Source organism: Bacteroidales bacterium (assembly GCA_017521245.1).
In the GTDB taxonomy this organism is placed as follows: domain Bacteria; phylum Bacteroidota; class Bacteroidia; order Bacteroidales; family G3-4614; genus Caccoplasma_A.
This window is the reverse complement of the sequence record JAFXDI010000051.1, coordinates 1-57,671: the sequence shown is the minus strand read 5'-3', so window position 1 is coordinate 57,671 and position 57,671 is coordinate 1. Positions and strand designations below refer to the sequence as shown.

Genomic DNA, 57,671 nt, shown 5'->3' with positions numbered 1-57,671 from the left:
GAGTTACCCTCTTTAGATAAAATACAAAAAAAGAACATTAAGGGTTTAAAAGAGGCGTGCAATTCATTTATTAAATATAGAGGAGTAATGGATAATGAAGTAGCAGAACTCTATAAAAATTATAATTGGGAGTAGGGGGCAATCTCCTTAATATTAATATCCCTTTTGCTATTGTTTTAAATAACCTATTTTATTAACTTTGCAATGGATAAACCATTGCGAAAATAGGCGGCACCTCGGCATAACTCAAACAAGTTTGGTTCTGATCCCGGTTTGTACTATCTTCGCAGAATAAAGATTTCATTTTTGAATATGATTTATTTTTAAACTAAACGATATGGCAACAGAACCATTTAAGTATCAAGACCCCTTTGAGATGGGTAAGGATAACACTGAGTATTATTTGCTTACAAAAGATTATGTAAGCGTTAAAGAGTTTGGAGACAGAAAAATTGTTTGTGTTGAACCTGAGGGATTGACCGCTTTGGCAAAAGCGGCTATGAGAGACGTTTCGTTTTTGTTACGCAGAGAGCATAACGAGATGGTGGCCAAGATTCTTTCAGACCCCGAAGCAAGCGAGAACGACAAGTATGTAGCATTAACAATGTTGCGTAACGCTGAGGTTGCCGCTAAAGGACAACTTCCAGTTTGCCAAGATACAGGTACTGCCATTGTAATGGGTAAAAAGGGAGAGAACATCTACACTGGAGGTGGCGATGCTGAGGCTCTTTCAAAAGGTATCTATCAAACATATACCGAAGAGAATTTGCGTTACTCACAAAATGCACCTTTGGATATGTACAAAGAGGTAAACACCGGTTGCAACCTTCCTGCTCAAATTGACCTTTACGCTATTGATGGCGATGAGTATAAATTCTTATTTATGGCTAAAGGTGGTGGCTCGGCTAACAAAACTTATCTTTACCAAGAGACTAAGGCATTGCTTAACCCCGACTCATTGGTTAAGTTCTTAGTTGAGAAGATGAAGACTTTGGGTACTGCTGCATGTCCTCCATACCACATTGCTTTTGTTATTGGTGGAACTTCGGCAGAGACTAACCTTAAAACAGTAAAACTTGCATCAGCCAAATATCTTGACACTCTTCCCACTACTGGAAATGAGTTAGGACGTTCGTTCCGCGATGTTGAGTTGGAAAAACAAGTTTTGAAGGCTGCTCAAGAGGCTGGTATTGGTGCTCAATTTGGAGGTAAATATTTTGCTCACGATATCAGAATTATCCGTATGTCTCGCCACGGTGCAAGTTGTCCGGTTGGTTTGGGAGTATCTTGCTCGGCAGACCGCAACATTAAAGCAAAAATCAACAAAGATGGTATCTGGATTGAGAAGATGGATGATCAACCTGGAAATCTTATCCCCGAAGAGTTGCGTCAAGCAGGAGAGGGTGATGCAGTAAAAATCAACCTTAATCGCCCAATGAACGAAGTTCTTGCAGAGTTGAGCAAATACCCTGTTTCTACTCGCCTATCATTGAACGGAACAATCATAGTTGGTAGAGATATTGCACACGCTAAACTTAAAGAGCGTATCGACAACGGCGAAGGTTTGCCTCAATATATCAAAGATCATCCAATCTACTATGCAGGACCTGCTAAAACTCCTAAAGGAATGCCTTCAGGCTCATTTGGACCTACAACAGCAGGCCGTATGGATTCATACGTTGACCTATTCCAAGCAAACGGAGGTTCAATGATTATGATTGCAAAAGGTAACCGTAGCCAACAAGTTACTGACGCTTGTCACAAACATGGCGGATTCTATCTTGGAAGTATTGGTGGACCTGCTGCAATTCTTGCACAAAACAACATTAAGAGCGTTGAGTGCGTAGAGTATCCCGAGTTGGGTATGGAGGCTATCTGGAAAATTGAGGTTGAAGATTTCCCTGCATTCATCCTTGTTGATGATAAAGGCAACGACTTCTTTAAACAGATTAAACCTCTTTGTCTTGGTGGTTGCAAATAAGATAAACCATATATTTTATTTTAATAGGAGTGGAATTTTATTCTACTCCTATTTTTATTCTACTATTCACACGTTCCACAACCACTTGATATTTAAGACATAATAAAATTTAAAGATTTTCTGCGATATTTTTTTCAAAAAAAGTTAGTAAAAAATTTGGTGGATACAAAAAAGAGCATTACCTTTGCATCGCAATTGAGAAACAAACCTCTCAAAAAGGGCGTTTAGCTCAGCTGGTTTAGAGCATCTGCCTTACAAGCAGAGGGTCGGCGGTTCGAATCCGTCAACGCCCACAAAAAGGATAAAGCACTTGTCAAAAAGGCAAGTGCTTTTTTATTTTCATATATTCACTCCCCATTATCTTTTTACTCAATTCTAAATATATCACTCACAAAGGGGGATAGTACGCAAAAAAATTATTATCTTCGCACTATTATTCAGAAACTATATATAATTTTAAAAGATATGGAATTTTCACCACTTACAGCAGTTTCGCCTATTGACGGACGCTACAACTCTAAGACTTCGATGTTGGCAGACTACTTCTCGGAGTATGCACTTATTCGCTATCGCGTTTATGTTGAGATTGAGTATTTTATTGCTTTGGCAGAGATTAAACTTCCTCAAATGGAAGGTATCACCTCGGATATCTACCCTGCTTTGAGAAGTATCTACAAATGCTTTACCGAAGAGGATGCTAAACACGTTAAGGAGATTGAGAGCGTTACTAACCACGATGTTAAAGCAGTTGAGTATTTCATTAAAGAGAAATTTGATGCTATTGGTGGTTTGGAGGCTTATAAAGAGTTTATCCACTTTGGCTTGACTTCGCAAGATATTAACAACACCTCTATTCCTGTCTCTATCAAAGAGGCATTAACCAATGTTTATTACCCAGCTATTGAGGAGTTGATTGAGAAGTGTCGCACTTTTGCTGAGGAGTGGAAAGATATTCCTATGCTTGCAAAAACTCATGGTCAACCCGCTTCTCCTACTCGTTTAGGTAAAGAGATGATGGTGTTTGTATATCGTTTGGAGAAACAGTTGAATATCCTTAAAAACACTCCTATCAGCGGTAAGTTTGGTGGAGCAACAGGAAACTTTAATGCTCACCACGTTGCATATCCTGAGTACAACTGGAGAGAGTTTGCAAACAACTTCCTATCTAAAAACTTAGGTATTGAGCGAGAGGAGTGGACTACACAAATCTCAAACTACGACAACCTTGCCGCTCTCTTTGACGGTATGCGCCGCATAAACACCATTTTAATGGACTTGGATAAAGACTTCTGGCAATATATCTCAATGGAGTACTTTAAACAAAAAATTAAAGCGGGAGAGGTTGGTTCATCGGCTATGCCTCACAAAGTTAATCCTATCGACTTTGAGAACTCAGAGGGTAACTTAGGTATTGCAAATGCAATTCTTGACCACCTTGCAACAAAATTGCCTATCTCACGCCTTCAACGCGACCTAACAGACTCTACTGTTCTTCGTAACGTTGGAGTTCCTATGGGACACATGATGATTGCTATTGCTTCAACCATGAAAGGATTAGGAAAACTTCTTCTTAACGAAGAGGCGATTGCTGCCGACCTTAACAATATGTGGAATGTTTGTGCTGAGGCTATTCAAACTATTCTTCGCCGAGAGGGTTATCCAAAACCATACGAAGCATTGAAGGCTCTTACTCGCAAAAACTCTGTTGTTGATGCAAACTCTATCAGCGAGTTCATTGACACCCTTAACGTTAGCGAGGAGATTAAAGCAGAACTTCGCAAAATTACACCTATGAACTATACTGGTATGTAGTTATCAGTTAACAAACATTCGTTTGTTGAACTTGCTCTCGCTCAACAATACACAAATAAATTTTGTATTGTGTTCGCTTACTCGCAACTTTGTTAGTTAACATAGATTCGTTTGTTGAACTTGCTTTGATAATTTAATATATGCAAAAGAGTGTGTCTTGCAAGGCACACTCTTTTTATATAACACTACCCCGAAGGGGCAACTAAAAACCAAGCAACTACCCGAAGGGGTAACTAAAAAATTACCTCAGATACTCTTTTTATTGTTTCGTTAAACTCGGTTACAATATCTTCTACCGCTTGTTGTGCTGTTTCAGGTTCCGAGATTAAGGATGCAACTTGTCCAATCTCCAATTCGCCCTCCTCGAGGTCGCCCTCAAATATTCCTTTTTTGGCACGTCCCTTACCCAATAACTCTTTTAACTCTTCAACAGATGCTCCGCGTAATTCAGCCTCCTCAACCTGTTTGTAGAAGTTGTTTTTTATAAGTCGAGTGGGGGCGAGTTGTTTTAGCATCAGTTTGGTATCTCCCTCGTTTAAGCCTCGGCAAAGAGTTTTAAACTCTTCACTTGCCGAACTCTCCTCCGTCATAGCAAAGCGTGTTCCTATCTGCACACCCTCTGCTCCAAGCGAGAAGGTTGCAGCCATTCCGCTACCTGTTGCCACTCCTCCTGCTGCTATAAGCGGAAGGGTGGTTGCTTTGCGTACCGATGGAATCAAGCATAGTGTTGTAGTCTCTTCGCGTCCGTTATGGCCTCCTGCCTCAAACCCTTCGGCAACTACGGCATCAACACCAGCATCCTCACACTTCTTGGCAAAGAGTGCCGATGATACTACGTGTGCCACAACCGCTCCGTTCTGGTGTAGATAGTCGGTCCATTTCTTTGGACTACCTGCCGATGTAAAGACTATCTTTACACCCTCCTCCACTACTATCTGCATTATCTCCTCTATCTGAGGGTACATTAATGGGATGTTAACGCCAAAGGGTTTAGTAGTTGCTGCCTTACATTTTTGGATATGCTCTCTGAGAGTTTCGGGGTGCATCGACCCTGCACCTATCAATCCCAATCCTCCTGCATTGCTCACTGCAGCAGCCAATCTCCAGCCGCTACACCACACCATACCTCCTGCCACGATGGGGTATTTTATTCCAAAAAGGCTACATATTCTGTTCATAGTATCAAGTTTATCGGTTTAATATTGCTTCAAGAGCCTTTACTTTGCATCCAGCATTCTCGGCATTCATCTCACCTTCAGCAAAGGTATTTATCTTCTCTTCCAACTCGGCTAACGCCTCGCTGTTTCCATTTGCAGCATACTCCTCACGTAAGATTCTTATCTTCTCGGCATCCTGCACACCCTCAACAAAACGTTCAAAGCGTACCGAACTGCGGAATCCCGGGTATATCAGGAATGAGTCTCCTGCACCCCATAGGCGGTAGCGTGTATCACGTAATGGATCTTCGCCCCAGTTGTTGTATGCCCAACGCAAGAATCCGTCAAATCCTGCCTGTACTGCGTGAAGTGGCATACATGTCGACTCGGCAGGTGATGAGAATGTATATGAGTTAGGATAGGTTGTAGCACAACTTGTGTAGTAAAGCGTTACCTGTCCGTTTGCTTTACGGCGCTCCAGCTCCTCTTTTGTGAAGTATTGCTCATATTGCACAGTAAAGTCGTATAGCAGGTCAACCAACTCGGCATGATAGTTTCCTGCAAGAGACATCTTCATTCCGGGCACAACCTCTTGTAACAGGTTATAGGCATCAAGCATTGCACTCAACTCACGCTCATCCATACATATTGAGGTCTTCTCGTACCACCCCTTCTCTTTTAGGTGTTGAGCAAGTGATTGTAGTAGAGGAGTCCAAAACTCGCGATACTCAGCATCTGAAGTTTTTGCATGAAGGAATTTATACTCACCTGTTGCCTCATCCAAGTAACGGAAGTTCATATCCCATGGCACCATTGAGAAACATTTAATCTCTTTGTCAATACCGCACTCCATCATAAACTCAACCCAACGGTCAAAGATGGTGTAGTCGTATGCCCAAGTGCCATCGGTTTTAAGAGTAGTCTCAATCATCGGGTCAAATTTGTCGTGCGATTGATCACCCCAAGGCTCATATATTATCTCGGTTGATATAACCTTTTGTCCTGCACGAGCAAGAGCCTTCATCATTGGACGCATTGCCTCAAAATGCTCTTTACTCCACTTCTCCACATTATAATAACGCGAAACCGAATAGGGTTGTTGCCACAAATCCAAATGGAACACATAATCTTTGGGGGCTGGTAACGTCCTATCCAAGACATTAATCTCTGCATTGAGTTTACCCAATGTTTTCCAACCCTCTTTTACTTTAAGAGTAACATCATAACTACCTGCCTCAATATCCATAGGCACCTCAAAAGTACACCACACCGGACGAACTTTGCGAGGTTTTAAATCTCTTATCTTTTGGTTGTCAATTACATCGGCAACCATAGAACTGTCGTAAATTGAGTGATCAGGACGTGGTCCGCATGTTCCGTTTCCATCGGCATTGAAGCCATCGGTCATAACGTATGTAACAAAGTTTGCAGTGGCACTTCCCTCAACACCATCAATCTCTGATATTTTCAACTCCACATCTTTTATCTCCTCAGTTGTGTATATAAGAGCCAACGCACTAACTCTCTCACCTCGCCATACAGTAATTGCAGTATCGGTGCAAGTAGCAACACAAGGTACATTTTTGTATGAGTAGTGTATATTCTTATCTGCCCAAGTAAGGTTGAAACTCTCCGAGAGGTTGTTCCAAGCCTCCTCATCAACAGGTTTTGTATCTTCTAACTCCTCATAACTTGTTAAGGGATATGGTGTATCATAGGTTATCTCCTCAACCTGTTTTGTACTACACGCAAACAATCCTAATAACATTAATGGTAATAGTAATTTTTTCATATATCTTTTGTTTTAAATTTATTCCGACATTTATTCCGACATTTATTCCGACATCGAGAGTTTTATTATCTCTACAAAAATATCTCTTTTATTTAATAAATCAATCAAATGTGACGTTTTTTTAAGACAAATTGAGCATAGATGAAAAATAAATAATATCTTTGAAAGAGTTTGTAATAAATACTTGAATTTATCCTCTTTTACGATATATAATTTAGAGATGACAATAGAATTTAAAATTGAGTATCGCACTAAAGGTGATGAGGTGATTGCTGTTGTTTTTAAGAACAGAGATATTGCACCTCTTTTTTTGAACAGTTATAACGATGCTACTTGGAGTGGAGTTATAGCAATTGAGGGATTTCCTGCCAATTCAAAGTTGGATTATTCATACGCTGTGTATGAGAATGGGGAGTGTACACGCATAGAGAGCGGTGTTATGACTCACTCAATATGGATTGGCGAGAGCAAGAATACAAAACTATATGTTCGCGACACTTGGAGAGATCTCCCCGAGTTTGCATACCTGTTTAGTTCTGCTTTCAGTGGAGATAAAGTTTTTGTACCATATAAAAGTGCTAATACAAACAAAAGCAACACAATTTTCAGAGCATTAGTTCCGCATGTTGGCAATGGCAGACGTCTTGCAATTTGTGGTAGAGAGGATATTTTAGGAGGGTGGAAGATGCCTGTTCCTATGAAAGAGATTGCCCCCTTTGTATGGGAGTGTGGCATTTGTGCCGACTATGCGGCCCGTTATGAGTTTAAATTTGTAATTATCGACAAAAACGGAATTATTGTTGAGTGGGAACGTGGCGAAAACAGAGAACTCTATGTTACCGACCTTGCCGAAGGAGAACTCTTCTACTCTCCTGAGATGGAGCCACTCTTTGATAGTTTAAACCGAAAGATTGCTGGTACTGCAATACCAGTATTCTCGTTACGTGGCGAGGGCAGTTTTGGCGTTGGAGACTTTGGCGACCTTAAAGATTTTGTTGCTTGGGCTGCCCATACCCACCAAAAGGGTGTGCAAATTTTGCCTATTAACGACACCACTATAAGCAACACATGGACAGACTCTTATCCCTATAACAGCATCTCTATTTATGCGTTTCACCCTATGTATCTCGACATTAGGCAGCTGGGGACACTAAGAGATAAAACCCTTGCAAACGAGTTTGAGGTTAAACGCCGAAAGTTAAATGCTTCGCCATTTGTTGATTACGAAGGAGTGAACTCCACCAAAATGGCATACATCAAGGCTCTTTTCCGCCAGAACGGAAAGAGGGTTTTGGCTTCGGTAGGGTTTAAGAAGTTCTTTGAAGATAACTCTCATTGGCTATTGCCATACGCTGCCTTCTCATATTTAAGAGATATTAATGGCACTCCCGATTTCAATGCGTGGGGCGAATATGCAGTATATAACGAGGAGAAAATAAAAGAACTTTGTTCTATTACAAGCGAAGCATATCCTTCTATTGCACTATACTACTATATACAATACAACTTGCATATTCAACTATTGGAGGTTAGCAAGTTTGCACGTAGTAAGAATGTTATATTAAAGGGCGATATTCCTATTGGTATTAGCCGTTGTAGCGTTGAGGCGTGGATTGAGCCTCACTACTTCAATATGAATGGTCAGGCAGGAGCGCCACCCGATGCCTTCTCCACAAATGGTCAGAACTGGGGCTTTCCAACCTATAACTGGGATGTAATGGAGAAAGACGGCTATGCTTGGTGGCGTAAGAGATTTGGCAAGATGAGCGAATATTTTACTGCCTACCGCATTGACCACATACTTGGTTTCTTCCGTATTTGGGAGATTCCTACACACTCTGTACATGGACTGTTAGGTCAGTTTGTTCCTGCAAAGGGTATGACAACAGAAGAGATTGCAGGTTACGGACTTGAGTTCCGCCCTCAATTTATGACAACGCCTTTTATTGATGATGAGATTTTATCTGATATTTTTGGAGAGAAGAGTGATTTTGTAAAAGAGACCTTCTTGCTTCCACTTGCCTCTGGACGATGGGAGTTACGTCCCGAGTTTGACACTCAACGCAAAGTAGAAAGTTGGTGCTGGCACAACGGCTGTGATGATGAGATAAAAGAGGGAGTATATTCTCTTATCAGCAATGTGCTTTTTGTACCAGACCGCAACGATACAAATCTTTATCATCCACGCATTTGCGTTCAAAACGACTATATATACAAGCAACTTACAACTGCTGAGCAGAACGCTTTTAACGCTCTCTATGACTACTACTATTACCACCGCCATAGCGAGTTCTGGTATAAACAGGCAATGAAAAAGTTGCCTATGCTTACTCAATGTACCCCAATGTTGGCATGTGGCGAGGACTTGGGTATGGTACCTGAGTGTGTGCCTTGGGTGATGAATCAGTTACAGATTTTGAGTTTAGAGATTGAGCGTATGCCAAAGGCTCCATATCAAGAGTTTGGCAACACATACTATTACCCATTGCGTTCAGTATGTTCAATTTCAACACACGATATGTCAACCCTCAGAGGCTGGTGGGAGGAGAACCCCGAAGTTACCGACCACTACTACCGCACAATATTAAATCATGGCGGTGCAACACCCCATGTTGCAAGTGCAGACATTTGCGAAGAGGTTGTTTGTCGCCACCTTTATAGCCCATCTCTATTGGCAATACTGTCGTTCCAAGATTGGTTGTCGATTGATGAAAATATTCGCTTCTCAGATGTTGAGGCAGAACGTATAAACATACCTGCCGTTGCACGTCATCACTGGCGATACAGAATGCACGTAACAATTGAGCAACTTATGGCAAACGAGGGATTTAATACTAAACTACGCAGTTTAATTGATAATTCGGGAAGAGGTTAATTTATGGTACTTAATTATATCTGGATATCGTTCTTCTTTATTGCTTTTGCAGTAGCACTCATAAAGAGTATCTTTATGGGGGACGTGAATGTGTGGTCAGAGATTATGAACTCCTCTTTCTCATCGGCAAAAACCGCATTTGAAATATCTCTTGGGTTAACTGGAGTGTTGTCGCTATGGCTTGGTTTGATGAAGATCGGAGAACGCGGAGGCATTATCTCAATATTTGCCCGTTGGGTATCACCGTTTTTCTCAAGACTATTTCCCTCAATACCAAAAGATAGTCCGATATTCGGCTCAATATTTATGAACTTCTCGGCAAATATGCTGGGACTTGATAACGCCGCAACTCCTCTTGGTCTTAAAGCAATGAAGGAGATGCAGGAGTTGAACACTCAAAAGGAGAGAGCAACCGATGCAATGATAATGTTCTTGGTGCTTAACACCACAGGACTAACTCTTATACCGATAAGCGTAATGGTATATAGAGCGCAGATGGGAGCAGGAAACCCTTCGGACGTGTTTTTACCTATTCTGCTTGCTACATACATTACAACTCTTGCAGGATTGTTAATAACCTGCATAAAGCAACGAATAAACATTTTTGACAGAGTTATAATATCTACCGTAACTATTGCCACTGCCATTATGGGAGGGTTGTTAGCCTTCTTTATGAATTTACCAGCAGAAAAGGTTTCGCTCTACTCTACCGTTGGAGCAAATATGTTGCTCTTTACAATTATAATACTCTTTTTGGTGGCAGGTGTCAGAAAAAAGATAAATGTTTATGAAGCATTTATTGACGGAGCAAAAGAGGGATTTACGACCGCTGTTACTATTATCCCCTACCTTATTGCAATGTTAGTTGCCATTGCAATGTTCAGGGCATCTGGAGCAATGGATTTTTTGACTGAGGGGATAACCTACGTAGTTGCCGCTTGTGGTATTGATACCGACTTTGTTGGTGCTATCCCCACCGCACTCATGAAGCCCCTTAGCGGTAGTGGAGCAAGAGGAATGATGGTTGATGCAATGGCTACATACGGAGCCGATTCATTTGTTGCTCGTGTAGCCTCTACCATTCAGGGTTCAACCGATACCACACTTTATATACTTGCCGTCTATTTTGGTTCGGTTGGTATTAAAAACAGCCGTTATGCCGCAGGAGTTGGTCTTATTGCTGACTTTATTGGTATAGTTGCAGCCATATTTATGGCATACATTTTCTTTGGATAAGAGAGCCTCTATTTCTCTAACTGTTTTTGACGATACTCCTTTGGAGATAGTCCCGAATGGCGATGAAAGAATTTTCCGAATGAGGATTGGTCAGAAAAGTGAAGATATGAGGCTATCTCCTGAATACTCATTTTGTTCTCTTGCAATAATGCTCTTGCCCTACTGTATAGCATTTCGTATATAAAATCGCAAATGGTTTGCCCTGTTACCTGCTTTACCACAAGTGTCAGATAGTGCGATGTAATATTGAGTTTTGAGGCGTAAAAAGCAACAGAGTGTTGGGTGCGATAGTTGACCGAGAGGAGTTCCATAAACATATTTGTTATATACTCCCTACGTGGCAGAGCCTCACCTACTTGCAGATGCTTTTGCTCTATTATGTTACTTAAATCAAGGAAAAAGAGAATGAGTGTACTCAATACCGTTTCGTTATAATAGTGGTGTTGTAAGTTATTCAATACTTGCTTAAATAACGAGAGGCGTTGCATCATAAACTCTACCTCTTGGGGCGTGAAGTTTATTACTGGTTGAGAGTATAGTTTTACCCCATATCGGGTGCGAACTGAGATTATATCAACTGGATCCATACTCTCCATAAACTCTCTACTCACAAATAGAGCCTCCGCCCGAAAATTGTCCGTTAGGTTTGTTAATGTTACAAGATGTGCAGGAGAGAGCATTACTATATCTCTCTCACTCACTTTATGAGTGGTGTAGTTTATTGAAAAGTCTGCTTTGCCACTTAGTACAAAGAGTGTGATATTTGCATTTATATATACCGCAGGAGTCTGCTCAAGAGGATTATTACTATGAGTTATAAAGGAACTCCCTAACATTCCGCTCATATACTCTTTTACCTCTCCACTCCTACTTACGTCTGAGATATTCTTAATATATAGATGCTGTTTCATATTCTTTTCTAACCTATTTATTTACTCACGCAACTTCTATACAAAGGTAATATTATTTATTTAAATGTTCAAATTAAACCAATTTTGTATATTTTGAGCAATGTAGTTTTTGAGGCTTTTTTGCGACCTTTGCAACAATTTTTGAAAGGGGATATTTTTCTTTTTTTTACTCACATTTCATCGCCCATTTAGATATATAAATTTTAAACTCTTAATATGAAGAAACTATTGTTATGGCTATTGCTCTTTACGTTTGTTTTCACACCAGAGGTAAAGGCAGTACAAGATTCAATTACCATCTCTATTGATGAACTCTTTTCTCTTGCCGACTCACGAAGCAAAAGCGTAAAGGCTTACGAGATAGCTGCTGCACAGGCAGAAGAGGAGATACGTGTTGCAAAGAATATGAGATTGCCTGAGATTGACCTCTCACTCTCGGCAAGTTATTTAGGAAACATTTGGCTTGCTGATCGTAATTTCAAGAACGGGAGAAATGAGGATATGCCTCATCTTGGCAACAACTTTGCGATTGAGGCATCGCAAGTTATATACGCTGGTGGAGCAATTCAAAACTCAATAGATGCTTCAAAACTTAAACACCAACTATCGTTACAGGATGCTGAAAGGAATAGAATTGATGTTCGTTTCTTGGCAGCAGGATACTACCTTGAGTTGGCACGTTTGGCAAACGAAGCAGAGGTCTATAAAAAAAATATTGAGCAGACCGAAAAGGTTGTAAAAGAGATTACCGCACGTAAAAATGAGGGGTTGGCTCTTAAAAACGATATTACTCGTTATGAATTGATGTTACAATCTCTTCAACTTGCACTCACTCAAACACAAAACCGCTCCGCAGTGGTAAATAACAAACTTACTACCTTAGTTGATTTACCCTGCACAACAGTAATTATTCCCGATGCCCGTATATTGGAGGTTATGCCACAAGTTGCAGGAGAGGAGTATTGGCAAGAGAGTGCAAACATCTCTTCTCCTATTTTGAAAATGGCAGAGACTGGAGTTAAACTATCGGAGAAAAACGAGAAGGTTGTTCGTAGCGAGATGATTCCCTCTATTGCTCTTTTTGCTGCCGACAAGTTAGATGGGCCAATAACCATTGAGGTACCACCCATTGATAAAAACCTAAACTATTGGTATGTGGGTATAGGTATTAAGTACAACCTCTCTTCGACATATAAGACAAACAAAAAACGTAGCATAGCCTCTCTTGCAACCACTAAGGCCCGTTGGGAAGAGGAGATTGCAAAAGACAATTTAGAGAGTGCCATTAAAGAGGCATACATTGAGTTTGAAGAGGCATTTACAATATATGCCACTCAGGTAAAATCATTGCAACTTGCAACTGAGAATTACTCAGTAATTAACGAGCGTTACTCAAATGGATTGGTGCTTATCACTGAGATGTTAGATGCAAGTAATCAGAAATTGGATGCTGAATTAGAGGTTGCAAATGCAAAAATAAATATCTTGTTTAAGTATTATAAGTTAGGCAAAATAGCAGGTAGTTTATAGTAGATTGTTTTACAGAGAAATAGATAAAAATTATGAATAAGAAAAGTAAAAAACTGATTTTTAATATTGTTGTTCTTGCGTGTTTAATTTTAGGATTGACATGGGTTGCAAGTAGATTTATTCATTTGGGTAGTGTTGAGTTTACCGACAATGCTCAGGTAAAACAACATATTATTCCTGTAAACTCGCGAGTTCAGGGTTTTATTAAAGATATTCGTTTTGAGGAGTATCAAGAGTTTAAGAAGGGCGACACTCTTGCCATTATTGAAGATTCGGAATTTCGTTTCCGTTTAGCACAAGCCGAAGCAGACTACTATAATGCAGTTTCGGGGAAATCGGCAATGGCTACTGCAATAAATACCACTTCAAGCAATATTGAGGCGGGTGATGCTGCTGTTGCAGAGGCAAAGGTGCGTATGGAGAATGCCGAAAGAGATTATATCCGTTATAAGAATTTGTTTGAGAATGATGCTGTAACAAAACAACAATTTGATGCAATGGAGACAAATTATGTTGCTCTTAAACAACGCTACGAGGCATTAAAGAGTCAGCGTCAATCAACCGTCCTTGTTAAGGCCGAGCAAGGAGATAGACTTAACCAAACTGAGGCTGCCATCCGTTTAGCAGAGGCTGCTTTGGATTTGGCAAAACTAAACCTCTCATACACTGTTATTATTGCTCCCTGCGATGGTGTTACAGGCCGCAAGAAGATTCAAGTTGGACAACTTATACAACCAGGACAAACTATTACCGACTTTGTTGATAGTGGTTCAAAGTGGGTAATTGCAAACTACAAAGAGACTCAAACTGCAAACATATCAGTTGGCAACGAAGTGGAGATTGAGGTCGATGCTGTTCCCGATGTAGTGTTTAAGGGAGTTGTAGAGTCAGTATCTCAGGCAACTGGAGCAAGTTTCTCACTTCTTCCACAAGATAACTCTGCAGGAAACTTTGTAAAGATTGAACAACGTATCCCAGTGAAAATCATCTTTACCGATGATAACAAAGCAGATGATATGGCTCGTTTAAGAGCAGGAATGAATGCCGAATGTATAGTTAATTACTAATAAATTATGCACGAGATTCCACCCTTTTCACTTCCTGAATTTCGCAATTTTATTCCAGAGAAGATACGTCCTTGGATAATAATTGCCTTTGTTATTGTTTTTCAACTTTCAGGAGGTGTATATCTTGCAGCGTTAGGCGAAATGAGCGGTTCGCTCGCTCTTATGCGAGAGGATATTCTTATGGCAGGTTACGCCTCATTGGCAGGACTTGCTCTAACCTTTGCCATAATGTTTAGGCTGAAGTTCAGATTTCCACTGAAACAGACCTTTATTATCTGCTCCTCTGCAATAATCATTGGTAACATTATTGTAGTAAACACTTCAAGTGTTCCTCTTATGTTTGGGGTATGCTTTATTACAGGTATATTTAGAATGTGGGGAACGTTTGGGTGCAACTCTGCTATTCAGTTATGGCTCACTCCAAAACGCGATTTGTCGGTATTCTTCTGCTACATTGAGTTACTTGTGCAGGGCATGATTGAGATTGGAGGAATTACCACCATATACACCGCTTTCTTTGCCAAATGGGAGTATATGTATCTTTTGGTTATAGGACTCTTTTTGATAGTTATAATTACCACTATAATTATATTCCGTACAATTAGAACACTTCCAAAACTTCCACTTTTTGGTATTGATTGGGTGGGTATATTGTTGTGGTGTACAGTTGCATTATCGTTAGTGTTTATAATGGTATATGGCGACTTCTACGACTGGTTTAACTCTCCTGTAATATGGACGGCTCTTATCACCGCTATTGTTACATTGGGGCTTAATCTTTGGCGTTCATCATTTATTCGCCACCCCTTCTACGAACTTAAAACGTGGAGGTTTAAACCTCTCTACTATTCACTAATTATATATCTTGTAATATCAACTCTTAACGCTCCATCACGCGTGTTAGAGGAGATGTATATGGGAGTGATACTACACTACGATACACTTAACATTGCATCAATGAAACTATGGGCATTGGCGGGTATTGCAATAGGAGCATTCTTCTCTTGGAGAACATTTGCTATCCGCAAATGGAGATACAAAACTATGACAACTATTGGTTTCTCATTCTTGGTTTTGTATTTGATTTTATTCTACTTTGTAGTTGATTTTAATCTCCCTAAAGAGGCTCTTATATTGCCAATATTGGCACGAAGCATTGGGTTTGTGATACTCTCAATCACTCTGCTTACAGCCCTCTCGTTAATACCATTTACCAACTTTTTTCAGGCAGTATCAATTCAAGGTTTCTTTAGTGCTGCCATAGCGAGTGCTTTTGGTGAGGCAATTGTTGGACGTCTGTTTAAAGTATTGGTATGCAAGAATAGTATGTTACTCGGTAGCGAGATTGATAATGTAAATGTTTTAGCAAAGAACTTCTCGCTTGGAGAACTCTACGGCATTGTACAAATTCAGGCTATTGCCGTTAGTATGAAAGAGATATTTGGATGGCTTATTCTTGTTGGATTGGGAACATTGATGATATACTTGTTGCGAGAGAGTTCGCTACGCCCCACCTTTGCAATACACCCTAAATATAGAACTATTCGCCGATACATTAAACATCAACTACGTATGGATAAAGCAGATAAGCAATTTTAGTTTTAATATTTTACAACAGACAAGGGGTGCTATTAGCATCCCTTATCTGTTTATTTTAGTTACCCAAATAGGTTTGTTAATTATGGCAAACCGTTATAGGTAGCCCATAATACGTAGTATAATTGGTGCAAAAAACGAAGTTAACACTCCATTGATTATAAGACCTAAGGTTGCATATACTCCATGAATAGGGCTAACCTCCATTGAGGCTGCTGTACCTACTGCATGAGAGGCTGTTCCCATTGCCAACCCTTTTGATATATCATTGTTGAGTTTTATTATAGACATTGTTCTGTAACCTATTACTGCTCCTAAAATACCTACGCACACAACAACTGCTGCGGTTAGTGACTCTATACCGCCAAGAGCCGATGATATTTCAATCGCTTGTGGTATTGATACCGACTTTGTTGGAACTATTCCCACCGCACTCATGAAGCCCCTTAGCGGAAGTGGAGCAAGAGGTATGATGGTTGATGCTATGGCTACATACGGAGCCGATTCATTTGTTGCTCGTGTTGCCTCTACCATTCAGGGTTCAACCGATACCACACTATATATACTTGCCGTCTATTTTGGTTCGGTTGGTATTAAAAACAGCCGTTATGCCGCAGGAGTTGGTCTTATTGCCGACTTTATTGGTATAGTTGCAGCCATATTTATGGCATACATTTTCTTTGGATAAGAGAGGTGGTGTAGAGAATTACTACACCTCACCATCTCACTCCTTAAGTACTCTCCCATATAGTTGTATCATTGTAGACATCCTTAGTCTAAATGAAAGAGATGTATCATTTCAATGCATTATAAAGCGTTTCTGTATCACATTCAAAGTAAGGGAATTCTTTTTTCTCCTTGTTGTTTGTAAAAAGCCTATAATATATTATTGAGTTCGGTTTCTCATTTCTACGATTACTATCACAAATATACTTGATTATATTCAGTACATATTCAACGTGAATTTTATAAATGTTTCCAAGTAATTTATTCTCTGTCTGCCTACGATAGAATTTTACCACTCCTAGAAACATTGATTCACTCATATTTTTAGGTACTTTTATAGAATGTTTCGTCATAAGTCTAAATAATCTGATGAGTGAAGATATCTGCATACCGTCTGTATCCGGTGAATTAAGGAAGTTAGTCAATTCTTTAAAACAATCACTTATCTTTTTATTTAAAACAGATAAATTTTTCTTTGATTGATCTTTGTTCTCAACATAAAATCTGAGCAAGAGCATACACCTAAGCATAATTGAATCTATATCCATGATTACATTTATACGTTCATCGAATTTGGCATTCTTAATCTTTTTAACCATATTATCGAAGACTTTACTTTTAATGTGAAGGGGTTGTCTAGCCCAATAATTATCAAAATCAATATTCTGCTCTTGCCTTAAAAGGAAATAACCAGCCTTGAAATCTTTACAAACATCTCCAGCAAAACAAAGCTCATACTCAGCCAATGCTCTTAATCTGCTAACTACCTTTTTCAATATCCAATTCTTCTTCTCTTTCTCTTGGATTATCATAACGGCATCCATAAGTGCTATAGTCAATTCTGGAGTAACAGGTAAATAAAATTTCATCAAATCTTCTGTGAACCAGCGGTATTCATCAGCATTTTTAAGAGTCTTTGCAACTAATACTAGCAATTGAGGAGCTTCCAATACGAAATCATTACCACATGCCAACAATAGTTTATGCAACAGTTTCTGTGTCGTAATCCATTGATAACGCCTCTTTTCTATCTCTGAACTTAACTCCTTGAAAATATAATAATCCATCTTATCGGTAAAGATATTATTACAGCCAGCACATGAAGGTAGCATTGAAGAGTTATATGATGACTGTGTCATAATCTTCTGAATTATTGAAGTTGCACTTCTTTTAGTATTGATATATGTGGCTATTAGCAAGCCATTATTAATTCTACCACCTTTTTCAAAATATCGTGAATGATTAGAAACATAATTGCCTATAAGTTTGTCAACCTCATTTACAACAGCTTTTCGGTCATGTTGTCGATAATGTTGAATTTTACAAGAAGACAAAGACTTCCTAAGATGTATTTCCGAGACGAATATTGACAATGCTTTCATGTATTTCTTCTCGAATATCTTTTGTAATTTAACGTTTGTACTTTCATCAAAACATTTTTGTTCAAATACAAAATTAAAGAAACTAGCATCAGTATACCACTTATAGTTCTTATTAGATCTCTGTTTTTCATTGTATTCCAATAGTCTCGTTATCAAATTAGTATCTTTACATATTATACTGATTAATGTCTTTATAACAACATTAATATTACAGTTTGTTTTTTCTTCAGATATAAGAATATTTAGAGCCTGTATGAAATCTTTACCGTTAGTAGCTTCATTAAAAAGACTATTCATGAACGCATAGTGCGATTCTGGCTTTGACTTAACATACTCGAAACAATCAAACAGTTTCGCAAAATTACCCTTATATGCATTATTCCACCAAATATGCTGTATACCTGAGGAATATACAATATCCAATTTTGCCTTATCCTCACACTCCCAGAAAGACATAAGCATTCTGGATATGTTAATTGAAGGCACCTTATACCAATTATCACTATTGTTAAGTCTGGCTTTACATTTGTCAGAGAAAAGTACAGATGTATCTATCATGCTATACCAAGAATTCTCAATATCTTTTTTGTGGGAATAGTAAGGTACAGACAATACTTTACTTATCTTTTCACACAAGGTATTCTTTGATTCCTTATCATTCTGTTTATTGTATGCGAGTATATATAGTCCAACAAGTTCTTGAACCACCAATGAATTTATTCTTGATCTTTTGTCTTTATAACTTGATCTTTTGTCTTTATAATAGGTACATATAAGCTCCTCTGCTCGCATTATCATCTGATCTGATGATAAGCCATTCATTTCTGATGAGAGATTATATATCAGTCTGTATAAAGATTTCTCTTTTTCATCCAAGTTCAAAGGCCTCTGAAGTTGTTCATAAGGGAAAGATATCGGAACATACAGCAGATCATTTAAAACAATTCTGTCATTATGAATTGCAGTAAGTATCTGATTGGCCACAAATTTTATTTTGTAATCATCATATTTTTTTTGCATCAAATTGGATACTATTTTCTGAGCCAGCTCCTTTGTGATATCCACCTCTTCAGAACATATATTCTCTATAATGTAATAGAGATCACTATACGAAGTAATCCTATCCGCCATATAGCATAATATGATTATAACGCTTTCTTTCTCGCCAGAAACAGAATAAAGAAGAGGTTTGAAGTTATCAAAAATCCTAATGCTTTTATCCAGTTTTTTCAATTCAGACTCGAGAAATTCTGCATAGGATAGATCCTCCCCAAAAGTATCCACAAACAGAGCAATTGTCTGTTCTGGGTCATATTGATTTGATGAGCGAAGTCTTTGAAACTTGTCAGACAAGTATTTTTGCCTTAGTTTATCATTTTCCTTGTATTCGGCTACATTCCTTATGGCGTTCTGCAAAGTATTTGTATCCTTACTCATAAGGAAATCGGCTACAGATATGCCGGCATCCCATTTTTCAAATATTCTATCAAATATCTCATTATGGACTTCCTCTGGGAGACACTGTAATTTTGCAAGGAGCACCTCTATGGCATCTTTCTGAGAAATCTCGTCAAATCCGTTGTTCCAACTCTCAACCAATAAACTATATGTATTATAATCAATATTGATTTCTTTAGCAAGCTCAAAGGCTAACTTAGGATATGGTTTAAGAGCACAGAAGAGGCTACCATGGTCTAGTCTAAGTTTATTGTATACAAAAGACAAGGACTCTACAAGTGCTGGTCTTATCTCATCATTATCGGGATTATAATATCGGCTTAACAACAACTGAAGCCTTTCGATATACTTATCTTTGGTTGTTTGTTTGTCGTCACAGCCATAAGGCCAACATTTCAACAATTCACACAATCCTTTTTGCGTCAAACAACCTCCATTATCTTTGTATATTTTGAAACATGGGAAATCGTTCAAGACGTCACAATGATCAGCATCAGAAAGAATATAGTCCGTTAATCCGCTGATCTTCTCATGTATTTCGTTGTCTCTAGTAGACATCCATATAATATTGATACCTCTCAATATTATATCCACCTCATTTTCTGAACCAGGTCTTCCTGGTTTAGCACCCCCATATTCTATATATGTTCCAAGTAAATCCTTTACATCTTGTAGGTTCTTTGATACATGTAATATTGAAGTTATAAAATATGATGACGGGGCAAGACTGTATTCTTCCAATTCATTAAATACAGATTGAAGCTCTTTTTTATTAGTCGCAAAGTTAGACAGAACAGAAAGAATATCTACATTGGGAACAATTTTTTGAACAACCACATATGTATCATATAATTGTTTACAGCGAAAAAAAGATGAAGAATATTCGTTATCGTTAGGCGATATAACATTTTTATCTGAGTCAAGTGCAAACTTCCTGTACTGCGTGAGGATTTGTGTGTAAAGATATAACTTTTCAGTATTATTCCCAGGTATCTTATCAAATGCATTTTCTAGGGTATACAAGCCGAGAGAATACTTCTTAACGATTGCTTTCCCATCTGAGATGATATTATCCTTTACTGGCAGATCATATATTTTCTCTAGCAAATCTATACGTTTATCCTCTGGAATAACATTCTTGAATCTTTCTACAATAGAATCGATAGCAGAATGGTTTACAAAGAGGTCATTTTCATTTTTTTCATTTATGAATTTAATAAGGTTTTCAAGCAATTCAACAGACTGTCCATCCTTAATACCAGCAAAAAGGCTGAAAGTGTATTGATCTATGGGTAAATTGTTATTATGCAGATACTCTAGATACTCCATTGGTGTAAGTTTTTTTGTTTTCGTTGTGCCGTTACCTAATATGAAAACAAATTGCAATTTATCCGCATGTGATCTATAAAACCTTAGACGATTATTGTATATATATGTATTGTTTTTCTCTATTTCAGATTGAATCATTTCTTTATTTTTACGATACAAATCATTTATACAGGTTATCTTCTGTACGTAATCACCTGAATTATTATAATCGTCTTCTATAATCTTTATCAGATGCGTTAGAGTATATTTATCAGATTTTATTCTTTTTGAAGACATAAAATTTTTAGCCTCCTCAAAATTGCGAATAAAGCTTCTATTCTTAATACAGTTATTATATATTATACCGTTATCATGTTCACCTAATATGTGTGTTTTGTTATTAGGATCTTCCATGTATTCAAGAATACGGAAAAGTACTTCTCTATCCTCATCATTCCTACAGGGCGTTCCCACCAAAGCAGACCAAAGATAATGCTGCTCTTCAAGAGGTAGATTTTTTGTATAGTCTTCAATTTTTTCTTTTAGTTTATTCTTAACATCTGTATTATCGATCATATTGCTTTCAGCTCTAATGCCAATTTCCAACAACGGATAGAAGTAACCTGCTGCAACTTTCACATTAGGAGCTTTTGATATAAGTGTTCCTAGTGTATATATATCAATCTCAATATTATCCTTACACATCTGTGGAAGTATCTTCTTTACACATACCTTATAACTAAGGTTACGCATAGCCAGATTATATGTAATCACGTCTTTAGAGACATCATTCTCATCAAAGAGTCTGCTTATCTTGTTAAACTCAGAGGGAGTGTTAACCTTATTAAGAATCTCGTTAAGCATGAAATGTGTAATCCTCAAACGACTATCTGGTTCTTTGCTATGCGGTTTTATGAAATTATAGTATAGATCCAAAGCGTCCATGTACTTGCAATCTTTCATCCTCATCATTACGCTATATGTGAAAGAGTCGCTAAGATTTATTATTTTCTTGCCCATCTGTACATTCATTTTGAGAAAAATCTCCTTAAATACCTCCTTGTATGAACAATTATGACATTTCTCAATAAACGTATTAAATATTGTACAGACTGTATGTTTAGACTTATATCTAGGAGTATAAAGGTTTGATGTCTTTATAAACTCCTCTATTATTCTATTGGTGAGATTATATAACTCAAACGGAACATAATTGCCCCATGAGAAGATATTTATGAAAGCCGCTCGGATAGCGTAAAAGTTCAGACGTGATATGAGGTCTATTATTGTCAGTTTATCTCTGGAGTAGTTATCTGTTTCAGATTTGAAGCGTTCAGCGAGATCTAGATCATCAAGAAGCAACACATAATTTTTTCTTATTACTTCAGCCAATTTCTCCAAATCATCAAAACTCCCTACTTTCTCGGCAAGACTATTCAAAGCACAGATAAAATTATATCTATCAATATCCTTTATCTTCAATCTTTTCCACTCATCAGCATTGTTCTTCTTATCTTTCACAAGAGTTCTGAGGCTATCTGATGATTCCAAATAATCGTCATCACTCGTATATAGCAATTTGCCTTTTTCTAATAACTCATTGGCCTCATCAAAATCAGTTGCAAAAGGAATCAGTTTATTGATAATATAGAATGAGTTTTTAACATTATCTCTATCCATTATCCTCTGAAGTTCTTCCAGATTGCCCGAAGACTTCACTATTAAAACCCCCAGCATAGGTAAACTCTGGAGTGGATACGGTACAGCATAAAAAAAAGCTTTAGCCTCATCATAAGATTCAATATAGAGCATTCTTGACCATATAATCTTGGCCATATATATACACAATTCAGAACACTCCTCATTGCTTTTCTTATCATTATTAGTAACCTCTTCCTCTATTTGTCTTATTTCCTCATTGAGTTTTTGTATTATTTCCTTATTGAGTTTTTCTCTCCATTCTTTTGTACAGGTATCGGGAATGGGACTTTCCTCTTTATGGTATATACCCATAACCATGTCATAAATACTTTGTGCTATCTCCTTCCTATTTTCGGTACGTCGGGATAATTTGGACAAAGTAACTATTATAGATTCATCTTTTTTCTTTGATACATAACCAAGAATAGAGTTTATCATCTCCTGTTCTTTTTTAAGTGTAAGCTTATCAAGTACATAACGGTATATATATTCCTCTATATTGATATACTTGGGAAGTTTATGGAATGTGGATACATTAAACTCATCATTTCCATCTTGACTTATTCCTGGCAGTGTTAGCAAAGAATTAATACTTTCATACAGCATTGTCTTTGTCTCATTCTCCTGAGTATAGCCCTCTTTCTTAAGCATGTATTTCGATAGTTCGAACAATTCTTCAACATTTCCAATATTGAGACTGTGCCATATTGACATTGCCTTTATTGCATAAAGCAGACATTCTCTTACAGGTTTCTCATTTGTCCTGGAATTTGACCTAAAAATTTCGTAATTATTTTTTATCTCTTTTAGGTCAATTATCATAGCACCTACTTCCTGATACCCTTTTTCTACCGTCAATCCATGACGTTTGAAGAACAACTCCGCCTCATTATGCTCCTTTCTTGTCAATGACTTTATTGTTATGATCTTCTCAGCCCTTAACAATATATTGTCAGAAGAAGTAGATGTTGTTATGATATGTATATTCTTGTTCTTGATAGCATCAAGCAGTTCTTCCAATGCATATTTTACATTTTCTGTCGAAGGCATTTGATGAATATCATCAAATATAAGATACAAAGGAGAAGCACACTTTGATGGTCTAATATAGTTGACAATCTCATTTATTTCGGCAATAAGCTTTGTCTCAACATGACGCTCCTTGAATTTGTAAAACCAAGCATCGGGAATATTCTTGATGGCCTGATACAACGCGCGAGTCTTACCAGACAACGATGCACCTTTAATCTGAATCACTGGTTCATCTGACATCAACGCCTGATCGAGCTTATCATCAAAGTCCCTCTTAAAATACATTTTCTCATCACACTTTTCCTTCCTACTCTCATCCTTATAAAGAAAAGAGGGAGTGACGTCTACTCCAAGTTCAGCCTTAAATAGTGGACGATGGTCATTTTGGGTAATCCACTCTTTAAGGTCTTTCTTGAGTTTATCTGTAGCATCTTTTATTTCATCAAACTCATACTCGTATATAGTATAATCATTGTTTATGCTACCATCATTATTGTAACTGGAGATTTTTAGGTATTCTTCCTTGAACTTATCATAAGTAATCTGATTTTCACCACAAGGAACATTCTCTCTCTGCTTCAATACCATGATAAATGTTGGATTAAGGAATCTTTTGCACCTTTCTTGTGCTCTCCGGAACTCCTCCACCGTCTTTTTCCCAATATTTGAGTTACATATAACTACAAAAGCTTGACACTCCTCAATCTTCATATTGATTTTGTTCTGCGACCCCTCACAATTGATAACATTGGAGCCATCTTCTTCAAACCTATATGTACTGAAATTCAGGGGGGCAAGTTCCGTATCTTTATTGAGAGAACAAAGTGCATTAGCAAATTTCTCTCTTATATTTAAAAATTCTCCTTTGAGAGACGAAGCGATAAAAGTCTTGAAGATATTCATTATTACATAAAATTTACAAAAGGGTCAAAAGAATATACATGATATATAGCTATAAGCCTAACGATGGTGTTATGCTGTAATAGTATGTTGTTGCAAAATTAACAAAAATTTACATAAATATGAAACGAATCCCAAAGGTTGTCCAAACTTTGGGGATTCCTATCTATTTTAGATGCCGAATAAAATAGTATAACTTATTGTATGTAGATAATATTTTATACGTGAATATAAAAAAAGAGATATTAGAATCAAATGAAATCAGCTTTGTAAAATATTCAACTAACTTCGTATTTTTTTTGCTTGTTCGCTGTAAAATATTCAAGTAAACTTGATATTATTTTGCTCGCTTATTCGTACTTTTGCGTAGAATAAACAATTGCGAAGATAGTTTCGCTTGTTCGTTGTTACTCTTATATGCTTTTGAGTTATAAAAATAGTGGCGTGATTGAGGCTGGATGCGATGAGGCAGGGCGTGGATGTCTTGCTGGGCCAGTTTATGCGGCGGCAGTAATTCTGCCCCCAGACTTTGAACACGAACTGATTAGTGACTCTAAAAAGCTGTCGGAGAAGATGCGTTACGAACTTCGCCCCATTATTGAGGAGAGTGCTGTCGCTTGGGCAGTGGGAGTGGTAACTGCTGAGGAGATTGACAAAATTAATATTCTTAATGCCTCTATTCTTGCTATGCACCGAGCATTGGAGCAACTTAAGGTGCAACCCGAATATATTCTTGTTGATGGTAACAGGTTTAAGCCATACGGAAAAACTCCATTCTCGTGCGAGGTAAAGGGCGATGGTAGATTTTTGTCTATTGCGGCTGCTTCTATTCTTGCTAAAACCTATCGCGATGACTATATGAACGGTATCGCTAAGGAGTATCCTCAATATGGTTGGTGTGAGAATAAGGGTTATCCCACCAAAGCTCACCGCAATGCTATCAGAGAGTTTGGCGTTACACCGCATCATCGCAAATCATTTCAGTTGCTTGATTGTCAACTGACACTATTTTAATGTGAGGAGTTATGTTTTTATCGGAATTAAATACAGGAGAGTCTGCCGTAATATTGAAGGTTAAGGGACATGGAGGTTTCCGCCGCCGTATTATGGAGATGGGTTTTGTTCGCAACAAGCGAGTAAAGGTGTTGCTTAATGCTCCTTTACAAGATCCTATCAAGTATGAGATTATGGGATACGAGGTTTCGTTACGCCGTAGCGAAGCCTCTATGATTGAGGTTATAACCGAAGAGGAGGCAAAGAGCCTTATCCCTGCCGATAAAGCAACTGCTACCTACTCAAAAGAGAGTATAGAGGAGGTTATTACTCAACGAAACAGAGAGATAAATGTTGCTCTTGTAGGTAATCCCAATAGTGGTAAAACATCTCTCTTTAATGCAATCTCGGGCAGTCACGAACACGTGGGTAATTATAGCGGTGTTACCGTTGATGCAAAGAAAGGGGAGTGCCGTTATCGTGGTTACAACTTCATCATAACTGACCTGCCCGGTACATACGCCCTATCGGCTTATACGCCCGAAGAGAGGTATGTAAGAGAGCATCTTCAAAACGAGTCGCCCGATGTTGTAATAAATACTGTTGTTGCATCAAATCTTGAACGTAACCTCTACCTCACAACCGAGTTGATTGATATGGATGAGAAGATAGTTGTCTCGCTAAATATGTTTGATGAACTTGAACGTAGCGGAGCAGTTCTTGACTATAATCAACTGGGTGATTTGTTAGGAGTGCCAATGGTGCCTGTCTCTACAAAAAGCGGGAAAGGAGTGGAGTGGCTTTTAGATACCGTTATAGAGGTGTATGAGAATACCAACTCTCAAATGCGTCATATTCACATTAATAACGGAAGTATTATTGAGGAGGGACTGTCAAAGGTTAAAGAGGCGTTGAAACGCAATAGTGAGCAATTGCCCAAATACTTTCCGCCGCGTTACTACGCCTTAAAGTTATTGGAGCGTGATGCAAGTGTTGAGGCTCAACTAAGTGGTTGCCCCAATTATAAAGAGTGGATTGAGATTCGTGACCACGAGGTTAAGCATATTGAGCGAGATTTGAAAGAGGATATTGAGGGTGCATTAACAAACCAGAAATATGGATTTATTTCGGGTGCTTTAAAGGAGTGTTTTACACCAGGTAAAAACGATGGAGTTTTAGTTACCCGAATAATAGATACTCTTGTAACTCATAAACTATGGGGATTTCCTATCTTCTTCCTGCTAATGTTTTTAATGTTCTACTGCACATTTAGTCTTGGAGCATATCCGCAAGAGTGGATTGAGGCAGGTGTTGAGTGGTTGAGTGGTTTTGTTGGTAACTTTATGCCCGAAGGTATATTAAAGGCTCTTATTACCGATGGAATAATAGGTGGCGTGGGAAGTGTGATAGTCTTCTTGCCTAACATTATGATTCTATATCTCTTTATCTCGTTTATGGAGGACTCGGGATATTTGGCACGTGCGGCCTTTATTATGGATAAGATAATGCACAAGATAGGTTTGCACGGTAAATCGTTTATCCCTCTTGTTATGGGATTTGGTTGTAACGTTCCAGCCATTATGGCAACACGCACAATTGAGAGCCACTCATCACGCCTTATTACAATGATGATTTCGCCTTTCATTTCGTGCAGTGCAAGACTTCCAATATTTATACTCTTTATAGGAACATTCTTCCCCAACAATGCAGGACTGGTGCTATTTCTGTTTTACATAGGCGGAATATTGATGGCTGTTGTAACATCAAAACTTCTTCGCCGATTTATGTTTAAGAAAGATGATACCCCGTTTGTAATGGAGTTGCCTCCATATAGAGTGCCATCGTTGGCAACAACCGTTAGCCATATGTGGGATAAGTGTAAACAGTATCTCAAAAAGATGGGAGGTCTCATTCTTATTGCTTCAATAGTGATATGGTTTTTAAGTTATTTCCCACATGGCGAGAAGAGTAACGGCGAGCCTCAAACCTCATATATGGAGCAGTTAGGTAAAGTTTGTGAGCCAGTGATGGAGCCTCTCGGTATGGATTGGAAAGCATCAGTGGCGGTACTCTCTGGACTACCTGCAAAAGAGATTGTTGTCAGTACGTTAGGTGTGTTGTATGCCGAGGAGGATGGAGAGGAGTTAAGCGAAGGAGCATTGTCAAAAAAACTTGCTTCGGGCGGAGCATTTAACACTGCATCTGCTCTCTCTTTTCTGGTGTTTATACTCCTATATTTCCCCTGTATAGCAACTGTTATAGCAATTAAGAACGAGAGTAACTGGAAGTGGGCAACCATCTCGGTACTCTACAATACAGGCGTAGCATGGGTGTTTGCTTTCATAACATATCGTATTGCACTAATGTTTATCTAAGAATGGGAACACAAGAGATAATAGTTACAGCAATAGGAGTGGTGGTGGTGGCTTATTTAGTTCGCCGCATCTACTGTATGATAACAAAAAAGGATTTTACTGCATGTCAGGGATGCGAAAAAAGTTGTCCATTAAAAAAGGCTAAGAAGGAGGTTAAGAGGTGATGATATTACAATGCTTGATAATATTTGCTTGTCTTGCTGTTGGCGAGTTGATAGTTATGTTTACAGGAATTAAATTTCCTTCGAGCATAATAGGGATGATACTGCTCTGTACATTGCTAAAAATAGGGGTAGTCAAATACGAAAAGATAAAGGATGTGGCAAACTTCCTAATATCAAATATGGGATTCTTCTTTATCCCACCAGGAATTGCTCTAATGCTCTACTTTGATATTATAGAGGCTCAATTCTGGCCAATATTTGTATCGGCATTAGTAAGTACCATAATAGTAATAGCCGTAACAGGTTGGGTATATCAACTCTCAAACAGAAAACGAAATGGATAACACGTTTGTACTTCTCGCTCTGACCTTTGCCGTATATTACGTGGCAACCATTATCCGTAAAAAGACAGGTATAATACTGCTAAACCCAATACTTATAACCATTGCGGTAATGATATGCTATTTGAAGTTTGCCGATATTAGTTACACCTCCTATAACGAAGGTGGAAAATATATTGAGTTCTGGTTAAAACCCGCCATTGTGGCATTGGGAGTTCCTCTATATAAACACCTCGACTCCATAAAACAGCACTTCATCCCCATCTTTCTCTCTCAATTGGCAGGATGTGTGGTTGGAATAGTATCGGTTGTAGCGATAGCCGACCTTATGGGAGCAACCAACGAGGTTATTATATCGCTTGCTCCAAAGTCGGTGACAACACCAATAGCGATTGAAATATCATCGGCTCTTGGTGGTATAGAGTCACTAACAGCTGCAGTTGTTGTGTGCGTAGGTATTTTAGGAGCAGTAATAGGTTACAGAACAATGTCTATAATAAAACTCAACGATGATATATCAAAAGGGTTGGCAATGGGAACCGCCTCTCATGCCGTAGGAACAGCCGCCTCAATGGAGGTTAGCCCCATTCATGGGGTATATGCAACCTTAGGACTTATAATCAACGGAGTGTTGACTTCGTTGTTTGCACCAATTATATTACGTATTATGAATTACCTTTAGCGGTTTGCCATAATCAACAAACTACTGTGTTGTTTTCAGTATTAGGGCTCAGTCATGTACCTCTTGTACACTCCTTTCGCCCTAAACTTCAACGCCTTGTATTTTATCAATTCTTGCAAACCTTTAGCGGTTTGCTATAATCAACAAACTACTGTGTTGTTTCCACTGTTAGGGCTCAGTTATGTATCTTTTTTACACTTCTTTCTCCCTAAATTTAATCGCCTTGTATTTTATCAATTCTTACAAACCTTTAGCGGTCTGTATTTGAGAAAAGATTGCAATCAGCAGGTTGCGAATTATTCGTCTGGATTAATAGATAATTGAACAGAGTAGATTATTATACATAACGGTGTTTATAGGTGTAAAAAAAGGATGCTTCGGTAAGAAGCATCCTTTTGCTATATAAATTGAATTATTGGTTATTCAATTATTTTTTAGAAGCATCAAGTTTCTCTTTCAATGCTGCAAGCTCCTCGATGTCTCCAAGTGTTGATTTCTCAACTGTTGGCATTGCTGCTGCTGTCTCTTCTGCTGCTTTTTTAGCTGCTTTTTTAGCTGCTGCTGCCTCTTTCTTAGCCTCATCTTCAAAGATTCTGCTGTGTGAAAGGATGATACGTTTAGCCTCTTTGTTGAACTCTATAACTTTGAAGTTAAGTTTCTCGTTAACTTGTGCTTGAGTTCCGTCCTCTTTTACTAAGTGTTTTGGAGTTGCAAATCCTTCAACACCATATTGAAGAGCGATTACTGCACCTTTGTCAAGAAGCTCAGTGATTGTTCCTTCGTGTATTGAATCAACAGTGAATACTGTCTCAAATACGTCCCAAGGATTCTCCTCAAGTTGTTTGTGTCCAAGGCTTAGACGGCGGTTCTCTTTGTCTATCTCAAGAACTTGAACCTCTATCTCTGAACCAATTTGAGTGAACTCAGATGGGTGTTTGATTTTCTTAGTCCATGAAAGGTCAGAGATGTGGATTAATCCATCAATTCCCTCTTCAATCTCTACGAATACTCCAAAGTTTGTGAAGTTGCGAACTTTTGCTGTGTGTTTAGTTCCAACTGCATATTTTGTATCAACGTTTTCCCATGGATCTGCTTTAAGTTGTTTGATACCCAAAGACATTTTACGCTCTTCGCGGCTTAATGTAAGGATAACAGCCTCTACGTTGTCACCAACTTTCATAAAGTCTTGTGCACTGCGTAGGTGTTGTGACCATGACATTTCAGATACGTGGATTAGACCTTCAACGCCCGGAGCGATTTCGATGAATGCACCATAGTCTGCCATAACAACAACTTTTCCTGATACTTTGTCACCCACTTTAAGGTCTGCATCAAGAGCATCCCAAGGATGAGGAGTAAGTTGTTTAAGACCAAGAGCGATACGTTTTTTGTCATCGTCAAAGTCAAGGATAACAACGTTGATTTTCTCGTCGTTTTTAACAATCTCGTTAGGATCTGATACGCGTCCCCAAGAAAGGTCTGTGATGTGGATAAGACCGTCAACACCACCAAGGTCGATAAATACTCCGTAAGAAGTGATGTTTTTAACGATACCCTCAAGTACTTGACCTTTTTCAAGTTTAGAGATGATATCTTTCTTTTGTTGCTCAAGTTCAGCCTCAATAAGTGCTTTGTGTGAAACAACAACGTTGCGGAACTCTTGGTTGATTTTAACAACTTTGAACTCCATAGTTTTTCCTACGAACATATCGTAGTCGCGGATAGGTCTGATGTCGATTTGTGATCCGGGAAGGAATGCCTCAATTCCGAATACATCAACAATCATACCGCCTTTAGTACGGCATTTGATATAACCTTTTACTATCTCATTGCTTTCAAGAGCCTCATTAACACGATCCCAAGAGCGTGCTGCACGAGCCTTTTTGTGTGAAAGTAAAAGTTGTCCTTTTTTGTCTTCTTGGTTCTCTACAAAAACCTCTACTTTGTCACCCACTTTAAGTTCTGGGTTGTAACGGAACTCGTTTGCAGAGATAATACCATCTGATTTGTAGCCGATGTTTACAACTACTTCTCTTTTGTTGATAGAGATAACAGTACCTTCTGTTACATCTTTGTCTTTTACGGTGTTGATGCTTTGGTCATACGCTTGCTCCAACTCCTCACGGCTTTTCTCGCCAAATGTCTCGCCTTTCTCATAGGCTTCCCAGTTGAAATCTTCAATGGGTTGTAATAATTCTTTTTCCATTTTAATTTAATTGTTTAATAATTAATGGGTTAGACTTTATGTTGTCAAAAAATCGATGCAAAGATAGTAAAATTTGCTCTATTCTCAAAGGTTTTTCCGCTCTTTTTAGTAATGAAAATCGCTAATAATTACTCTATTACAAGGGCGGAGGATGTCTTGATTAGGCTAATTGCTCCAATTAGTCTAATTAGTCCAATTGGTCCAATAGGTTTCTCAACTAACAAATCTGCGGTTAAGCGAGGGCAAAATAAGTTTACTTAAACTTTGCCGAGCGTGAGCAGATTCAACGAACGTATGTTCGTTAACTAACAACTATTAACTAAGCTTAGTACCAATTTTCGTTATCGTATGGGCTGCTGCTCTTTTCGTATTTAAGGTCTTGCAACATTGATGATTTAACGCTAATCCTGAAGTCGTACGATTTATATGGCCCAACGGGGACAAAGTTGCAACTCATACTCCAGCAGTGCATATCGCGAGTAATACCGCAACTCATGTAGGCAAGTTTTTTCATATCAAAATCGTAACTTGCCGAGAATGTGAAAGTCCAGTTTTTTGTTGGCTGTATGTTACCCGAGAAACTTAAGTTTTGGGTAATCTTTCCGTTATACTCCATTCTCTCTCTGTTGAACTCTCCATATCCGTAACTGATTGAGTAGTTGATAGAGAGACTCCAAGGGATTTCCCACTTCTGATAGCCGTTTTTCATTTTGTTATCTTCCTTATTTCCCTCTCCTGATTCTTCTCTGTTTTTCTGTTCTTCTGCTCTCTGCTCTTGAATCCGAGCCAACTCTTCGATGTCTGTTATAGGCTCTCCTGTGTCGCTGACTATTGCACTTGAAGAGCTATCGCCATCGTCATCTTTCTTGCCAAACCACTTCTTAAATGTGTCATTGTTGAAGGTATAAGAGAACGATGTTCCGGTACTTGACAATCTGCCTAAACCTTTACCTGCTTTCCAGCGAGGGATGTTAACCCTTACAGGATTGCCATACTCGTTCAGTTGGTATGTGTAGGTATCAAACGTGAAGTTTGTTTGCAGGTTAAAGTTCTTGTATAGTTTTATAAGGACATTCATATTGATGTTGCTCCAATTCATTGAATCGGCAGCCATATTATAACCCCAGTTTACGCCTAAATTCTCAATTAGGCTTATCTTTTTGACTCCCGTAGAGTCTCGTTTGGAGTTAACCTTCATCTCAATGTTGTTTGCTAAACTAAAGTTGATTGTTCCTTGCCGTCCTTGCGGGGCAGTACCAAAAATGTTATGGGCAAACGGAGAGTATTTAATCTCTCTGACTGTTCCGTCTTTGTTGATTTGGGTATATCGTTGCCAGAATCCAAAACGCTCGTGGCTAAAATCGGGGGCTCCGGTTATGCTTACGCTCGGTGTCAAGACGTGGCGTATCATCTTGATCTTTTTGCCACCAAACCATTTTGCGGGTTGAAAGAATCCGTATAGTTTGGTCTGCATCGATACACTTCCGCTATAATTATATACGTTGTAAAAACCATATATAGTATCGTTTACAACGGCCGATGCGTGAGGGTCCCACTGTTTCATTATGCGGTTTGTGTACATCCTGTCGGTGAAGGTAAACGAAGGGGTTATGTTCAGGTACTTAAACAGTGAGAATGTTGCAGAAATGGGAACGGTATGTTGCATACCCTGACGCCAATCTTTTAGGAAGTTCGATTTAAACAACTTATCCTGTTTTGTGGTAATGTTGTTGCGGAACATTCCCGAGTAGCTAAAACTTATCTTCTCGTACCACTTCTCTTTACCAACAGGTTTTTTCCTCTTGAAGGGGAATATTCGGCTCACATTGATTGTGAAGTCGGGCAGAGAAAGAACTATTGTAGAGTCTTTGCTGCGTTGAGTAATATTTGTTGTTGCCGATATTGATACAGGGGCATTGGGGAAAGAGTATGTAAAGTTTACAGTTGAACTCTTGGTGTTTTGAGTAAACTCCGAAGAGTTGTAGTATGTATTTAAACTATTTCTGTCGTAACCGCTTGTGGTGAAATTAACCTTTGCCGAGAAACTCATATTGGGGTTTGCTTTGCGGTCTTGTCGGTGTTGCCAGATGAAGCGGAAGTTTGTCTGTTTTGAGTAGTCGGGCATACCTTTGTCGCCCAAAACGGTAGTAAGGTAACTTGCGTTGATATATCCCGAGAATTTATAACGTTTTGTGTATATCGATTGCCCTTGAATACCCCACGAGCCTTTTGTGTATATCTCTCCGGTTAGAGCCAAATCAACACACTCATTAATAGCAAAGTAGTAACCTCCGTTGCGAAGATATAAACCTCTTCTCATCTCCTCTCCAATAGTTGGGAAGATGACACCCGATGAGTATTTTTTAGAGAAGGGGAAGAATCCGAAAGGAAGTGCAAGGGGTAGGGGAACTCCTCCCAATACCATATATGCAGGACCTGTTACAACATTCTTGCCCGGACGCATCTTGGCCTTGGTAAGTTGAAGGTGGAAGTGGGGATTTTCGTGATTGTCGCAAGTGGTATATTTACCGTTGGCGAGGTAAAAATCTCCTGCTGCATCTTTCTTTGTTTTGCCACCAACAAGATAGCCTTCGCCTTGTTGAGTCTTAACGTTTGTGATATAACCCCGTTTACTCTTAAAGTTATATTTCATAGTCTCCGACTCATACTCACCGCTTTTATCTTTGAAAATGGGAGCACCTACAAGATTTCCCGAAGTGTCTTCAACTCCTATTGCATATACCGTACTGCTATCCATATCCATTCGTATCTCGTGAGCAGTAAGTTCAATATCTTGATAGTTGATTTTACTCTCTCCAAACATAAAAGCCATATTGCCATTGTTTAGCACCATTGAGTCGTTGGCTGTATAGGTAACAATATCATCCAATGCCTCTTTTTTAGGAGCCGGTTTGGCTGGTTTGCTTGATATGGAGTCGTTTGAAATGGAGTCGGTTTTGGTGGTGTCCATAAATGTAGTAGCGATACTATCACTCTTGATAGTATCAGTAGTTGGCGGAGTCGTAACTTCGCCTCCTTTATTCTCTTGAGTCTCTGCGTATAGGTTAAATGAGAGCAGAGTTGTAATCAAGGCAAAAACTACTATATAAAAGTTCCTTCTCTTTATGGACATATCTTTGTATGTTGCAAGTGGTGTGAATATGTAAATTTTTAGTTTAAACCCACTTTCTGCAATTAACCTACAAAGGTAGTTATTTTTAGGTAAACTTTCAGAATAAAACCCCTATTTTATACAATTTTAGCACTTATTTGAGGGGTTTGCTCAAAAGAAGGAAAAAAATGATGGGTGTTTAAGTTATCAAAAGAGTTGAATGGTATTTGGCAAAGATTGATTATGAAAAGAGTTTGCTCCATTCGTCAAATCTTTTAAGAGTCTCCTCGCCAAAGCGTTCAAGCGAGGCTCTTGCCTCTGCTGCACTTTTGCGTTTGTTGGGCGAAGATTTAGAGAAAAACTTATCGGCGTATGCAACAATCTTCTCCTCTATTGAGATAGGTATCATATCCACTTTGGGGAGTGGGAGATTTTGAGCCTCAATCTCTTGAGCCGAAATTCCTGCACCGGTGTGCCTCTCACAAACAAGAGCGTGTGTCTTTAAACCTTCGTTTCTTAATATCTCGGCACCTAAGAGCGAGTGCATAATATATGGTTTCGCTCCCACACAATATATCTTTGGGGCATAGGTGAGGTATATTCCAATATCGTGAAGCATTGCTGCTTCGTAAACAAAAGAGGCATCAGCACCCAATTCGGGGTGCGATGCCACAATCTCAACTGCCAACTCTGCCACACTTTTGCTGTGGGCAATAAGCAGATTATATAGCGGAGTATCTTTGGTGTAATACTTCTCTATTATTGCAATGCAGTCTATTCTATTACAGTTACCCATTGGTGTCTGTCTTCAACCTCTCCGTATTGAATACCTCTCAACTCGTTGTAAAGTTTTGTACTCATAGGTCCCGGGCGACCATCCTTTGAGATAACATAACTGATGTTGTTGTCAAGGTCATCAATGCGTTGCATAGGAGATATTACCGCTGCTGTACCACAAGCACCTGCCTCTTCAAAGGTTGCTAACTCCTCTTCGGGGATTTGGCGTTGTTCCACCTTCATACCCATATCTTCTGCCAGTTGCATCAAACTGCGGTTGGTAATTGATGGAAGTATTGAAGATGATTTTGGTGTTATGTATGTGTTGTCTTTGATGCCAAAGAAGTTTGCAGCACCTGCCTCGTCAATATATTTCTTCTCCTTAGCGTCAAGATAGAGTTCGCAAGAGTAGCCCAAGTCGTGAGCCTGTTTGTTTGCTAAAAGACTTGCGGCGTAGTTGCCTCCCACTTTGTATCTTCCTGTGCCAAGAGGAGCGGCACGGTCGTAACCTCTGATTATAACGTATGGAGTTGTTGAGAAACCTCCTTTGAAGTATGGTCCGACAGGAGTTACAAATATCAAGAAAAGGTACTCTTTTGCAGGGTGAACACCAACTTGAGCACCAGTACCAATAAGAAGAGGTCTGATGTAAAGCGAAGCACCACTCTCGTATGGTGGAACAAAACGCTCGTTAAGTTTTACAACTCTCTCAACCATTTCGCAGAACATCTCAGTAGGAAGTTCGGGCATAAGAATACCTCTGCAAGTAGATTGCAGACGCTCAGCATTGTCTTTCATTCTGAAAACACGAATCTTTCCATCTTTTCCTCTGAAGGCTTTTAATCCTTCAAACGCCTCTTGACCATAGTGAAGACAAGTTGCGGCCATACTCATATTTATAGTATCGGTTGAACTTACTTCAATCTCTCCCCATTTACCATCGCGATAGTATCTGCGAACATTATAATCGGTGGGCATATATCCAAACGATAAGTTTGCCCAATCTATCTCTTGTGTTGCCATTTTTTTTCTTAGTTTTTATTGGTGCAAAGATACGAATAAACGAGCGAGAAATACAAAACTTGTTTTAGTATTTTTTACAGCGAGTGAAAGTATCTTCGCAGTTTACTGCAAAAATACGAATAAACGAGCGAGAAATACAAAACTTGTTTTAGTATTTTTCACAGCGAGTGAAAGTATCTTCGCGATTTATCGCAAAAATACGAATAAACGAGCGAGAAATACAAAACTTGTTTTAAGTATTTTTTACAGCGAGTGAAAGTATCTTCGCGATTTATCGCAAAGATACAAATTTGATATTAAAAAGAGTAATTTTCTGAAAGATTATTTTAAAATACCCTCTGTTTTATGTTTTATTATAAGGATTTATCTCTTGTTAAATAAACGCATTGTAGTTATGCGTTGGTATCTTCATCATCATCTTCTTCATCCCAAAGTGAGGGGAAGTCGTAAGAGTATTCGTTTTCGATAAAGGCTTTAAGGTCTCTGCCTTCGCGTTTTGTTGGGCGTCCCATTCCTTTGCTACGGGCAACAAAACCACTAATGCGCGACATCTCTAAAATATCATATTGCTCTTGTGGAGTGATGTTCTCTAAAAAATTGGGGACAAGTTTGGCTCCCATTCTGTTCTCGGCAAGAGCCAACACTCTGAAAGTATATGTAATAGGAGGTTTCTTGACTGATATTTCATCGCCAACCTTAACTGTTCTTGAGGGTTTTACTGTAACATCTTTCATTGTTACTCGCCCTTTCTTGCAAGCCTCAACGGCCTGTGTGCGAGTTTTAAATACCCTCACAGCCCAAAGCCATTTATCTATTCTAACCTCTTCTTTAGGCATATTACTTATTGTTATATTGAGTCATTGTTCTTGCTGCACCAGCCAAGCAGAAACTTGTGATAATCTCTTTGGCAATATCTAAGCGTGGGGCGATAGTTGTCTCCTCTTCCGCTGTAAATTTACCAAGAACATAATCAACTTGTCCGCCTTTGGGAAAGTTGTTTCCAATGCCAAAGCGAAGGCGAGCAAAGTTTTGTCCGATTAGTTGCGAAATGTGAGCAAGTCCATTGTGACCTCCTGCACTACCTTTCTCTTTAAGTCTAAGTTGACCAAGAGGAAGGGCAAGGTCATCAACTACCACCAATAGGTTTTCGTTGGGTATGTTCTCTTTTTGCAACCAGTATCTAACGGCATTACCACTTAAGTTCATAAAAGTGGATGGCTTAAGCAGAATTAGTGTTCTGCCTTTTATACTTACTTTTGCTGTTGCACCATATCTGCCGTCAGCAAAAACAGTATTGGACGCCTTAGCAAAAGCGTCCAATACCTTAAATCCTATATTATGGCGGGTATTATCGTATTCGCTACCAATATTACCCAAACCTGTAATAAGATACTTCATTAATCAGTTAATTACTTTTTAGCGGCAGCGGCAGCAGCGGCAGCGGCACGAGTCATCATTACTGAACATACAACAGCCTCTTTGGGGTTGATAAGTTCGATGCCATCAAATTTAAGATCGCCTACGTAAGTTGATTTTCCAAGACCTAAAGACTCAACATTAACTACCAATTTCTCAGGTATGTTAGTGTAGATTGCTTTTGCTTTAAGACGGCGCATTTTAAGTACCAATTTACCTCCGGCTTTAACACCCTCAGCGTGTCCTTCAAGAACAACAGGTACTGCCATTACGATAGGTTTCTCAGCAGAAACTTCAAGGAAGTCTAAGTGAAGAATATTTCCGGTTACAGGGTGGAATTGTGCATCTTTAAGCACTGCCATAACCTCTTTGTCTCCTATTTTAAGTTCAATAGCAAAGATGTCAGGAGTGTAGATAAGTTTGCGAACAGACTCGGTAGAAACTTTGAAATCGGTAACAATCATACCTTTTCCATCTTTCATTGCTACGCATTTTTCACCCTCTTTTAATTCGCCAGTGTAAGGTAATTCAACGATTTTACCGCCGTTAAGAACAGCAGGAATCATGTTCTCTTTACGAAGAGTTTTGCTCTCTTTTTTGCCTAAGTTAACGCGTGGAGAGCCTTCTAATTTAAAAGTTTTCATTGTTTAAAATTTTGTGTTACTAAAAATTAAGTTTCTTTTTTACTCCTTAATTTCCCATCGCACGGAATACTAAAAAGCGGTGCAAAGGTACAAATAATATTTTATTTGTGCAAATTGCTCAAAATCTTAGTTTATTTGCAACTATCTACAAAAAAAATAGATACCTTTGCAATGCTAAAAAGTATTTAAATAACATTTATATATCTAAAAATGACTACAACAAGTTTGATGTTGCTTTTTGCTCTATTGCCTATTGTAATATTATTGATTCATATTTACATATTAGACCGATATCAAAAGGAGCCTATTGGAAAAATTGTGTTATCTTTTATGGCGGGAGTTGCCTCTCTGTTTATAGCACTTGTATTAGTGCATTACTCTCCTTTGACGGATTATATTGAGAGTGTTCAAGGGTTAGGCTCGGGAGTATTGGAGGCATTTTTTAATGCTGCTATACCTGAGGAGTTGGCAAAACTATTTATGTTGTGGCTGGTGTTGAGGAGAAACAGATATTTTGATGAGAAGGTTGATGGAATTGTGTATGCAGTATCCCTCTCTTTAGGTTTTGCAGCCTTTGAAAATCTTTTGTATATCTTCCAAAACTATCCTGATTGGGAAAACGTTGCAGTTATGAGAGCCATATTTGCAGTCCCTGGTCACTATTGTTATGGAGTTCTGATGGGATACTTCTATTCAAAAGTAAAATTTGCTTCACATCCGTCAGTAAAGGATATGGTGATGGTATTGTTGGCACCCGTTTTGGCTCATGGTATATACGATTCTCTTTTGTTTGAGATGGAAAATATTAATCCAGGATTTGTATTCTTTATGTCGTCTGTGTTTGTTATATTTACAATATTGCTGTGGAAACATTCAAAGAAAAAGATAAGGGAACATTTGAATGCTGATAAGGAGTATTTTGACAGAACAACTATTGATTAGTGTTACCATTATTTATAAATAATCTCTTGTCCTAAATAATTATAACAAACCAAAATTATGTTATAACTTTGCAGAAGTAAACTTCTGCGAAAATAGGCTGCACCTCGGCATAGTTAAAACAAGTTTTATCTGCTCCCGGGTTGCACTATTCTTGCAGAATAAAAGCCAAGACATAAATTAGAATAATATACAATAATAATATATATGGAACAACGTAAAGTAAGAGTGCGTTTTGCACCAAGTCCAACAGGACCATTACACATTGGAGGAGTAAGAACAGCATTATATAACTATCTGTTTGCAAAACAACATGGCGGTGATATGATACTTCGTATCGAAGATACCGATTCGCAACGTTTTGTGCCGGGTGCTGAGGATTATATAATCTCATCATTGGCTTGGTTGGGTGTTAAATTTGATGAGGGTGTAAATTACGGAGGAGAGTTTGGTCCGTACCGTCAATCAGAACGTCGCGATATATATCGTAAATATGTAAAGCAACTATTGGATGCCGATAAAGCATATATCGCATTTGATACCCCACAGGAGTTGGAGGCAAAACGTAACGAAATTGCAAATTTCCAATACGATGCCAAGACTCGTAACTCAATGCGTAACTCATTGGTAATGGATAAGGCAGAGGTTGAGAAACTTATTGCTGAGGGCGAGAAGTATGTTGTTCGTATAAAGATAGAGCCAAACGAAGATGTTGTGGTTGATGATATGATACGCGGTAAAGTTACTATCAACTCATCGGTGCTTGATGATAAGGTATTGTATAAATCTGCCGATGACCTGCCAACATATCATTTGGCAAACATTGTTGATGACCACTTAATGGAGGTAACACACGTAATACGTGGAGAGGAGTGGTTGCCATCAGCCCCATTGCATGTATTGCTTTACAGAGCATTTGGTTGGGAGGATACAATGCCCCGTTTTGCTCACTTGCCTTTGTTGCTTAAACCCGAAGGTAACGGAAAGTTAAGCAAACGCGATGGTGATCGTTTAGGTTTTCCTGTCTTCCCATTGGAGTGGAAAGATCCCAAAACTGGCGAGATATCATCGGGATACAGAGAGAGCGGTTATCTGCCCGAAGCGGTTGTAAACTTCCTTGCACTATTGGGATGGAACCCCGGAACAGAGCAAGAGCTATTGTCGATGGAGGAGTTGATTTCTCTTTTCAATATTGAGAAATGTAGCAAGGCTGGAGCAAAATTCGATTACGAGAAAGGTAAATGGTTTAACCATAAATATATACAAGAGAAGAGCGATGCTGAGGTTGCCGAGATGTTCCTCCCCATATTAAAAGAGCAGGGAGTGGATGCAGGTGCGTATAACATTGAGAAGATTGTATCGTTAGTGAAATCACGCATCAACTTTGCAAAAGATTTGTGGGCTCAAACATCATTCTTCTTTGTGGCTCCCGAGACCTATGCCGAGAAAGATATTCGCAAACGCTGGAAAGAGGGAATGCCTCAAATAATCTCAGAGCTGGTAACTCTTTTAGAGGGCGAGGAGAACTTTGCTTCCGCTGCACTTGAAGAGGTGGTTTTAGGATGGATTGCTAAAAACGAATATCATTTAGGAAACACAATGAATGCCTTCCGTTTGGCAGTTGTTGGCGAGTGTCGTGGTCCTCATATGTTTGATATAACCGAGGTAATCGGAAAGGATGAGACAATTGCCCGATTGAAAGTTGCTTTAGAGAAGATTCAACCAATAGCATAAAAGAGGGAAGTGGCAAAAAGAGTCACATATTTAGTTCTATTGCTAATTATAGTAATACCCACATCAGCACAAAAGTTGATGTGGGATATTGACTTTTTGGGGTACTTTGATAATAGAGAGTACAATACCAATCTCACATCGGCAAAAACATTGTTTGGGGTGCGTCTGTCGCCCGAAGTTGGTGTTGAGTTTGCCTCCTCTCACAGATTAATGGCAGGAGCAAGTTGGGTACAACCATTTGGTGCAGATATTAAGGAGAGTAAAATAACTCCAACGCTCTATTACAGGTATGCAAAAAAAGGCTTTTCAATGAGTTTTGGAATGTTCCCAAGAACGCAACTTATTGAGAAACTCCCCTCGTATATGCTCTATGACTCAATTGCAATATATCGCCCCAATATTGCGGGAGCGTTGTTTCAATATCAGGCGAAGCGAGGATACGTAGAGGCATACATTGACTGGACTCAGATGCAGAGTAAAACTCGCCGTGAGGCATTTATGATACTTGCATCGGGACGATGGACTCCCAAAGTTTTTATTCTTGGAGGTCACTTTAGTATGAATCATCTGGCTCGTTCATCGCAACCGGCAGAGGGGGAGTCGGTGATGGACCACATATCAATATCGCCATTTGCAGGAGCAGACTTTACTCAAATGGTGCCAAAGTTAGATACCCTATCGTTAAGAGTTGGTTACTATGTGGGATTTGAACGCCACAGAGGAACAAAAGAGCAACATACTCCCAACGGTCCGATTGTTGAGTTTAATATGGCGTGGAAATATATAGGATTGGACAATACCTTCTACTATGGCGGTAATCTATTTCCGTTTTATGGCTTATGCGGAGCACAACTCTATCAGGGTGATCCATTTTATCGCACAGACAAGTGGTATAATCAAACCGATATAAATATCTATTTCTTTAGAAATCACTTTGTAAATTGCTCTGCAAAGCTGACATTTCATCTTTTGCCGAGTTCGTTCAACTTTCAGCAACAGTTAGCGGTGAGGTTCAATTTGAATGAATCGATATGGAAAGATAAGGCAAACTCAAAGAATCGCCCATATTTAGAAAGTATATATTAAAACATCTAATTATGAACGTAATTTATAACGCAGGAATATATCTATATAAACAGATGGTAAAATTGGTCTCGCCTCGCAACCATAAGGCAAAACTTATGAGAGAGGGACATAAAACTCTTTTTGCCGATTTAGAGACCAAACTATCAAAGGAGGGAGGCTACATCTGGATTCACTCATCTTCATTGGGCGAGTTTGAACAGGGACGCCCGGTGATTGAAAAGATAAAATCAATAAACCCTCAGGCGAAAATATTGCTAACATTCTTCTCCCCATCAGGATACACTGTACGAAAAGATTATCCCTTAGCCGATGTAGTCTCATATCTGCCATTTGATTTGCCTAAGAATGTAAATCGTTTTCTTGATATGGTAAAACCCAAAATGGCAATATTTATAAAGTATGAGTTTTGGGGAAACTATCTTACCGAGTTGCATAAACGCCAAATACCAATATATATAGTATCTGCTATATTCCGCAAAAATCAAATATTCTTCAAGCCTTACGGGGCAATGTTTAGAAAAATGCTGGGTTACTATAAACACCTGTTTGTTCAAGACACAGCATCAAAAGAGTTGTTAGAGGGTATTGGTATCACATCGGTAACAGTTGTGGGAGATACTCGTTTTGATAGAGTAGCAGAGATAGCATCGCAAACAAAGGAGTTGCCTGTTTTTGAAGAGTTCTCAAAAGATGCTATGGTAATGGTTGTGGGAAGTTCTTGGGAGGCAGATGAGGAGATATACATTGACTATTTCAATACTCACCCCGAATTAAAACTGATAATAGCACCTCATGAGATAAATGCTTCTCATATTGCTAACATCACTCAAAAGATAAAGCGTCCAATACTATTCTATTCTCAATCAGAAGGAAAGGATGCAAAAGCGTACGATTGTTTGGTTGTGGATTGCTTTGGTCTCTTATCATCAATATACCGTTATGCAAGTGTAGCATATATAGGAGGAGGATTTGGAGCCGGAATACACAATGTGCCTGAGGCGGCAGTGTATGGAGTGCCTGTAATATTTGGTCCCAACTATAAAAAGTTTAAAGAGGCTCGTGATTTGATAGAGTGTGGAGGCTCATTTACAATCTCAACAAAAGAGGAGTATGAAGAGATAATGCGACAACTTTCAGATGAAAAATTTAGAGAGGCATCTGGAGCAAAGGCGGGAGAATATATAAATAGAAACACAGGTGCAACTTCGCAAGTTGTTGAAAAGATATTTTTAAAATAAAAATCTCTATTTTGCTATCTTGATATTGCAATTTTTTGTAATTTTGCAGTTGCACGGCTAACAGCGTTGCAAATAAGCCTTTTTTAATGTATAGGTAAGTTTTAAGATTGCCGGGCGAGAGCAGATTCAACAAATGAAAGTTTGTTAACTAACAACTAAAAACTAAAATAATGGACGTAATTGCAAAAATCGTATCACAGGCGCAGGCAAATATTCAGCGTATTGTGTTGCCCGAAGGAGGAGATAATCGTACTCTTATTGCTGCCGACAAATTAGTGGCAGACAAAGTTGCAGATATTATCCTTATGGGTAATGAGTCGGAAATAGCGGCTAAAGCAGCGGAGTTGGGATTGAAAAATATCTCTGGAGCAACCATAATTGATCCGGTAACTAATCCCAAGAAAGAGGAGTATGCAACATACCTATATGAGTTGCGTAAATCAAAAGGAATGACAATGGAACAAGCAATGAAACTGGCAGAAGATCCATTGTACTTGGCCCCTTTGATGATTAAGAAAGGCGATGCAGATGGCGAAATTGCAGGAGCTTGTAATGCAACAAGCAGCGTTTTACGTCCGGCATTCCAAATAGTAAAAACAGCACCCGGAGTGAGCGTTGTTTCAGGATTGTTTATTATGGTCTTGAAAGATAACCAATTGGGTGAGGACGGAGTAATGACATTTGCCGATTGTGCAGTGTGTCCCGATCCAACAGCCGAAGAGTTGGCCCAAATAGCAATTTCAACAGCCGAAACAACAAAGGCTCTTGCAGGATTTGAGCCTCGTGTTGCAATGTTGAGTTTCTCGACAAAAGGAAGTGCAAAACACGAGAGAATAGATAAAGTAATTGAGGCTACGCGTATAGCAAAAGAGCGTTGCCCGGAGATTATGCTTGATGGCGAAATGCAATTAGATGCTGCAATTGTTCCTGAGGTGGGAGCATCAAAAGCACCGGGAAGTCCTGTTGCAGGAAAGGCAAACGTATTGGTATTCCCTTCGCTTGAGGCAGGAAACATCGGTTACAAACTTGTACAACGTTTTGCAGGAGCAACAGCAATAGGACCAATCCTTCAAGGATTGGCAGCTCCTATAAACGACCTTTCAAGAGGTTGCTCGGCAGAGGATATATATTTGACAGTTGCAGTTGCAGCCGTTCAATCAATACAATTAAAGAGTAAACAACAATAACAATAAATATATAAGAATAAAACTCACTCAAAAAAATGAGTGGGTTTTGTTCGTGTAAAAAGCATAACATTATGAAAGTTCTTGTATTAAATTGTGGATCTTCATCAATAAAGTACAAACTCTTTAACACTGCCGACCACTCAGTTGAGGCGCAAGGAGGAATTGAGAAGATAGGATTAAAAGGCTCGTTCTTAAAAATAACTCTCCCCTCAGGAGAGAAGGTAATACTTGAGAAAGATATTCCTGAGCATACAGCAGGTATCGATTTCATCTTAAACACTCTTGTTGGAAAAGAGTACGGATGTATCTCTTCTCTTGATGAGATTGGAGCGGTAGGACACCGTATAGTACACGGAGGCGAGAAATTTAACTCATCTGTATTGATTACTGAGGAGGTTAAAGATAAAATCAGAGAGTGCTTTGATATTGCACCATTGCATAACCCTGCAAATATGAAGGGTATTGAGGCTGTTGAGGCAATATTGCCAAACGTACCACAAGTTGGAGTGTTTGATACTGCTTTCCACCAAACAATACCTTCGTACGCATATATGTATGCTCTACCATACAGTTTGTATAAAAACTATGGAGTGCGCCGTTACGGATTTCATGGAACAAGCCACCGCTACGTATCTCAACGTGTATGTGACTTCTTGGGTGTAGATGTTAAAGAGCAACGCATCATTACCTGTCACATTGGTAACGGAGGTTCAATTACTGCCGTTAAAGGTGGAAAATCAATTGATACATCAATGGGATTAACTCCGGTTGAGGGATTGGTAATGGGTACTCGTGTTGGTGATGTTGATGCCGGTGCATTAATATATATCATGGAGAAAGAGGGATTATCTCCCGAGCAGTTATCAAACCTTATAAATAAGAAGAGTGGAGTTATGGGAGTATCTGAAGTATCTTCGGATATGCGCGAGATTGACTCCGCTATTAAAGAGGGTAACGAGCAAGCAAAACTTGCATTGGATATGTACCACTACCGTATAGCAAAATATATTGGTGCATATACAGCAGCACTTAACGGAGTTGATATTATTGTATTTACAGGTGGAGTAGGAGAGAATCAAATCTCAACACGCAAAAACATATGTGATAGATTGTCATATCTTGGAGTTAAAGTTGATGATGAGAAGAACAACTCACGTGGCGAAGAGGTTGTAATATCATCGCCCGACTCAGCAGTTAAAGTTGTTGTAATACCAACCGATGAAGAGTTGATGATTGCAAAAGATACTGAGGAGATTGTATCGGCATTATAATAATGTACCTTATAATAAAACTAAAAGGGGAGGTTTGCGAGAACTTTCCCTTTTGTTATATATGTATAGCCTGATCAATTACCATCTGCCACCACCATGAGGCCCTCTTCTGTTGTTCATCTCCAATTGTGGGGTTGCCTCGCCCTTCTTGGCAAAGGTGTTAAATTTGTAGGCGAATGAGAACATAATGTATCTGCCAATGCTGTTGGTTTCAACATCTTGAATATAGTTACCTGTAACAGTTCGGCTAATGTTCTTGTTCTGATTAAGAATATCGTATGCTCTAACACTGAGAGTTGCCTGTTTGCCTTTTAGGAAACTCCACGAAAGTTGAGCATTCCACATCCAGCTCTCTTTATCGTAGCCATCGGCGTAACCACTCTTACCGTTGTAGTTAACGTCTGTTGTAAATGTAATATCTCCGGGTATATATAGTGTGGTTGCAAATTTTGCTCCATAATCAAAAATGTTTTGGTTTTGCGATGATTGTAGCGAGTTTTTAGTTCTTTGATAACTGCCATTACCCGCAATTCTGATATCTCCCCAGTTGTTACTATATACAAACTCTAATCTCTCTCTAATGTTGTAGTTCATTGAGGTGTTTCGCAAAGAGTTTGAGTATCCAATTTGTCTGTTACATCCAAAACTGGTGTGGTTGTTAAATGAGAACTTCCTGTTTTTAAAAGGCATATTGGTTATGAACATACTCCATAAGTTCCAAACGCCATTCTCGTTTACAGGTTTTGTGACTTGAATACCGTCGCTATCGTAGAATGTTGAATTGACAATGCTATTCATAACGTAGTTGGCATTAAGCATAATCATCATTGAACGCTGTTTCTCGGTTTTGAAACTGTTGTATCGGATGTTTAAAGAGTTGTCGTACGATGCTTTAAGATTTGGGTTACCCTCAGTTCTTCTTAGGGGATCTGATATGGTTTGACTTGGTTGAAGTTGTGAGATTGAGGGCTGTTGAGTGCGACCTCGATAGTTTATCCTCAAATTATCACTCTTGCTGATAGTGTAGTTGTAACGTAGGAAGGGCGAGAAGTTATACTGCATCTTGCCATTCACATCTCTGTTGCTGTCAATCAGGTTGCGTGACTCCGATTTTGAAGGCTCAAAATCGATACCCACATTGTAGTACATCTTTTCGTAAGTACCGTTAAATGCGGTACTTGCTCTATGACGTTGAAAATTGTTTCTGAAACTATTGCTATATTCAATATTCAAATCTCCTAATGAGCCATCACTGTTTATATTATACGAGAGTTTGTCGGCGTAGGTGTAATTGTATCTGTAATTATATGAAACAGACCAGGTTGTGTGTTTGTTGATAGGCTCAACATACGATGCTCTAATGCCATAACTACCGCCCCAGCTATGATTATTATCTTTTAAATCGGTCTTCTCTTTTGTGCCGCTATTATGATAGATGGTGTTGTTATAGCTATAACCATCCTCTTTGCTGTCGTTATAACCATAGTTTAGACTCAAACTAATTTGACGCCCATCCTTCCCTTTAAGTTTACGGCTAACACTAAGTCTTCCGCCTATATTAAACCCGTTTGCTTTGCTAAATGAATTTAATGAGCCTTCGGTAATATCTCTCTCATCACCCAAAGAGTTTATTTCGTATGAGCGAGTAGCACTTGTATTGCTCATTTTAGAGGTGCTGTATTTAAAATTAGGGCGGAACTCAACTTGTGTTAAACTATTAGGATTCCACAATATGCGGTAGTTCATTTCCAAGTTATGCCCCTTATTCCTGTTGTCTTTAAGAGAATTGTCAAAAGTGGTATTCTCTTGAGATATAAAATTCTGACGTTCGCTCTTCTCTTTTAAATCTAAATCGATATAGGCATACTTAACGTCTCCTCCTGCTCTAAATTTGTCGCTCTTGCCAACGTTAAAGTTAAGACCTCCAACTGCCGAAGTGTTTTCTCCTAACAATGGCCCCCATCCGCCTCTGCCACGTCTTGAACTGCCCGAGAACATTTGACCTCCTAAATCGGTAGCGCCCATATTGTTGGTGTTGTTTGCTCCGGCTAAAAGGGTTAATTGGTTGCTGTCTTTAAAGTAGTTTGCCATAAGTGATGCCTCATAACGGGCATCAGTAGCACCACCGGCCTGTACACTGCCAAACCAGCCATTTTTCATTCCCTTCTTTACAGTAAGGTTGATAACGGTCTCATCCTCTCCATCATCAACACCCGAAAATCTTGCCTCATCAGATTTGCGGTCAATGACCTGAAGTTTCTCAACCATATTGGCAGGAAGGTTTTTTGATGCCACCTTAGGATCGTCCGAAAAGAACTCCTGACCATCCACTAAAATCTTTTTAATCTCTTTACCATTAGCGGTAATCTTTCCGTTCTCATCAATTTCAATGCCGGGCATCTTCTTTATCATATCTTCAACAACGGCATTAGGTTGTGTTTTGTACGATGCCGCATTAAATTCAATGGTATCCTCTTTTGTTATAATATCGGGTGTTTTACCCATAATAACCGCTTCGGCGAGCATAATAGATGCAGGAATCATCTCTATTGTCCCCAAATTAACCGATTCGTTACCCGGTATTAGTGATACGTTTTTATGATACGTTTCGTATCCAAGATATGAGAGAGAAACTATATAATGCCCCATTGCAAGTCCGCTAACTCTGAATCTGCCTTTATCAGACGATGTTGTACCTTTAACAAAACTGCTATCCTGAGCATTTAAAATTCTTACACCTAACTGAGGCATTGGCTCTTTCAACTCATCTTTAACTATGCCTGATATAGAGTATGAAAACTGGGCTTGAATGTTAAAGGTTGAAAGAACCAATAAGCACATCAGTATTATATATTGAGAGAGATGTTTCATCCTTTTGTATTGTTGTTATGTTTGTTAGACACAATATTTGAGAAAAGGTTTAACCATAAATAATAATTAAATAAAAAGTAAAATAATATTAAAAAGTGTTTGAATTTCTTTGGTAAATGTTTATCTTTGTATCTGTTCTATTCTTTGGTAAATATTAAAGAAGTAAATATATGGATATAAAAAGACTACTTTTTGCCATATTTTGCACAGTGGCAATATTGGCAACATCATCATGTGTTGATGATAGATACGATTTAGACAATGTCTCAGGTGATGTACACCTCTTTGAGAACGGAGTTAATCTTCCTCTGCTACAAACGGGAGATCTCTTCTTTGATGATTTGGTCTCATCAGAAGATGATATTGTTGTAAATGAAAAGGGTATTTACGAGTTCTCAACAAATAAAGATGAGATATCTTTTGATTTGGAAATTGTAGAAAAGGTTAAGATCCCTCAAGAGGTTTTGGATTTTGGTCCTATAAAAAGTTACGATGTAATAGCTCCGGAAGGAAGTGCTACATTTGCTTTGCCTTCGGCAATAACAGATTATGAGGCTGATTTGCATAGCGAAACACCGGAGATTGACTCAAGAGTTACTCGCATTGACACGATTCTGACTCATGAAGACTGGAGGCCAAGCATAAGATTTGATATATTAGATGATCAAGGAAATCAGATTAAAGGTGATATATCTATTGATAAAATCACATTCAGCAACTATAAATTAGAGTTACCATCATGTCTGATAATAGATAAAAACAATGTATCTGCTTCGGATAATATCACAGTAACTACTTTTGATGATTCAAATGTTTTGGAACTTAATGGAGAAACCTCGTCAGGTTCTGTTTTTGTTGATGTAAAAATAGAGGGTGTCAATATTGAGAATGGAATGTTTGTAAATCAAAAGATTATTCTTGATGAGGAGGTGAGAATGTATGGTGGTATTTCATTGTCTGTCTCAAATAGAGGTTCAGTAAAGACTCAATCATTGCAAGTAAGACCTTCGTTGACTATCCCGGAAATATATATGGATGAGGCTATTGGAACAGCAATTATGGAGGATGAAATAGATGATGAGAAACTATATATAGGAACACTTCCAGAATTTTTAAAAGATCCGGCAACATCACTAATTTTAACAAACCCATACGTTCCAATTGTAATTGAGACAACTGTGCCTATGGATACAATATATGCCGATATTGTATTGGAGCCAAGAGATGAGAATGGAAATAATATTTATGATAATGACGGCAATCCAATAAAGATTGAGATTAAACATATGGCAGTGCCGGGTGATGACCACGATACTCCCGGTCCTACCATAAGTTATGAGTATGTTGCTTGTCAGGAGATTCCCGAACTTAAAGCGTTAGGATATGATTTTGTTAAGTGCTCTGAATTGGGTATGATAACAAAACAGATTCCATCGTATATTGAGGTGTCAGGAAGAGGATATACAGATCCTGACCACGTTTATGACTTCTATATGGGAGAGGATTATCTCTCAAAAATATATTATGAGGTTCGTGTTCCATTTATGTTGGAGGCTGACTCAAGAATTGTATATTCAGAGTCAACAACTGATTTGAATACTGATGTATTTGAAACTTTAAGTGCTTCAAAGATATTCGCTAACGCTAAAATCCTTAACGGATTCCCTGCCGATATGGAATTGGCTGTGGAACTATACGATATTAATGGTGACAAGATTGATGGAGTTGATGTAATAATCCCTGAAAAAATTAAAGCATCTGAGACAACCATACTGACCGAGAATGTAGAGCCTGCCGAGACAAATATGAAGGTTGAGATATACGAAACAGTTAAGGGAGCAATGCAAAAAATTGACCGTATGGATTGGACTGTTAACGTATCATTCCCTGATAAAGGTTTAGTATCAAAATATCAATCATTAAATATTAAGATTGATTTAGAATTACCTGAAGGAGTAGATATAAATTTTGATAACCTATAAAATTGAAGCGAAGATGAAGAAATATATAAAAATAGTATTGGTTGTGCTATGTATGGCAACAATTGCCCCTGTTAATGCACAAATATCAAAATCGGCATATTTCCTTGAAGGTATGCCAATGCGCGGTAAATTAAATCCCGCACTATCGAGCGAGTATGGATATGTAAGTTTCCCATTCTTGGGCGATATTAATGTGGGTGTAAGCAGTAATATAGGAGTTGGAACATTTTTATATCCCTCAAGTGATGGCGAGTTGTTAAATTTCTTAGATCCAAGTGTAAATTCAAAAGAGTTTTTGGGAAGTCTTAAACCTCAAAATAAGATGGTGGCAAATTTGGATTTAAGTGTTCTGTCATTTGGATTCCATAAATGGAACGGATTTAATACCTTTGACGTTTCGTTACATGCTTCGGCAGGTGTGCAGATGCCAAAAGATATATTTGAGTTCTTGAAAGTGGGACGTCAATCTGTTACTGATCCTACAACATATCAAATCCGTGATATTAATATGAGTGCCATTGGATATGTTGATATAGCATTAGGTCACTCTCACAAAATCAACGATAAGTGGAACGTGGGTGTAAAACTCAAAGGTTTGGTGGGAATTGCAAATGCCGATATTAATATCGATAAGATGGATATTACAATGGATAATATAACATCGCAATGGATAATAGAGAGCAAGGGAACAGGAAATGTTGCATTGAAAGGTCTGGTGATTGAAGAGGAGCAGGTAACACCTTCAAATGGCGAGAATTATAGTAAAGTTGATGGCGTTGATTTTGATGATTCTCAAATAGGTGTAGCAGGAGGTGGTATAGCGGTTGATTTAGGAGTAACTTATCGCCCAATAAAAGAACTTGAGATTTCGGCATCGGTAAACGATTTAGGATTTATCTACTGGAAACACAACAAAGCAGTTGAGACTATATCAACAGGTGTTGTATACGATGGAATAAATACAGGAAATGACGAAGACTTTGATGTTATTGATGATGAGTTTTCTAAAATGATTGAGTTTAGAGAGGTGGAAAAACCAAAAACAACCTCAATGTTAAAAGCATCGTTGAATGTTGGCGCAGAGTATTCGTTCCTAAATAATGCAATATCGTTAGGTGTATTGTCGCATACTCGTTTCGGAAAACAGACATACGCAGAGGGAATGTTTTCTGTCAACTTCAGAGCAAAGAAGATTTTTATGATGTCGTTGAACGGAACAGTGTCAAATATGGGCTCTTCATTTGGAACTCTATTAAACTTATGTCCCAAAGGATTTAACCTGTTTGTTGCAGTAGATTGCTTCCCGGCAATGAAGGTAACACCAGATTTTCTTCCTATAAACAAGTTCCATATAAATGCTTCAATGGGACTAAACTTTACATTAGGGAAACGCCGTCCACACGGAGATATTTAGTATAACATATCAATAATACGAAAGAGAGGCTATATACAATTGTGTGTATAGCCTCTATTGTTTTCTTATTCGCTTAATTGAAGTATTACTATTTTAGTTTTCTATTAAGTTTAAAAGTATCTCCCTCTTTTATAGTGTAGTTTGTATCAATGTTATTAAGGTTAAATATAGATGATAACTTAATACCATATTTTTGAGATATAGAGTGAAGTGACTCGCCATTCTTAATTGTGTGGTACTTATACCCTTTCTTTGAGTATTTGTTCTTCATTTGCAGATATACAATATCTCCCTCATTGAGAATATAATCTTTGGGGAGTTCATTGTATAGAGCAAGTTTACGTGCTTTAATGCCAAACTCTTTACCTATCTTCTCAAAAGTGTCTCCTTGCTGTGCCTCAATGTAAAGTAAGCCCCAAGATAAATAGGGGGTATGAGAGGTTAAATCTTTAATCTGCTTATTCTCTTTAATGGTATGTTTCTCTTTCTTTAAAGCCTCAGTGTCGTACTGATAAAGAGAGTAAAGTTCTATTATCCCTATTAGTTTGCTGGCGTATGCTTTGTCTGTTGCATATCCGCACTTCTTTAGTCCTACTGCCCAACCTTGATAATCGGTAATCTCTAACTCAAAAAGTTCGGCATATCTTGGTCTTGAGGTCAAAAAGAGTGAGTGATCTTCGTACGATTGAAAAGGGTCATCATATTTTCTGAAACACTCGCCCTTCTCATCATCATCGTGATAGACCTTTTCGCCTTGCCATACGCCATGACACTTAATGCCAAAGTGGTTATTCGACTCTTTTGCAAGTTTTCCGTTTCCTGCACCCGACTCCAAAAGTCCTTGAGCCAAAGTGATGCTTGCCGGAATTTTGTGTTTTTTTTGTTGTCGCATAGCCTCATCTTTATATTTCTCAATATAGTCGAGATAGGTTTTGTTTAACGATTGTGCAATGAGGTTTGGTGTTGCCAGTAGTAATAAAACAATACAGATTGATTTGAATAGGAGGGTTGCTAATGATTTCATTATCTGGGAGCGGTTATGGTTTCTGTTTAAAAAGATTGAATATGTTGCAAAGATACGCAAAATTTTTTATTAACTTCGTATTATTAAATATGTGAGGTATGAAAGTGATTGATTCTACAGCCAAGATGCAGGTTGTTACATATAGTGAGTTGTCGGAAGAGGACAAGACTCTTATTGATAAGGCAAAAGAGGCAATGAAGGGTGCGTACGCACCATATTCAAACTTTTGTGTAGGGGCAGCGGTGAGTTGCGGAGAGAATATAGTTATAGGAAGTAATCAGGAGAATGAGGCATACCCTTCGGGTATGTGTGCCGAGAGGGTAGCCCTATATTCAGCGTCAGCACAATATCCTGCTCAAAAGATTGAGGCTATAGCAATATCGGCATACAGCTTAGTAAAAAACGAAGAGGCGGTTGCATTCCCTTGTGGTGCATGCCGTCAGGTTTTGTTAGAGTATGAAAAGCGACAAAACTCTCCTATTCGTATAATAGTGGCATCAAAAGATGAGGTCTATATAATTGAGAGTGCAAAAACTTTAATGCCGTTCTCATTTAATATGTAATTGTTTTGTAGAATAACTAAAAAAATAGTAACTTCGCATCAAGAGAATAAGAACTCTGCCTCTAAACATTAGAAAATATTCAGAGAATGGAAAACTATATTGTATCGGCACGTAAATATCGCCCAACAACTTTTATGTCGGTTGTGGGGCAACGTTCGCTTACCCATACTCTGAAGAATGCAATTCAATCAAATAAACTTGCTCATGCCTACCTGTTTTGTGGCCCGCGAGGAGTGGGTAAGACAACATGTGCAAGAATCTTTGCAAAATCAATAAATTGTAGCAATCCAACTGCCGATGGCGAAGCATGTAACTGCTGTGAGTCATGTATGTCGTTTAATGAAGGACGTTCATACAATATACATGAGTTAGATGCTGCATCAAACAACTCGGTAGATGATATACGCCAATTAATAGATCAAGTACGAATTCCTCCTCAATTGGGTAAATATAAAGTGTTTATCATTGATGAGGTGCGTATGCTTTCACCTGCTGCATTCAATGCCTTTTTGAAAACATTGGAGGAGCCGCCTCAACATGCGTTGTTTATATTGGCTACAACCGAGAAACACAAAATATTGCCTACTATATTGTCGCGTTGTCAGATATATGATTTTCAAAGAATATCGCTCACTGATATTGTTGATCATCTTAAATATGTTGCACAAAGCGAGGGTATAACTTTTGAAGAGGAGGCTCTCTCTGAAATTGCTAAGAAGAGTGATGGAGGTATGCGTGATGCGTTGTCGGTATTTGACCAAATGTCGGCGTACTCAGGAGGTAATATTACATATAAAAGCGTAATAGCAAACCTTAACCTTTTGGATTACGACTACTACTTTAACCTAACCGATGCCTTTATAGAGGGTAATGTGCCACAAGTATTGGTGCTGTTTGATGAGATTCTTAAAAAAGGATTTGAAGCACAATATTTTGTATCAGGGCTAAGCAATCACTTGCGTGACCTGCTAGTTTGCAAAGATGCAATTACTGCTTCTCTTCTTGAGGTAGGCGAGAGCGTTGCTCAGAGATATACTGAGCAGGCGGCAAAATGTAGTAACGACTTTCTGTATCGGGCAATAGATATTTCAAACAGTTGCGATTTCAATTACAAGGCAAGTAGCAACAAGAGATTATTAGTTGAACTGTCACTTATAAAAATAAGTCAGCTCAATCAAAAAAAAAAATCTGACCAAGTAGAAGATATTTACTGGTGGGAGGATTATTCTCTTGACTCAATAGCAGCTGATGCTCCTGCTCCAAAACAAGATACGCAACAGCCTAATAGCAATACATCGCAACAATCCGCAAAAAAAGTTCAGGTATCGTTAACCGGCAGAGATGAGGTAAAACTACGCTCAATTGATGGCAGTTTTAAACCTCGCAAACGAGTAGAGACAGTATCTATTATTCATCCTCAAAAATCGCAACAGCAACAAGAAGAGAAGGTTGAGGTCAAACGAGAGGAGTTATCCTCTGCCTTTACTTATGAGGCATTGCGTAGAGCATGGCTTGATTATACAGCCACTATCCCAACCGAAACGATATTGGTAAATACAATGAAGAGATGTACTCTTGAGTTGCAAGATAATTTCATTGTTAAGGTGGTTGTTGCAAATGCTGATCAACTGCAGCGTCTTAAAGAACGAGCAGATTCGCTTTTGCCATATCTTCGCAAAAGGTTAAATAATTCTCATATAGATATGGTTGTTTATGAAGCCGAAGCAACTGTGCGAGCAGCAATCTTCTCTCCCTTAGATAAGTTAAGTTATATGGCAAGTAAAAATCCTAATATATTAACTATTTGCAATGAACTTGATTTAGAGATATTATAAAAGAGAGATATTTAAATAGCAAGAGGCGGTGTGTCGTAATTATCAAACTACTGTGTTGTCCGTTGTTAGGACTCAGTCATCTACTCTTTGTACGCCTCTTTCGTCCTAAATTTCAACGCCTTGTATTTTATCAATTCTTACAAAGTTGCGAGTAAACGAAAGCAGAGTTGTACTTATTCAAACTATGCTGAGTGTAAGCAACTTCAAAAAAAATCAAACCTAAGAGAGAGTGAGTAAAATTTACATTTTGACACAGTCTCTCTTCTCTTTTTATCTCCACTCTTCGTAAAAAAAAGATTCTGCAATCCAACCCCTTAATGCTTCGTGCGAAGTGGGAGGCATCATTGCAGAACCCTTCTGTTTATATAATGTATATTTCTATAAAGAGGCAATAAACTTATTCATCTCCTCTTCATGCTCCTCAATGCTTCTGAGGTGTTTGAATTGAGCAAGAGTACGTTGCTTGTTGTGTTCGGGATATTGAATCTTATAGTATGTATCGCCATTCAGATAGTCTGTCAAGAAACGAACGGTTTGCATATAGGTGAGAAGTTTTGCTCCGTATGGCAACATCTCTTTTTCAATGGGAGTTAAAAATTTGCCTGCACTCTCAATGTATCCTTTAGCAAATGATTTGAAAATCTCCATATCTACTCCCACCGCACTAAGGTCTGTGTCGTCCTCCTTTCCTTTGTTACCGGCAGTTCTGATGAAGTCTCCAAAGTCAGACAATACAAAGCCGGGCATAGTGGTGTCAAGGTCAATAACGCATAAAATCTTACCGCTCTTGTCAAAAAGAATATTGTTGACTTTGGTGTCGCAGTGAGTAATGCGTTTAGGAAATTTACCCTCTCTAAAGAGTTGTTGAACTTTACACATCTCCTCTCTACGGTCGTCAATCTCTTCGATAATCTCCATCATAGCATCCACTCTTCCAGCCTTGTCTGCCTCAATAGCCTCATCAAATTGTTCCAGTCTGAACTCCATATTGTGGAAGTCGGGGATGGTCTCGCCAAGTGGCTCGGGCAACTCCGATAGCATATATTGGAAATCTCCGAAAGCCAAACCTGTTTGGTATGCTAACTCTGGGGTAACGCTCTCAAAAGTAACTGCGTCCGGAATAAGAATGGTTACTCGCCAATACTTCTCGCCATCAAAATAGTATAGTTTGCCATCTTTGGTTGGGATTGTACGAAGAGTTTTGCGTTTAATGTCTGTCTCGCCCTTCTCGGTTAGTTTCTTTTCAATCTGTTTAGTGATTGCCTCTATGTTGTTTTGTAGAAGTTCAACATCTTTAAAGATGTTGTGGTTTATACATTGAAGAACATAGTTATCGCTCTCTCCCTCTGTGATAATGGCGTATGTGGTATTAATAAGTCCATTACCAAGAGGTTTTACTTCTACAACTTTTCCCTCTAATGCAAAGTTGTCAATAATATTGTTTAGTTTTTCCATTTTTTTGTGTGAATTAAATTTCCTGCAAGTTAATTATAATAACTGAATTAATAAGGCAAAAAGTTCAGATTTTTTCAAAAAAAATCGCAGAATTTGCAATTATCTTAGAATTAAACGGTTATTCGGATTGCTTGAAAATTGGGGAATGAGATAGCAACCGTTCGTATTTCTGAGTTCTTCATTGTTATGCTTCAATGTGATAACTCTTGATGGAACAAAGGTACAAAAAGAAATGCAGACAAAGAAATGAACAAATACATTTTCTATTATAGTTTTCTTGTCTGCACTTTTTTATCACCCTTGATTATTCTATTAGATACACTTTGTTAAATTGAAGTGAATTTGGTACATCAATGATTCGTTGATTTCGGCTTCCTCTAAAATGCAATGATAAATCTCGTTCTGCCTCGATATAGCGACCATCAACAATTACATCACATAACTCAACTAATTTGCGACGAAGAGGATGCGCGAGCAGATCCTCAAAACGGTATCCTGTATAGCACCAGATTGTTTTATCGGTCTGCTCTTTTATCATCTGCGCCAACTGAATAAAACCTTCAGGGTGGAACATCGGGTCGCCACCGGTAAAGGTAACATTCATATCGGCATCGACTATCAATCGGAACAACTCCTCTATTTCAATGGCTTCGCCACCATATTCGTCCCACGATTGCGGATTATGACAACCCACGCAATGGTTTTCGCACCCCGCGCAATATAGCGAAGTGCGAAGCCCTATACCATCGACTGAAGTGCCATACTTTATATCGAGGATGCGAATGCTATTTGTGGATAACTCGGTCATTCAGCTCTGCCAATTTAGCCTTATTCCAACGCTCGGTTGTTCCAACAAGGTAACCTGTAATACGCTG

General features: G+C 38.6%; 41 protein-coding genes and 1 tRNA gene (1 of these 42 running past the window's edge). 25 read left to right on the top strand and 17 right to left on the bottom strand.

Annotated features, from left to right (window positions below):
• The 4 genes from IKK64_08140 to purB all read left to right on the top strand — a co-directional run.
• Positions 1-135, top strand: the 3' portion of a protein-coding gene (locus IKK64_08140; protein ID MBR4120027.1) for a hypothetical protein. It extends 36 nt beyond the left edge of the window; only the last 135 of its 171 coding nucleotides appear in the window; its start codon lies beyond the left edge, outside the window; the stop codon is at positions 133-135.
• Between the two features lie 202 nt (positions 136-337).
• A complete protein-coding gene (locus tag IKK64_08135; protein MBR4120026.1) occupies positions 338-1,981 on the top strand; it encodes a fumarate hydratase in 1,644 nt (547 codons plus the stop codon).
• Between the two features lie 218 nt (positions 1,982-2,199).
• Positions 2,200-2,274 (top strand) — tRNA-Val (locus IKK64_08130).
• A 172-nt stretch (positions 2,275-2,446) separates the two neighbouring features.
• The gene (purB, locus tag IKK64_08125) at positions 2,447-3,793 is read left to right on the top strand and encodes an adenylosuccinate lyase (GenBank protein ID MBR4120025.1); all 1,347 of its coding nucleotides are present in this window, start codon (positions 2,447-2,449) and stop codon (positions 3,791-3,793) included.
• 233 nt (positions 3,794-4,026) lie between these two features.
• Here the strand turns inward: purB and IKK64_08120 are convergent, their stop codons facing one another.
• Together IKK64_08120 and IKK64_08115 are read right to left on the bottom strand one after the other, a co-directional pair.
• The gene (locus IKK64_08120) at positions 4,027-4,971 is read right to left on the bottom strand and encodes a nitronate monooxygenase (protein MBR4120024.1); all 945 of its coding nucleotides are present in this window, start codon (positions 4,969-4,971) and stop codon (positions 4,027-4,029) included.
• Positions 4,972-4,981: 10 nt separating this feature from the next.
• Complete coding sequence (locus tag IKK64_08115; GenBank protein ID MBR4120023.1) at positions 4,982-6,742, bottom strand: DUF4091 domain-containing protein; 1,761 nt, start codon at positions 6,740-6,742, stop codon at positions 4,982-4,984.
• 220 nt (positions 6,743-6,962) lie between these two features.
• On the opposite strand from IKK64_08115, the gene IKK64_08110 reads away from it, so the two are divergent.
• Together IKK64_08110 and IKK64_08105 are read left to right on the top strand one after the other, a co-directional pair.
• Complete coding sequence (locus IKK64_08110) at positions 6,963-9,617, top strand: 4-alpha-glucanotransferase (protein ID MBR4120022.1); 2,655 nt, start codon at positions 6,963-6,965, stop codon at positions 9,615-9,617.
• A gap of 3 nt (positions 9,618-9,620) precedes the next feature.
• Complete coding sequence (locus IKK64_08105; protein MBR4120021.1) at positions 9,621-10,853, top strand: spore maturation protein; 1,233 nt, start codon at positions 9,621-9,623, stop codon at positions 10,851-10,853.
• 8 nt (positions 10,854-10,861) lie between these two features.
• On the opposite strand, the gene IKK64_08100 is transcribed toward IKK64_08105, so the two are convergent.
• Complete coding sequence (locus tag IKK64_08100) at positions 10,862-11,764, bottom strand: helix-turn-helix transcriptional regulator (GenBank protein ID MBR4120020.1); 903 nt, start codon at positions 11,762-11,764, stop codon at positions 10,862-10,864.
• 216 nt (positions 11,765-11,980) lie between these two features.
• Here IKK64_08100 and IKK64_08095 point away from each other — a divergent pair, with 216 nt between their 5' ends.
• The 3 genes from IKK64_08095 to IKK64_08085 are packed head-to-tail and all read left to right on the top strand — an operon-like array spanning position 11,981 to position 15,960.
• A complete protein-coding gene (locus IKK64_08095) occupies positions 11,981-13,294 on the top strand; it encodes a TolC family protein (GenBank protein ID MBR4120019.1) in 1,314 nt (437 codons plus the stop codon).
• Positions 13,295-13,326: 32 nt separating this feature from the next.
• A complete protein-coding gene (locus IKK64_08090; GenBank protein MBR4120018.1) occupies positions 13,327-14,361 on the top strand; it encodes an HlyD family secretion protein in 1,035 nt (344 codons plus the stop codon).
• 6 nt (positions 14,362-14,367) lie between these two features.
• Positions 14,368-15,960: a hypothetical protein gene (locus IKK64_08085; GenBank protein ID MBR4120017.1), complete on the top strand. Its 1,593-nt coding sequence runs from the start codon at positions 14,368-14,370 to the stop codon at positions 15,958-15,960.
• A gap of 93 nt (positions 15,961-16,053) precedes the next feature.
• On the opposite strand, the gene IKK64_08080 is transcribed toward IKK64_08085, so the two are convergent.
• Positions 16,054-16,386 (bottom strand): LrgB family protein, encoded by a 333-nt coding sequence (locus tag IKK64_08080; GenBank protein ID MBR4120016.1) that lies wholly within the window; start codon positions 16,384-16,386, stop codon positions 16,054-16,056.
• A gap of 7 nt (positions 16,387-16,393) precedes the next feature.
• Here IKK64_08080 and IKK64_08075 point away from each other — a divergent pair, with 7 nt between their 5' ends.
• Positions 16,394-16,645: a hypothetical protein gene (locus IKK64_08075; protein MBR4120015.1), complete on the top strand. Its 252-nt coding sequence runs from the start codon at positions 16,394-16,396 to the stop codon at positions 16,643-16,645.
• A 106-nt stretch (positions 16,646-16,751) separates the two neighbouring features.
• On the opposite strand, the gene IKK64_08070 is transcribed toward IKK64_08075, so the two are convergent.
• The gene (locus IKK64_08070; GenBank protein ID MBR4120014.1) at positions 16,752-24,275 is read right to left on the bottom strand and encodes a hypothetical protein; all 7,524 of its coding nucleotides are present in this window, start codon (positions 24,273-24,275) and stop codon (positions 16,752-16,754) included.
• 606 nt (positions 24,276-24,881) lie between these two features.
• Between IKK64_08070 and IKK64_08065 the strand changes: the two genes are divergently transcribed.
• From IKK64_08065 to IKK64_08045, 5 genes are read left to right on the top strand one after another with little or no spacing between them, the layout of a single operon-like run.
• Positions 24,882-25,478, top strand: coding sequence for a ribonuclease HII (locus tag IKK64_08065; GenBank protein MBR4120013.1), 597 nt, complete (start codon positions 24,882-24,884; stop codon positions 25,476-25,478).
• Positions 25,479-25,489: 11 nt separating this feature from the next.
• On the top strand, positions 25,490-27,832 hold the full coding sequence (gene feoB / locus IKK64_08060) for a ferrous iron transport protein B (GenBank protein MBR4120012.1): 2,343 nt from the start codon (positions 25,490-25,492) through the stop codon (positions 27,830-27,832).
• Positions 27,833-27,834: 2 nt separating this feature from the next.
• Positions 27,835-27,996, top strand: a complete 162-nt coding sequence (locus IKK64_08055) for a hypothetical protein (protein MBR4120011.1) — start codon at positions 27,835-27,837, stop codon at positions 27,994-27,996.
• Complete coding sequence (locus IKK64_08050; GenBank protein MBR4120010.1) at positions 27,996-28,340, top strand: CidA/LrgA family protein; 345 nt, start codon at positions 27,996-27,998, stop codon at positions 28,338-28,340. Before IKK64_08055 ends, IKK64_08050 begins: the two co-directional genes overlap by 1 nt.
• Entirely contained in the window at positions 28,333-29,019 is a 687-nt protein-coding gene (locus tag IKK64_08045; protein ID MBR4120009.1) for an LrgB family protein, read from the top strand. Before IKK64_08050 ends, IKK64_08045 begins: the two co-directional genes overlap by 8 nt.
• A gap of 427 nt (positions 29,020-29,446) precedes the next feature.
• On the opposite strand, the gene rpsA is transcribed toward IKK64_08045, so the two are convergent.
• From rpsA to IKK64_08010, 7 genes are all read right to left on the bottom strand, one after another.
• A complete protein-coding gene (rpsA, locus tag IKK64_08040; GenBank protein MBR4120008.1) occupies positions 29,447-31,225 on the bottom strand; it encodes a 30S ribosomal protein S1 in 1,779 nt (592 codons plus the stop codon).
• A 325-nt stretch (positions 31,226-31,550) separates the two neighbouring features.
• Complete coding sequence (locus IKK64_08035) at positions 31,551-34,358, bottom strand: LPS-assembly protein LptD (protein MBR4120007.1); 2,808 nt, start codon at positions 34,356-34,358, stop codon at positions 31,551-31,553.
• 220 nt (positions 34,359-34,578) lie between these two features.
• Positions 34,579-35,115, bottom strand: coding sequence for an HDIG domain-containing protein (locus IKK64_08030; protein ID MBR4120006.1), 537 nt, complete (start codon positions 35,113-35,115; stop codon positions 34,579-34,581).
• Positions 35,112-36,137 (bottom strand): branched-chain amino acid aminotransferase, encoded by a 1,026-nt coding sequence (locus IKK64_08025; GenBank protein ID MBR4120005.1) that lies wholly within the window; start codon positions 36,135-36,137, stop codon positions 35,112-35,114. Before IKK64_08025 ends, IKK64_08030 begins: the two co-directional genes overlap by 4 nt.
• 392 nt (positions 36,138-36,529) lie before the next feature.
• Positions 36,530-36,973, bottom strand: coding sequence for an RNA-binding S4 domain-containing protein (locus IKK64_08020; GenBank protein MBR4120004.1), 444 nt, complete (start codon positions 36,971-36,973; stop codon positions 36,530-36,532).
• A 1-nt stretch (position 36,974) separates the two neighbouring features.
• The gene (locus IKK64_08015) at positions 36,975-37,535 is read right to left on the bottom strand and encodes an aminoacyl-tRNA hydrolase (protein MBR4120003.1); all 561 of its coding nucleotides are present in this window, start codon (positions 37,533-37,535) and stop codon (positions 36,975-36,977) included.
• An 11-nt stretch (positions 37,536-37,546) separates the two neighbouring features.
• The gene (locus tag IKK64_08010) at positions 37,547-38,197 is read right to left on the bottom strand and encodes a 50S ribosomal protein L25/general stress protein Ctc (protein ID MBR4120002.1); all 651 of its coding nucleotides are present in this window, start codon (positions 38,195-38,197) and stop codon (positions 37,547-37,549) included.
• 210 nt (positions 38,198-38,407) lie between these two features.
• Here IKK64_08010 and IKK64_08005 point away from each other — a divergent pair, with 210 nt between their 5' ends.
• From IKK64_08005 to IKK64_07980, 6 genes are all read left to right on the top strand, one after another.
• On the top strand, positions 38,408-39,139 hold the full coding sequence (locus IKK64_08005; protein ID MBR4120001.1) for a PrsW family intramembrane metalloprotease: 732 nt from the start codon (positions 38,408-38,410) through the stop codon (positions 39,137-39,139).
• A gap of 204 nt (positions 39,140-39,343) precedes the next feature.
• The gene (locus tag IKK64_08000; protein MBR4120000.1) at positions 39,344-40,870 is read left to right on the top strand and encodes a glutamate--tRNA ligase; all 1,527 of its coding nucleotides are present in this window, start codon (positions 39,344-39,346) and stop codon (positions 40,868-40,870) included.
• Positions 40,871-40,879: 9 nt separating this feature from the next.
• Complete coding sequence (locus IKK64_07995) at positions 40,880-41,956, top strand: hypothetical protein (GenBank protein ID MBR4119999.1); 1,077 nt, start codon at positions 40,880-40,882, stop codon at positions 41,954-41,956.
• A gap of 11 nt (positions 41,957-41,967) precedes the next feature.
• Positions 41,968-43,194, top strand: coding sequence for a 3-deoxy-D-manno-octulosonic acid transferase (locus tag IKK64_07990; protein MBR4119998.1), 1,227 nt, complete (start codon positions 41,968-41,970; stop codon positions 43,192-43,194).
• Between the two features lie 170 nt (positions 43,195-43,364).
• Entirely contained in the window at positions 43,365-44,381 is a 1,017-nt protein-coding gene (gene pta, locus IKK64_07985) for a phosphate acetyltransferase (GenBank protein MBR4119997.1), read from the top strand.
• 71 nt (positions 44,382-44,452) lie between these two features.
• Entirely contained in the window at positions 44,453-45,652 is a 1,200-nt protein-coding gene (locus IKK64_07980) for an acetate kinase (GenBank protein ID MBR4119996.1), read from the top strand.
• 78 nt (positions 45,653-45,730) lie between these two features.
• Here IKK64_07980 and IKK64_07975 read toward each other — a convergent pair whose 3' ends face one another.
• The gene (locus IKK64_07975) at positions 45,731-48,523 is read right to left on the bottom strand and encodes an outer membrane beta-barrel protein (protein ID MBR4119995.1); all 2,793 of its coding nucleotides are present in this window, start codon (positions 48,521-48,523) and stop codon (positions 45,731-45,733) included.
• Positions 48,524-48,693: 170 nt separating this feature from the next.
• Between IKK64_07975 and IKK64_07970 the strand changes: the two genes are divergently transcribed.
• Both IKK64_07970 and IKK64_07965 read left to right on the top strand, forming a co-directional pair.
• A complete protein-coding gene (locus tag IKK64_07970) occupies positions 48,694-50,505 on the top strand; it encodes a hypothetical protein (GenBank protein ID MBR4119994.1) in 1,812 nt (603 codons plus the stop codon).
• A 13-nt stretch (positions 50,506-50,518) separates the two neighbouring features.
• Positions 50,519-51,919: a hypothetical protein gene (locus IKK64_07965; protein MBR4119993.1), complete on the top strand. Its 1,401-nt coding sequence runs from the start codon at positions 50,519-50,521 to the stop codon at positions 51,917-51,919.
• A gap of 88 nt (positions 51,920-52,007) precedes the next feature.
• On the opposite strand, the gene IKK64_07960 is transcribed toward IKK64_07965, so the two are convergent.
• Positions 52,008-52,943, bottom strand: a complete 936-nt coding sequence (locus IKK64_07960) for a glucosaminidase domain-containing protein (GenBank protein ID MBR4119992.1) — start codon at positions 52,941-52,943, stop codon at positions 52,008-52,010.
• 98 nt (positions 52,944-53,041) lie between these two features.
• Here IKK64_07960 and IKK64_07955 point away from each other — a divergent pair, with 98 nt between their 5' ends.
• Complete coding sequence (locus tag IKK64_07955) at positions 53,042-53,506, top strand: cytidine deaminase (protein MBR4119991.1); 465 nt, start codon at positions 53,042-53,044, stop codon at positions 53,504-53,506.
• 86 nt (positions 53,507-53,592) lie between these two features.
• Positions 53,593-55,341 carry a DNA polymerase III subunit gamma/tau gene (locus tag IKK64_07950; protein MBR4119990.1) on the top strand — a complete coding sequence of 583 codons (1,749 nt, stop codon included), beginning with the start codon at positions 53,593-53,595 and terminating at the stop codon, positions 55,339-55,341.
• 378 nt (positions 55,342-55,719) lie between these two features.
• On the opposite strand, the gene IKK64_07945 is transcribed toward IKK64_07950, so the two are convergent.
• The 3 genes from IKK64_07945 to IKK64_07935 all read right to left on the bottom strand — a co-directional run.
• Positions 55,720-56,796, bottom strand: coding sequence for an aminoglycoside phosphotransferase family protein (locus IKK64_07945; protein MBR4119989.1), 1,077 nt, complete (start codon positions 56,794-56,796; stop codon positions 55,720-55,722).
• A 304-nt stretch (positions 56,797-57,100) separates the two neighbouring features.
• Positions 57,101-57,604: an anaerobic ribonucleoside-triphosphate reductase activating protein gene (nrdG, locus tag IKK64_07940; protein MBR4119988.1), complete on the bottom strand. Its 504-nt coding sequence runs from the start codon at positions 57,602-57,604 to the stop codon at positions 57,101-57,103.
• Positions 57,582-57,671: hypothetical protein (locus tag IKK64_07935; protein MBR4119987.1), on the bottom strand; the 90-nt coding region annotated here is incomplete at its 5' end. The genes IKK64_07935 and nrdG, both read right to left, overlap by 23 nt.

Excerpts from the sequence above, each read along its gene's own strand:
- IKK64_08135 (MBR4120026.1), top strand. The coding sequence starts at position 338 with ATGGCAACAGAACCATTTAAGTATCAAGACCCCTTTGAGATGGGTAAG.
- purB (MBR4120025.1), top strand. The coding sequence starts at position 2,447 with ATGGAATTTTCACCACTTACAGCAGTTTCGCCTATTGACGGACGCTAC.
- IKK64_08120 (MBR4120024.1), bottom strand. The coding sequence starts at position 4,971 with ATGAACAGAATATGTAGCCTTTTTGGAATAAAATACCCCATCGTGGCA.
- IKK64_08115 (MBR4120023.1), bottom strand. The coding sequence starts at position 6,742 with ATGAAAAAATTACTATTACCATTAATGTTATTAGGATTGTTTGCGTGT.
- IKK64_08110 (MBR4120022.1), top strand. The coding sequence starts at position 6,963 with ATGACAATAGAATTTAAAATTGAGTATCGCACTAAAGGTGATGAGGTG.
- IKK64_08105 (MBR4120021.1), top strand. The coding sequence starts at position 9,621 with ATGGTACTTAATTATATCTGGATATCGTTCTTCTTTATTGCTTTTGCA.
- IKK64_08100 (MBR4120020.1), bottom strand. The coding sequence starts at position 11,764 with ATGAAACAGCATCTATATATTAAGAATATCTCAGACGTAAGTAGGAGT.
- IKK64_08095 (MBR4120019.1), top strand. The coding sequence starts at position 11,981 with ATGAAGAAACTATTGTTATGGCTATTGCTCTTTACGTTTGTTTTCACA.
- IKK64_08090 (MBR4120018.1), top strand. The coding sequence starts at position 13,327 with ATGAATAAGAAAAGTAAAAAACTGATTTTTAATATTGTTGTTCTTGCG.
- IKK64_08085 (MBR4120017.1), top strand. The coding sequence starts at position 14,368 with ATGCACGAGATTCCACCCTTTTCACTTCCTGAATTTCGCAATTTTATT.
- IKK64_08075 (MBR4120015.1), top strand. The coding sequence starts at position 16,394 with ATGAAGCCCCTTAGCGGAAGTGGAGCAAGAGGTATGATGGTTGATGCT.
- IKK64_08070 (MBR4120014.1), bottom strand. The coding sequence starts at position 24,275 with ATGAAGATTGAGGAGTGTCAAGCTTTTGTAGTTATATGTAACTCAAAT.
- IKK64_08065 (MBR4120013.1), top strand. The coding sequence starts at position 24,882 with ATGCTTTTGAGTTATAAAAATAGTGGCGTGATTGAGGCTGGATGCGAT.
- feoB (MBR4120012.1), top strand. The coding sequence starts at position 25,490 with ATGTTTTTATCGGAATTAAATACAGGAGAGTCTGCCGTAATATTGAAG.
- IKK64_08055 (MBR4120011.1), top strand. The coding sequence starts at position 27,835 with ATGGGAACACAAGAGATAATAGTTACAGCAATAGGAGTGGTGGTGGTG.
- IKK64_08050 (MBR4120010.1), top strand. The coding sequence starts at position 27,996 with ATGATATTACAATGCTTGATAATATTTGCTTGTCTTGCTGTTGGCGAG.
- IKK64_08045 (MBR4120009.1), top strand. The coding sequence starts at position 28,333 with ATGGATAACACGTTTGTACTTCTCGCTCTGACCTTTGCCGTATATTAC.
- rpsA (MBR4120008.1), bottom strand. The coding sequence starts at position 31,225 with ATGGAAAAAGAATTATTACAACCCATTGAAGATTTCAACTGGGAAGCC.
- IKK64_08035 (MBR4120007.1), bottom strand. The coding sequence starts at position 34,358 with ATGTCCATAAAGAGAAGGAACTTTTATATAGTAGTTTTTGCCTTGATT.
- IKK64_08025 (MBR4120005.1), bottom strand. The coding sequence starts at position 36,137 with ATGGCAACACAAGAGATAGATTGGGCAAACTTATCGTTTGGATATATG.
- IKK64_08020 (MBR4120004.1), bottom strand. The coding sequence starts at position 36,973 with ATGCCTAAAGAAGAGGTTAGAATAGATAAATGGCTTTGGGCTGTGAGG.
- IKK64_08015 (MBR4120003.1), bottom strand. The coding sequence starts at position 37,535 with ATGAAGTATCTTATTACAGGTTTGGGTAATATTGGTAGCGAATACGAT.
- IKK64_08010 (MBR4120002.1), bottom strand. The coding sequence starts at position 38,197 with ATGAAAACTTTTAAATTAGAAGGCTCTCCACGCGTTAACTTAGGCAAA.
- IKK64_08005 (MBR4120001.1), top strand. The coding sequence starts at position 38,408 with ATGACTACAACAAGTTTGATGTTGCTTTTTGCTCTATTGCCTATTGTA.
- IKK64_08000 (MBR4120000.1), top strand. The coding sequence starts at position 39,344 with ATGGAACAACGTAAAGTAAGAGTGCGTTTTGCACCAAGTCCAACAGGA.
- IKK64_07990 (MBR4119998.1), top strand. The coding sequence starts at position 41,968 with ATGAACGTAATTTATAACGCAGGAATATATCTATATAAACAGATGGTA.
- pta (MBR4119997.1), top strand. The coding sequence starts at position 43,365 with ATGGACGTAATTGCAAAAATCGTATCACAGGCGCAGGCAAATATTCAG.
- IKK64_07980 (MBR4119996.1), top strand. The coding sequence starts at position 44,453 with ATGAAAGTTCTTGTATTAAATTGTGGATCTTCATCAATAAAGTACAAA.
- IKK64_07975 (MBR4119995.1), bottom strand. The coding sequence starts at position 48,523 with ATGAAACATCTCTCTCAATATATAATACTGATGTGCTTATTGGTTCTT.
- IKK64_07970 (MBR4119994.1), top strand. The coding sequence starts at position 48,694 with ATGGATATAAAAAGACTACTTTTTGCCATATTTTGCACAGTGGCAATA.
- IKK64_07965 (MBR4119993.1), top strand. The coding sequence starts at position 50,519 with ATGAAGAAATATATAAAAATAGTATTGGTTGTGCTATGTATGGCAACA.
- IKK64_07960 (MBR4119992.1), bottom strand. The coding sequence starts at position 52,943 with ATGAAATCATTAGCAACCCTCCTATTCAAATCAATCTGTATTGTTTTA.
- IKK64_07955 (MBR4119991.1), top strand. The coding sequence starts at position 53,042 with ATGAAAGTGATTGATTCTACAGCCAAGATGCAGGTTGTTACATATAGT.
- IKK64_07950 (MBR4119990.1), top strand. The coding sequence starts at position 53,593 with ATGGAAAACTATATTGTATCGGCACGTAAATATCGCCCAACAACTTTT.
- IKK64_07945 (MBR4119989.1), bottom strand. The coding sequence starts at position 56,796 with ATGGAAAAACTAAACAATATTATTGACAACTTTGCATTAGAGGGAAAA.
- nrdG (MBR4119988.1), bottom strand. The coding sequence starts at position 57,604 with ATGACCGAGTTATCCACAAATAGCATTCGCATCCTCGATATAAAGTAT.